69 protein-coding genes and 2 tRNA genes (1 of these 71 running past the window's edge) are annotated in these 55,226 nt (G+C 45.2%); 24 read left to right on the top strand and 47 right to left on the bottom strand.

Going from position 1 to position 55,226, the window contains the following annotated elements; all coding sequences use genetic code 11:
• The 29 genes from rpsD to J3P40_RS06110 form a co-directional block, all read right to left on the bottom strand.
• Positions 1-549: the 5' portion of a 30S ribosomal protein S4 gene (gene rpsD, locus J3P40_RS06250; protein WP_256003870.1), read on the bottom strand. The gene continues 60 nt to the left of window position 1, outside the view; the window shows 549 of its 609 coding nt (coding positions 1-549); the start codon lies at positions 547-549; its stop codon lies off the left edge, out of view.
• A 64-nt stretch (positions 550-613) separates the two neighbouring features.
• On the bottom strand, positions 614-1,003 hold the full coding sequence (gene rpsK, locus J3P40_RS06245) for a 30S ribosomal protein S11 (protein WP_256003869.1): 390 nt from the start codon (positions 1,001-1,003) through the stop codon (positions 614-616).
• Positions 1,004-1,023: 20 nt separating this feature from the next.
• The gene (gene rpsM / locus J3P40_RS06240; protein ID WP_256003868.1) at positions 1,024-1,401 is read right to left on the bottom strand and encodes a 30S ribosomal protein S13; all 378 of its coding nucleotides are present in this window, start codon (positions 1,399-1,401) and stop codon (positions 1,024-1,026) included.
• Between the two features lie 83 nt (positions 1,402-1,484).
• A complete protein-coding gene (gene rpmJ, locus J3P40_RS06235; protein WP_107214554.1) occupies positions 1,485-1,601 on the bottom strand; it encodes a 50S ribosomal protein L36 in 117 nt (38 codons plus the stop codon).
• 2 nt (positions 1,602-1,603) lie between these two features.
• Positions 1,604-1,822, bottom strand: a complete 219-nt coding sequence (gene infA, locus J3P40_RS06230) for a translation initiation factor IF-1 (RefSeq protein WP_048907428.1) — start codon at positions 1,820-1,822, stop codon at positions 1,604-1,606.
• A 70-nt stretch (positions 1,823-1,892) separates the two neighbouring features.
• On the bottom strand, positions 1,893-2,678 hold the full coding sequence (gene map, locus J3P40_RS06225; RefSeq protein WP_256003865.1) for a type I methionyl aminopeptidase: 786 nt from the start codon (positions 2,676-2,678) through the stop codon (positions 1,893-1,895).
• A gap of 1 nt (position 2,679) precedes the next feature.
• The gene (secY, locus tag J3P40_RS06220) at positions 2,680-4,014 is read right to left on the bottom strand and encodes a preprotein translocase subunit SecY (RefSeq protein WP_256003863.1); all 1,335 of its coding nucleotides are present in this window, start codon (positions 4,012-4,014) and stop codon (positions 2,680-2,682) included.
• A 3-nt stretch (positions 4,015-4,017) separates the two neighbouring features.
• Positions 4,018-4,464 carry a 50S ribosomal protein L15 gene (rplO, locus tag J3P40_RS06215; protein WP_256003860.1) on the bottom strand — a complete coding sequence of 149 codons (447 nt, stop codon included), beginning with the start codon at positions 4,462-4,464 and terminating at the stop codon, positions 4,018-4,020.
• A 108-nt stretch (positions 4,465-4,572) separates the two neighbouring features.
• Positions 4,573-4,752 (bottom strand): 50S ribosomal protein L30, encoded by a 180-nt coding sequence (rpmD, locus tag J3P40_RS06210; RefSeq protein ID WP_256003858.1) that lies wholly within the window; start codon positions 4,750-4,752, stop codon positions 4,573-4,575.
• 4 nt (positions 4,753-4,756) lie between these two features.
• Positions 4,757-5,275, bottom strand: coding sequence for a 30S ribosomal protein S5 (gene rpsE / locus J3P40_RS06205; RefSeq protein WP_256003856.1), 519 nt, complete (start codon positions 5,273-5,275; stop codon positions 4,757-4,759).
• A gap of 17 nt (positions 5,276-5,292) precedes the next feature.
• Positions 5,293-5,646: a 50S ribosomal protein L18 gene (gene rplR / locus J3P40_RS06200; RefSeq protein ID WP_256003854.1), complete on the bottom strand. Its 354-nt coding sequence runs from the start codon at positions 5,644-5,646 to the stop codon at positions 5,293-5,295.
• 5 nt (positions 5,647-5,651) lie between these two features.
• Positions 5,652-6,209, bottom strand: a complete 558-nt coding sequence (gene rplF, locus J3P40_RS06195) for a 50S ribosomal protein L6 (RefSeq protein WP_256003852.1) — start codon at positions 6,207-6,209, stop codon at positions 5,652-5,654.
• Positions 6,210-6,225: 16 nt separating this feature from the next.
• Positions 6,226-6,624, bottom strand: coding sequence for a 30S ribosomal protein S8 (gene rpsH, locus J3P40_RS06190; protein ID WP_256003849.1), 399 nt, complete (start codon positions 6,622-6,624; stop codon positions 6,226-6,228).
• Between the two features lie 90 nt (positions 6,625-6,714).
• Positions 6,715-6,984 (bottom strand): 30S ribosomal protein S14, encoded by a 270-nt coding sequence (gene rpsN, locus J3P40_RS06185; protein ID WP_256003846.1) that lies wholly within the window; start codon positions 6,982-6,984, stop codon positions 6,715-6,717.
• A complete protein-coding gene (rplE, locus tag J3P40_RS06180; RefSeq protein ID WP_256003844.1) occupies positions 6,984-7,550 on the bottom strand; it encodes a 50S ribosomal protein L5 in 567 nt (188 codons plus the stop codon). Before rplE ends, rpsN begins: the two co-directional genes overlap by 1 nt.
• Entirely contained in the window at positions 7,550-7,888 is a 339-nt protein-coding gene (gene rplX / locus J3P40_RS06175) for a 50S ribosomal protein L24 (RefSeq protein WP_256003842.1), read from the bottom strand. Before rplX ends, rplE begins: the two co-directional genes overlap by 1 nt.
• Position 7,889: 1 nt before the next feature.
• Entirely contained in the window at positions 7,890-8,258 is a 369-nt protein-coding gene (gene rplN / locus J3P40_RS06170) for a 50S ribosomal protein L14 (RefSeq protein ID WP_008244575.1), read from the bottom strand.
• A 1-nt stretch (position 8,259) separates the two neighbouring features.
• On the bottom strand, positions 8,260-8,514 hold the full coding sequence (gene rpsQ, locus J3P40_RS06165; protein WP_133556531.1) for a 30S ribosomal protein S17: 255 nt from the start codon (positions 8,512-8,514) through the stop codon (positions 8,260-8,262).
• A 13-nt stretch (positions 8,515-8,527) separates the two neighbouring features.
• A complete protein-coding gene (gene rpmC / locus J3P40_RS06160; protein ID WP_256003840.1) occupies positions 8,528-8,737 on the bottom strand; it encodes a 50S ribosomal protein L29 in 210 nt (69 codons plus the stop codon).
• Between the two features lie 72 nt (positions 8,738-8,809).
• Positions 8,810-9,232 carry a 50S ribosomal protein L16 gene (gene rplP, locus J3P40_RS06155; protein ID WP_041878515.1) on the bottom strand — a complete coding sequence of 141 codons (423 nt, stop codon included), beginning with the start codon at positions 9,230-9,232 and terminating at the stop codon, positions 8,810-8,812.
• Positions 9,233-9,268: 36 nt separating this feature from the next.
• Complete coding sequence (gene rpsC / locus J3P40_RS06150) at positions 9,269-10,105, bottom strand: 30S ribosomal protein S3 (protein WP_256003839.1); 837 nt, start codon at positions 10,103-10,105, stop codon at positions 9,269-9,271.
• A gap of 5 nt (positions 10,106-10,110) precedes the next feature.
• Positions 10,111-10,473: a 50S ribosomal protein L22 gene (gene rplV / locus J3P40_RS06145; protein WP_256003836.1), complete on the bottom strand. Its 363-nt coding sequence runs from the start codon at positions 10,471-10,473 to the stop codon at positions 10,111-10,113.
• Positions 10,474-10,480: 7 nt separating this feature from the next.
• A complete protein-coding gene (rpsS, locus tag J3P40_RS06140; RefSeq protein ID WP_008244581.1) occupies positions 10,481-10,747 on the bottom strand; it encodes a 30S ribosomal protein S19 in 267 nt (88 codons plus the stop codon).
• The gene (rplB, locus tag J3P40_RS06135; RefSeq protein WP_256003833.1) at positions 10,747-11,571 is read right to left on the bottom strand and encodes a 50S ribosomal protein L2; all 825 of its coding nucleotides are present in this window, start codon (positions 11,569-11,571) and stop codon (positions 10,747-10,749) included. Before rplB ends, rpsS begins: the two co-directional genes overlap by 1 nt.
• A gap of 23 nt (positions 11,572-11,594) precedes the next feature.
• A complete protein-coding gene (gene rplW / locus J3P40_RS06130; protein WP_256003831.1) occupies positions 11,595-11,885 on the bottom strand; it encodes a 50S ribosomal protein L23 in 291 nt (96 codons plus the stop codon).
• 1 nt (position 11,886) lies between these two features.
• The gene (rplD, locus tag J3P40_RS06125; RefSeq protein ID WP_256003829.1) at positions 11,887-12,516 is read right to left on the bottom strand and encodes a 50S ribosomal protein L4; all 630 of its coding nucleotides are present in this window, start codon (positions 12,514-12,516) and stop codon (positions 11,887-11,889) included.
• Between the two features lie 4 nt (positions 12,517-12,520).
• Positions 12,521-13,138 carry a 50S ribosomal protein L3 gene (rplC, locus tag J3P40_RS06120; RefSeq protein WP_256003828.1) on the bottom strand — a complete coding sequence of 206 codons (618 nt, stop codon included), beginning with the start codon at positions 13,136-13,138 and terminating at the stop codon, positions 12,521-12,523.
• Positions 13,139-13,316: 178 nt separating this feature from the next.
• The gene (locus J3P40_RS06115; RefSeq protein ID WP_256003827.1) at positions 13,317-13,715 is read right to left on the bottom strand and encodes a DUF1634 domain-containing protein; all 399 of its coding nucleotides are present in this window, start codon (positions 13,713-13,715) and stop codon (positions 13,317-13,319) included.
• The gene (locus tag J3P40_RS06110; protein WP_256003826.1) at positions 13,712-14,548 is read right to left on the bottom strand and encodes a sulfite exporter TauE/SafE family protein; all 837 of its coding nucleotides are present in this window, start codon (positions 14,546-14,548) and stop codon (positions 13,712-13,714) included. Before J3P40_RS06110 ends, J3P40_RS06115 begins: the two co-directional genes overlap by 4 nt.
• A gap of 76 nt (positions 14,549-14,624) precedes the next feature.
• On the opposite strand from J3P40_RS06110, the gene J3P40_RS06105 reads away from it, so the two are divergent.
• Positions 14,625-15,227, top strand: a complete 603-nt coding sequence (locus J3P40_RS06105) for a hypothetical protein (RefSeq protein ID WP_256003825.1) — start codon at positions 14,625-14,627, stop codon at positions 15,225-15,227.
• Positions 15,228-15,293: 66 nt separating this feature from the next.
• Here J3P40_RS06105 and rpsJ read toward each other — a convergent pair whose 3' ends face one another.
• The 7 genes from rpsJ to J3P40_RS06070 all read right to left on the bottom strand — a co-directional run bounded on the left by rpsJ (position 15,294) and on the right by J3P40_RS06070 (position 21,453).
• On the bottom strand, positions 15,294-15,599 hold the full coding sequence (gene rpsJ / locus J3P40_RS06100; protein WP_084237698.1) for a 30S ribosomal protein S10: 306 nt from the start codon (positions 15,597-15,599) through the stop codon (positions 15,294-15,296).
• 55 nt (positions 15,600-15,654) lie between these two features.
• Positions 15,655-17,769, bottom strand: coding sequence for an elongation factor G (gene fusA, locus J3P40_RS06095; RefSeq protein ID WP_256003824.1), 2,115 nt, complete (start codon positions 17,767-17,769; stop codon positions 15,655-15,657).
• A 21-nt stretch (positions 17,770-17,790) separates the two neighbouring features.
• Positions 17,791-18,258 (bottom strand): 30S ribosomal protein S7, encoded by a 468-nt coding sequence (rpsG, locus tag J3P40_RS06090; RefSeq protein WP_256003821.1) that lies wholly within the window; start codon positions 18,256-18,258, stop codon positions 17,791-17,793.
• A gap of 16 nt (positions 18,259-18,274) precedes the next feature.
• Positions 18,275-18,688 (bottom strand): 30S ribosomal protein S12, encoded by a 414-nt coding sequence (rpsL, locus tag J3P40_RS06085; RefSeq protein WP_010599925.1) that lies wholly within the window; start codon positions 18,686-18,688, stop codon positions 18,275-18,277.
• A 114-nt stretch (positions 18,689-18,802) separates the two neighbouring features.
• Complete coding sequence (locus tag J3P40_RS06080; protein ID WP_256003817.1) at positions 18,803-19,024, bottom strand: VF530 family protein; 222 nt, start codon at positions 19,022-19,024, stop codon at positions 18,803-18,805.
• Positions 19,025-19,028: 4 nt separating this feature from the next.
• Positions 19,029-20,987: a M1 family metallopeptidase gene (locus J3P40_RS06075; protein WP_256003816.1), complete on the bottom strand. Its 1,959-nt coding sequence runs from the start codon at positions 20,985-20,987 to the stop codon at positions 19,029-19,031.
• A gap of 52 nt (positions 20,988-21,039) precedes the next feature.
• Positions 21,040-21,453, bottom strand: coding sequence for an arsenate reductase (locus tag J3P40_RS06070; RefSeq protein WP_370687710.1), 414 nt, complete (start codon positions 21,451-21,453; stop codon positions 21,040-21,042).
• Positions 21,454-21,496: 43 nt separating this feature from the next.
• Between J3P40_RS06070 and J3P40_RS06065 the strand changes: the two genes are divergently transcribed.
• From J3P40_RS06065 to J3P40_RS06045, 5 genes are all read left to right on the top strand, one after another.
• Positions 21,497-22,897, top strand: a complete 1,401-nt coding sequence (locus J3P40_RS06065) for a sensor histidine kinase (RefSeq protein ID WP_256003815.1) — start codon at positions 21,497-21,499, stop codon at positions 22,895-22,897.
• Between the two features lie 8 nt (positions 22,898-22,905).
• Positions 22,906-23,595: a LytR/AlgR family response regulator transcription factor gene (locus J3P40_RS06060; RefSeq protein WP_256003814.1), complete on the top strand. Its 690-nt coding sequence runs from the start codon at positions 22,906-22,908 to the stop codon at positions 23,593-23,595.
• A gap of 78 nt (positions 23,596-23,673) precedes the next feature.
• Entirely contained in the window at positions 23,674-27,129 is a 3,456-nt protein-coding gene (locus J3P40_RS06055; protein WP_256003813.1) for a response regulator, read from the top strand.
• A gap of 6 nt (positions 27,130-27,135) precedes the next feature.
• Positions 27,136-27,960, top strand: a complete 825-nt coding sequence (locus tag J3P40_RS06050; RefSeq protein WP_256003812.1) for a CheR family methyltransferase — start codon at positions 27,136-27,138, stop codon at positions 27,958-27,960.
• Between the two features lie 9 nt (positions 27,961-27,969).
• Positions 27,970-29,553: a hybrid sensor histidine kinase/response regulator gene (locus J3P40_RS06045; RefSeq protein WP_256003811.1), complete on the top strand. Its 1,584-nt coding sequence runs from the start codon at positions 27,970-27,972 to the stop codon at positions 29,551-29,553.
• On the opposite strand, the gene pth is transcribed toward J3P40_RS06045, so the two are convergent.
• The 4 genes from pth to J3P40_RS06025 form a co-directional block, all read right to left on the bottom strand.
• Positions 29,543-30,103: an aminoacyl-tRNA hydrolase gene (gene pth, locus J3P40_RS06040; protein WP_256003808.1), complete on the bottom strand. Its 561-nt coding sequence runs from the start codon at positions 30,101-30,103 to the stop codon at positions 29,543-29,545. The genes J3P40_RS06045 and pth overlap by 11 nt on opposite strands.
• 91 nt (positions 30,104-30,194) lie before the next feature.
• Complete coding sequence (locus tag J3P40_RS06035) at positions 30,195-30,773, bottom strand: 50S ribosomal protein L25/general stress protein Ctc (RefSeq protein ID WP_256003806.1); 579 nt, start codon at positions 30,771-30,773, stop codon at positions 30,195-30,197.
• A 25-nt stretch (positions 30,774-30,798) separates the two neighbouring features.
• Positions 30,799-31,740: a ribose-phosphate pyrophosphokinase gene (locus J3P40_RS06030; protein WP_256003804.1), complete on the bottom strand. Its 942-nt coding sequence runs from the start codon at positions 31,738-31,740 to the stop codon at positions 30,799-30,801.
• 70 nt (positions 31,741-31,810) lie between these two features.
• Positions 31,811-31,881: transfer RNA gene (locus tag J3P40_RS06025), tRNA-Gln, on the bottom strand.
• A gap of 233 nt (positions 31,882-32,114) precedes the next feature.
• On the opposite strand from J3P40_RS06025, the gene ahcY reads away from it, so the two are divergent.
• From ahcY to J3P40_RS06000, 5 genes are all read left to right on the top strand, one after another.
• Positions 32,115-33,431, top strand: a complete 1,317-nt coding sequence (gene ahcY, locus J3P40_RS06020) for an adenosylhomocysteinase (protein ID WP_256003803.1) — start codon at positions 32,115-32,117, stop codon at positions 33,429-33,431.
• A 67-nt stretch (positions 33,432-33,498) separates the two neighbouring features.
• Positions 33,499-34,218: a pyridoxine 5'-phosphate synthase gene (locus J3P40_RS06015; protein WP_256003802.1), complete on the top strand. Its 720-nt coding sequence runs from the start codon at positions 33,499-33,501 to the stop codon at positions 34,216-34,218.
• Between the two features lie 51 nt (positions 34,219-34,269).
• The gene (gcvP, locus tag J3P40_RS06010) at positions 34,270-37,146 is read left to right on the top strand and encodes an aminomethyl-transferring glycine dehydrogenase (protein WP_256003801.1); all 2,877 of its coding nucleotides are present in this window, start codon (positions 34,270-34,272) and stop codon (positions 37,144-37,146) included.
• Positions 37,147-37,178: 32 nt separating this feature from the next.
• Positions 37,179-37,769 carry a YceI family protein gene (locus tag J3P40_RS06005; RefSeq protein ID WP_256003800.1) on the top strand — a complete coding sequence of 197 codons (591 nt, stop codon included), beginning with the start codon at positions 37,179-37,181 and terminating at the stop codon, positions 37,767-37,769.
• Positions 37,770-37,849: 80 nt separating this feature from the next.
• Positions 37,850-38,251 (top strand): response regulator, encoded by a 402-nt coding sequence (locus tag J3P40_RS06000; protein WP_256003799.1) that lies wholly within the window; start codon positions 37,850-37,852, stop codon positions 38,249-38,251.
• A gap of 7 nt (positions 38,252-38,258) precedes the next feature.
• Here the strand turns inward: J3P40_RS06000 and J3P40_RS05995 are convergent, their stop codons facing one another.
• Complete coding sequence (locus J3P40_RS05995; protein ID WP_256003798.1) at positions 38,259-39,023, bottom strand: MBL fold metallo-hydrolase; 765 nt, start codon at positions 39,021-39,023, stop codon at positions 38,259-38,261.
• A gap of 73 nt (positions 39,024-39,096) precedes the next feature.
• On the opposite strand from J3P40_RS05995, the gene recJ reads away from it, so the two are divergent.
• Genes recJ through J3P40_RS05980 form a run of 3 tightly spaced genes read left to right on the top strand, consistent with a single transcriptional unit; the run spans position 39,097 to position 43,067 of the window.
• On the top strand, positions 39,097-40,824 hold the full coding sequence (recJ, locus tag J3P40_RS05990) for a single-stranded-DNA-specific exonuclease RecJ (RefSeq protein WP_256003797.1): 1,728 nt from the start codon (positions 39,097-39,099) through the stop codon (positions 40,822-40,824).
• Positions 40,808-41,542 carry an LPS export ABC transporter ATP-binding protein gene (gene lptB, locus J3P40_RS05985; RefSeq protein ID WP_256003796.1) on the top strand — a complete coding sequence of 245 codons (735 nt, stop codon included), beginning with the start codon at positions 40,808-40,810 and terminating at the stop codon, positions 41,540-41,542. Before recJ ends, lptB begins: the two co-directional genes overlap by 17 nt.
• A gap of 10 nt (positions 41,543-41,552) precedes the next feature.
• A complete protein-coding gene (locus tag J3P40_RS05980) occupies positions 41,553-43,067 on the top strand; it encodes a GH3 auxin-responsive promoter family protein (RefSeq protein ID WP_256003795.1) in 1,515 nt (504 codons plus the stop codon).
• A gap of 1 nt (position 43,068) precedes the next feature.
• On the opposite strand, the gene J3P40_RS05975 is transcribed toward J3P40_RS05980, so the two are convergent.
• Positions 43,069-43,926 (bottom strand): alpha/beta hydrolase, encoded by an 858-nt coding sequence (locus J3P40_RS05975; RefSeq protein WP_256003794.1) that lies wholly within the window; start codon positions 43,924-43,926, stop codon positions 43,069-43,071.
• 88 nt (positions 43,927-44,014) lie between these two features.
• Between J3P40_RS05975 and J3P40_RS05970 the strand changes: the two genes are divergently transcribed.
• Positions 44,015-45,571 carry a PAS domain-containing sensor histidine kinase gene (locus J3P40_RS05970; RefSeq protein ID WP_256003792.1) on the top strand — a complete coding sequence of 519 codons (1,557 nt, stop codon included), beginning with the start codon at positions 44,015-44,017 and terminating at the stop codon, positions 45,569-45,571.
• Between the two features lie 22 nt (positions 45,572-45,593).
• On the opposite strand, the gene J3P40_RS05965 is transcribed toward J3P40_RS05970, so the two are convergent.
• Positions 45,594-46,514: a PfkB family carbohydrate kinase gene (locus J3P40_RS05965; protein WP_256003790.1), complete on the bottom strand. Its 921-nt coding sequence runs from the start codon at positions 46,512-46,514 to the stop codon at positions 45,594-45,596.
• Between the two features lie 130 nt (positions 46,515-46,644).
• Between J3P40_RS05965 and J3P40_RS05960 the strand changes: the two genes are divergently transcribed.
• Positions 46,645-46,718 (top strand) — tRNA-Asn (locus J3P40_RS05960).
• A gap of 40 nt (positions 46,719-46,758) precedes the next feature.
• Here the strand turns inward: J3P40_RS05960 and dinB are convergent.
• Positions 46,759-47,859, bottom strand: coding sequence for a DNA polymerase IV (gene dinB / locus J3P40_RS05955; RefSeq protein WP_256003788.1), 1,101 nt, complete (start codon positions 47,857-47,859; stop codon positions 46,759-46,761).
• 19 nt (positions 47,860-47,878) lie between these two features.
• A complete protein-coding gene (locus tag J3P40_RS05950) occupies positions 47,879-48,115 on the bottom strand; it encodes a cytochrome b5 domain-containing protein (protein ID WP_256003786.1) in 237 nt (78 codons plus the stop codon).
• Between the two features lie 308 nt (positions 48,116-48,423).
• Here J3P40_RS05950 and J3P40_RS05945 point away from each other — a divergent pair, with 308 nt between their 5' ends.
• The 7 genes from J3P40_RS05945 to arsB all read left to right on the top strand — a co-directional run bounded on the left by J3P40_RS05945 (position 48,424) and on the right by arsB (position 52,978).
• Positions 48,424-49,434 carry a fasciclin domain-containing protein gene (locus J3P40_RS05945; RefSeq protein ID WP_256003784.1) on the top strand — a complete coding sequence of 337 codons (1,011 nt, stop codon included), beginning with the start codon at positions 48,424-48,426 and terminating at the stop codon, positions 49,432-49,434.
• 56 nt (positions 49,435-49,490) lie between these two features.
• Positions 49,491-50,060 (top strand): RNA polymerase sigma factor, encoded by a 570-nt coding sequence (locus J3P40_RS05940; RefSeq protein WP_256003783.1) that lies wholly within the window; start codon positions 49,491-49,493, stop codon positions 50,058-50,060.
• 77 nt (positions 50,061-50,137) lie between these two features.
• On the top strand, positions 50,138-50,455 hold the full coding sequence (locus J3P40_RS05935; RefSeq protein WP_256003782.1) for an ArsR/SmtB family transcription factor: 318 nt from the start codon (positions 50,138-50,140) through the stop codon (positions 50,453-50,455).
• 5 nt (positions 50,456-50,460) lie between these two features.
• Positions 50,461-50,955 carry an SRPBCC family protein gene (locus J3P40_RS05930; RefSeq protein ID WP_256003781.1) on the top strand — a complete coding sequence of 165 codons (495 nt, stop codon included), beginning with the start codon at positions 50,461-50,463 and terminating at the stop codon, positions 50,953-50,955.
• A gap of 86 nt (positions 50,956-51,041) precedes the next feature.
• Positions 51,042-51,374: an ArsR/SmtB family transcription factor gene (locus J3P40_RS05925; RefSeq protein WP_256003780.1), complete on the top strand. Its 333-nt coding sequence runs from the start codon at positions 51,042-51,044 to the stop codon at positions 51,372-51,374.
• A gap of 130 nt (positions 51,375-51,504) precedes the next feature.
• On the top strand, positions 51,505-51,936 hold the full coding sequence (locus tag J3P40_RS05920; protein ID WP_256003777.1) for an arsenate reductase ArsC: 432 nt from the start codon (positions 51,505-51,507) through the stop codon (positions 51,934-51,936).
• Entirely contained in the window at positions 51,923-52,978 is a 1,056-nt protein-coding gene (gene arsB, locus J3P40_RS05915; RefSeq protein WP_256003774.1) for an ACR3 family arsenite efflux transporter, read from the top strand. The genes J3P40_RS05920 and arsB overlap by 14 nt, the downstream gene beginning before the upstream one ends.
• 77 nt (positions 52,979-53,055) lie before the next feature.
• On the opposite strand, the gene J3P40_RS05910 is transcribed toward arsB, so the two are convergent.
• Positions 53,056-53,427: a type II toxin-antitoxin system VapC family toxin gene (locus J3P40_RS05910; protein ID WP_256003772.1), complete on the bottom strand. Its 372-nt coding sequence runs from the start codon at positions 53,425-53,427 to the stop codon at positions 53,056-53,058.
• The gene (locus J3P40_RS05905) at positions 53,421-53,633 is read right to left on the bottom strand and encodes a hypothetical protein (RefSeq protein WP_256003770.1); all 213 of its coding nucleotides are present in this window, start codon (positions 53,631-53,633) and stop codon (positions 53,421-53,423) included. The genes J3P40_RS05910 and J3P40_RS05905 overlap by 7 nt, the downstream gene beginning before the upstream one ends.
• A 186-nt stretch (positions 53,634-53,819) precedes the next feature.
• On the opposite strand from J3P40_RS05905, the gene J3P40_RS05900 reads away from it, so the two are divergent.
• Complete coding sequence (locus J3P40_RS05900) at positions 53,820-55,130, top strand: FecR family protein (protein WP_256003768.1); 1,311 nt, start codon at positions 53,820-53,822, stop codon at positions 55,128-55,130.
• Positions 55,131-55,226: the final 96 nt, after the last annotated feature.

Raw genomic sequence — 55,226 nt, 5'->3', positions numbered from 1 at the left:
ATTTGGATATGCTAAAAATTTACCTGACAAATCAGCCGCATCCCAGTCCAACCAATTGAACTTGTTAATCACCCGGCCTGCAACTGAATTAGTAATCGACTCCAGGCTCTTAGATTTTTCGCGAACTGCAACGACATCTCCTGCTCTCAACTGATAAGACGGGATGTTCACAACTTCGCCGTTGACAGTGATATGCTTATGACTCACCAGCTGACGTGCACCGGCACGAGTTGGAGCAATTCCCAGTCTGTATACAGTATTATCTAAACGCGCTTCAAGAAGCTGTAATAAATTATCTCCTGTGATACCAGACTTAGATGAAGCTTTAGTAAATAGGTTACGGAATTGACGTTCTAACACTCCGTAGGTGTACTTAACCTTTTGCTTCTCCATTAACTGGACAGCATATTCTGATTGCTTACCTCTACGCTTAGAGACGCCATGCTGACCTGGAGGATAATTCTTTCTATCCAGAACTTTATCAGGGCCAAAAATCGGCTCTCTGAACTTACGGGCTATTTTGGACTTAGGTCCGGTATATCTTGCCATAGTTGTTGTTTTAAAGTATCATGCAGTCTATAACCGCAGACTCTTAGCTTTAAAAAAATATAAATTAAACTCTTCTCTTTTTTGGAGGCCTGCAACCATTATGTGGAAGCGGTGTGATATCCTTAATTGAGGTCACTTCCAAACCGGCAACCTGCAATGTTCTGATAGCAGACTCGCGTCCGGAACCAGGACCCTTTACGAAAACATCTACTTTACGAAGTCCTAAATCAAAAGCAACTTTACCGCAATCTGAAGCGGCCTGACCGGCTGCATACGGTGTATTCTTCTTAGAACCCTTGAATCCCATCTTACCTGCAGATGACCACGAAATCGTCTGACCGTTTACGTTGGTTAAGGTAACGATGATGTTGTTAAAAGTAGCATTGATATGCGCCTGTCCTACAGGCTCAATCACAACAATCCGCTTTTTGGTAACTTTTTTACTTTTAGCCATAATCTTATTAGGTACTACTCTTATTTAGTAGCCTTTTTCTTGTTTGCAACTGTTTTCCTCTTTCCTTTACGGGTACGAGAATTATTTTTAGTACGCTGACCCCGAACAGGCAAGCCCTTTCTGTGACGTAAACCGCGGTAACAGCCTATATCCATCAGACGCTTAATATTCAACTGCACTTCCGAACGCAGAGCCCCCTCTACTTTTACGCCGTCGTTGATAATTGTACGAATAGCAGAAAGCTCATCATCTGACCAATCCTGCACCTTTTTATTGAAATCAATTCCTGCCTCAGACAATATACGCTGAGCAGTTGATCTTCCTATACCGAAAATATAAGTTAACCCAATTTCACCTCTTTTGTTTCTTGGTAAATCAATACCTGATATCCTTGCCATATTTATACTAGTGTTTGATTATTTGACTAAACGACAGATTGAGTAACCTGTACATTTAACCCAATCATACTTTAAATAAGTTCTTAACCCTGACGCTGCTTGTATTTAGGGTTTTTCTTGTTGATCACGTAAAGCTTACCTTTACGACGAATAACCTTACAATCTGCGCTACGCTTTTTAATTGATGACCTAACTTTCATTTTTATTTATATCTATAAGTAATCCTGCCTTTTGATAAATCGTAAGGCGACATCTCCAACTTAACTTTATCCCCGGGTAAAATTTTTATATAATGCATCCGCATCTTACCCGAAATATGTGCAATAATCTCATGCCCGTTTTCCAGCTCTACCCGGAACATAGCATTCGATAACGCTTCCTTTATTACTCCGTCTTGTTCAATCGAGGCCTGTTTAGCCATATAATATTGATTTTTACTTAATTAGCTACCGTTAAATAGGGATGCAAAATTAATAAAAATTTTTAAATAATCACTTTTTTTCTTTTAAAACTTCCTCGATCAAACTGAACGTCGATAAGACGTCCGCACTACCGCGCTTAACAGCAACGGTATGTTCAAAGTGGGCCGAAGGCCTATTGTCCTTAGTCGTTACCGTCCAACCATCCGACCAGAACTTAACAGCTGGGGTACCTGCATTTATCATAGGCTCTATTGCGATCACCATCCCTTCTTCCAACTTAATACCAGAGCCTCTCTTGCCATAATTTGGAACCTCCGGCTTCTCATGCAACTTGATGCCTACACCGTGGCCTACCAGCTCTCTTACTACACCATAGCCATTAGCTTCGGCCAGTTCCTGGATCGCGAAACCGATATCGCCAACTCGCGAACCAACAACTGCCTTTTGAATACCGTTATCAAGGCACTGTCTGGTTATCTCAAGAAGCTTTCGCTTTTCATCACTAATCTCGCCTATAGAGAAGGTGTAAGCAGAATCACCATAATATCCATCCTTTACAACCCCGCAATCTACAGATATAATATCGCCCTCCTGGATGATATAATCACTTGGAAAACCATGAACTACCTGATTATTAGGGGAAATGCACAACGAATAAGGAAAGCCGTTATAGTTTAAAAACGCTGGAATTGCGCCATGATCCCTTATAAATGCTTCAGCGATCCGATTCAATTCCAACGTAGTAACTCCTGGTGAAATAAGCTTGGCTACCTCCGCCAAGGTCCTAGATACTAACAGGGAACTAGCCCTGATCAGTTCAATTTCCTCAGAAGTTTTATAATATACTCTAGCCATCTTAAACAATGGCCCCGGTACCACCTGCAACTGGCGCGGCGGTTCTGCCTGTAACACGGCCCGTCTTCATCAACCCATCATAGTGACGCATCAAAAGGTAACTTTCAATCTGTTGTAAGGTATCCAATACAACGCCTACTAAAATGAGCAGCGAGGTGCCGCCGTAGAATTGAGCAAATTCCGCTTTTATACCAAACTTCACTGCGATTGAAGGAAGTATAGCAATAATCGCTAGAAATATAGCTCCTGGAAAAGTAATTTTTGATATCACATCATCAATGAAAGAAGACGTGGAGACACCAGGTTTAATTCCTGGAATAAAGCCACCATTCTTCTTCATGTCATCAGACATCTGCGTAGGGTTAACTGTGATGGCTGTATAAAAGAAAGTAAATGCAATAATCAAGAACGCAAAAGTAAGACTGTAGGCCAAAGAAGTGTAGTCACTAAATTGAATAAGCCAAGTCTCCTGTAATGATGGGAAAAACTGGGTTAGCGTTGCGGGAATAAACATCAACGCCTGCGCAAAAATAATTGGCATTACACCCGCGGCATTAACTTTCAGCGGGATATATTGACGGATACCACCAAATTGCCTGTTTCCAACGATTCTTTTAGCATATTGAACTGGAACCTTTCTCACACCCTGTACGATCATTATTGTAAACATCACAACCGCGAACAGCGCCACAATCTCAATCACCAATGCTATAGGACCACCCTCCCCAATAAACCTCGAATTCACTTCTTGTACTAAGGCAACAGGCAAACGCGCGATAATCCCTACCATGATAATGAGTGATATACCATTACCAATGCCTTTATCTGTGATTTTCTCACCAAGCCACATGACAAACAATGTTCCAGCAGCCAGCACAAATGTAGCCAGTATTAAAAACCAGGTGTGGTCAATAACAATGGCTTCCTGAGGCACCTGGGTCTTCACATATCCTACTGCCTGCACAGCAGTGATAGCAACAGTAAGATAGCGTGTAATCTGATTAAGCTTCTTCCGGCCACTCTCTCCCTCTTTCTGCATCTTTTGAAAAGAAGGAACAGCAATACCTAACAGCTGAACTACGATTGAAGCGGAAATATATGGCATAACACCTAATGCCAAAATAGATACCCGCGAGAAAGATCCCCCGGCGAACATATCTAACAGCCCTAAAAGACCGGACTTTTGATTATCTCCTAATAAATTAGCATCGACACCCGGCAAAACCACATGCGACACGAATCTGTAGATCAACAAAATGATAAACGTAAACACAATACGTTCCCTCAATTCGTCGATTTTCCAGATATTACTTAAAGTAGTAAACAGCTTTTTCATTAATTACAATTTTTCGATTGAGCCTCCGGCAGCCTCAATTGCCTTCTGAGCACTTGCTGAAAAAGCATGTGCTTTCACATCCAATTTAGCTTTAACTTCACCACGACCTAAGATCTTAACTAGATCGTTCTTGGAAGCCAAACCATGCTGTTGTAAGGTATTAAAATCAAGAACCGTCAAATTAAATTTTTCAGCAAGCTGCTGAAGAACATCCAAATTGACACCCACATACTCAACACGATTTATTGGCTTGAAACCAACTTTAGGAACGCGACGCTGTAAAGGCATTTGTCCTCCTTCAAAACCAATCTTGGTTGAGTGGCCGGAGCGGGAGCCCGCACCCTTATGTCCGCGAGTAGAAGTGCCACCTCTACCCGAACCGGTACCGCGACCAATCCTTTTACTGTTTTTAATAGATCCTGATGCAGGTTTTAAATTACTTAAGTTCATTTTGAAACTCATTAGGCTACCCTTCGCTTTCACTAATCAGGGTAGCGGTTAAACATAAAGGTTGCAAATCTAGTTATATAACTCATATTTGCAACCCTATTATAAAAATTATATACTTTCTACAGCGACCAAATGGTTAACCTTCTTTACCATTCCAATGATAGCAGCATTGGCTTCAACTTCTACGCTTTGATTCAATTTAGTTAAACCAAGCGCTTGCATTGTACGCTTTTGTCTTTCGCTTCTGTCTATAACGCTTTTTATCTGGGTTATTTTTATCTTAGCCATAGTATTATCCGTTAAAAACTTTATTTAAATCAACACCACGGTGCTGAGCAACCGTATATGCATCACGCATCTTTGTTAACGCATCAACGGTAGCCTTAACCACGTTGTGTGGATTTGATGAACCCTTAGACTTTGCTAATACGTTGTGAACGCCTGCACTTTCCAAAACTGCGCGCATCGCACCACCGGCAATAACCCCGGTACCCACTGCAGCAGGCTTAATCAGCACAAAACCACCTGAGAACTTACCAATTTGCTCATGAGGAACTGTTCCATTTAAAAGGGGCACTTTTACCAGGTTCTTTTTAGCGTCGTCTACACCCTTCGCAATCGCCTCAGTTACCTCCTTTGCCTTGCCTAGACCATAGCCAACAATGCCGTTCTCGTCACCGACAACCACAATCGCAGAAAAACTGAATGTACGTCCGCCTTTTGTAACCTTAGCTACCCTCTGTATGCTAACCAAACGATCTTTCAATTCGATTTCGCTAGTCTTAACTCTTTTTATATTAATAGTTGACATTCTTATACTATTTAAAATTAAAATATTAAACCAGCTTCTCGGGCACCTTCAGCAAGGGACTTTACGCGACCATGGTATAGATAACCATTTCTGTCGAAAACAACCTCTTTAACTCCAGCTGCGATAGCTTTCTCAGCAACCAACTTACCTACAGCCACAGACTGTTCAGATTTACTTCCAGATCCGGAAAAATCTTTAGATAAAGACGAAGCTGACACGATTGTGCTACCAGTTACATCGTTAATAACCTGAGCATAGATACCTTTATTGCTTCTATATACTGATAAGCGTGGACGACTTTCAGAACCAACTAATTTTTTCCTGATTCCTTTTTTTATACGATCTCTACGAGATATTTTCTTTCCTGCCATGATTACTATTTTTTAGAAGCTGATTTACCTGCTTTTCTTCTTAACACCTCACCTACGAACTTGATACCTTTACCTTTATATGGCTCTGGCGCACGCAATGACCGTATCTTTGCAGCTACTTGTCCGATAAGTTGCTTATCTATACTTTCCAGAATGATCTTAGGTGTCTGACCTTTCTCAGAAGTCGTAGTAACCTTCACTTCCTGCGGCAACTGAAACACATAATGGTGAGAGAAACCTAAAACAAGGTCCAAAGTATTTCCCTGATTTGTTGCACGATAACCCACGCCTACCAATTCCTGTTCTAACTTGAAGCCGTCTGTAACGCCAACTACCATGTTATTCAACAAGGAGCGATATAACCCGTGCAAAGCTTTGTGTCTTTTTTGCTCTGAAGGACGCTGTACTGTGAGTACACCATCTTCTTGCTTTACAGTGATATCTCTATCTACTGCTTGCGATAATTCTCCTTTAGGTCCCTTTACGGTCACTACGTTATCATTAGCTACCGTAACGGTGACACCTGCGGGGATATTTATTGGGGCTTTTCCTATTCTTGACATTTCGTATTCCTCCTAATTAGTAAACGTGACACAAAACCTCACCACCAACATTTAATTTAGCTGCCTCTTTATCGGTCATAACCCCTTTTGAAGTGGATAAGATAGCGATGCCCAGGCCGTTCAATACCCTAGGCATGTTCTCAACGCCAGCATACTGCCTTAATCCCGGCTTACTAACACGTACCAAGGTACGGATCGCAGACACTTTGGTAATCGCATTATACTTCAACGCAATCTTAATAATTCCTTGAGCTGTCGTATCTTCGAACTTATAGTTAGCGATATAACCCTTATCAAAAAGCACTTTTGTAATTTCCTTTTTGATGTTCGATGCAGGAATCTCTACGATTCTGTGATTTGCCTTAATGGCATTTCTTACTCTTGTAAGATAATCCGCTATTGGATCTGTATTCATGTTTTATTAAATTGTGATAGTGGTTTCCTTCCCGACCATTCAGGACGACCTGCTATCTGTTAATCACTTTATACGCTTTGTGCTATGGTCTTACCAGCTAGCCTTTCTGACCCCTGGTATTTTTCCTGCCAAAGCCATCTCACGAAACGTTACCCTCGATATACCGAAAGTACGCATATATCCGCGAGGACGGCCTGTCAACTTACAACGATTATGTAAACGCACCGGAGAAGAATTCTTCGGCAGCTTATCTAAGCCTTCATAATCGCCGGCAGCTTTAAGTTCAGCACGTTTTTCCGCATATTTAGCTACCAGTCTCTGACGCTTAATTTCGCGGGCTTTTACTCCTTCTCTTGCCATTATTGATTTGTATTTTGATTTTTAAAAGGTAATCCAAACTGCTTTAATAACTCAAGTGCTTCAACGTCTGAAGTTGCTGTCGTTACAAAGGTAATATCCATGCCTAGAATCTTATTAATCTTGTCTATATTGATCTCAGGGAAAATGATCTGCTCAGTAATACCTAATGTATAATTTCCCTTACCATCGAAACCTTTATCGTTGATTCCTTTGAAATCACGGATACGTGGCAAAGCTACGGAAATTAAACGATCTAAAAACTCATACATGTTATTATCACGCAAAGTAACACGCACACCTACAGGCATACCTTTACGAAGCTTGAAGTTAGAAACGTCCTTTTTCGACTTAGCAGCAACGGCCTGCTGACCAGAAATGGTTGTCATCTCCAAAATAGAGCTATCAACAATCTTCTTGTCTGTTACAGAAAAACGGCCAACCCCCTGGTTGATCGAGATTTTCTCCAACTTTGGAACCTGCATTACACTTTTATAGTTAAACTTGTCTTTCAGTGCAACAACAATTTCCTCTTTATATTTACTTTTTAATCTTGGTACGTAAGCCATTATTTGATCTCCTCTCCTGATTTTTTACTAACCCTAACTAACTTTCCATCAGCATTAAGCTTTCTACCTACACGGGTAATATCACCTGTTTTAGGATCTATCAGCGCTACATTGGAAATATGAAGAGTAGCTTCCTTTTTAATTATGCCACCGTTAGGTGTAGCAGCATTAGGTTTCGTATGTTTTGACACAAGGTTCACGCCTTCAACAAGCACTCTGCTCTTAATTGCATCTACTGAAAGGACTTTACCTTGCTGACCCTTAGAGTCACCTGCTATAACCTTTACTAAGTCGCCCTTACGGATCCTAACTTTGGGTTTAGTTACTTTATTTTTCATGTTATAATACCTCCGGTGCTAATGATACAATCTTCATAAACTGCTTTTCACGCAATTCTCTCGCAACCGGACCAAAAATACGTGTTCCACGCGGCTCGTCCTGTGCGTTTAGCAATACTGCGGCATTGTCATCAAAGCGGATATACGAACCGTCCTTACGTCTGATTTCTTTCTTTGTTCTAACAACAACTGCTTTAGAAACTGTCCCCTTCTTAATGTTTCCTGAAGGCAACGCGCTTTTTACGGTAACAACAATTTTATCACCAATCGAAGCATAGCGTTTTCCGGTACCACCCAGTACACGGATTACCAACACTTCCTTTGCACCGCTATTATCGGCTACATTTAATCTTGATTCCTGTTGTACCATCTTATTTAGCCCTCTCTAAAATTTGTACCAATCTCCAGTTCTTGTTTTTACTCAGCGGACGGGTTTCCATGATCAATACGGTATCTCCGATTCCGCAATCATTCTTCTCGTCATGAGCCATAAATTTGGTAGTTTTCTTAACAAACTTACCATAGATCGGGTGCTTAACTTTACGTTCAACAGCTACAACAACAGACTTATCCATCTTATTGCTCACTACCAACCCGGTTCTTGTTTTTCTTAATTGTCTTTCCATTTCGACTCTAAAGTTATTTAGTTTCAGTAGCAGACTCGGCCTTCCGCCTGGTCACTTCAGTGTTTAATCGGGCTATGTTTTTCCTTACCAACTTAATTCTGGAAGGATTCTCAATAGCCGAAATTGTGTGAGCAAATTTCAACTTAACCAAGTTTTCCTTTTCTTCTGCAATCCTTGCTACTAGTTCTTCCTTTGAAAGCCCTGTGATTTCTGAGTTTTTCATCTTATTAGTTTTTATGTTTGAGCCTAGCGGTTATAATAACAAGTTACTTACAACATTCAACTCAAAATCATTCTATGCTTCTACGTAATCTCTACGTACTACAAATTTTGTTTGGATAGGTAGTTTTTGAGCCGCAAGTCTCATTGCCTCTTTAGCAACTTCCAACGGCACGCCCTCAGCTTCAAAAATGATGCGTCCCGGCCTAACAACTGCTACCCAATATTCAGGAGCACCTTTACCTTTACCCATACGTACTTCAGCTGGCTTCTTAGTAACCGGCTTATCCGGGAAAATCCTAATCCAAACCTGGCCTTCACGTTTCATGAAACGAGTTACCGCAATACGGGCTGCTTCTATCTGACGGCTTGTTATCCAAGTCGCTTCTAAAGATTTAATCCCGAAAGATCCGAATGACAATTCAGCACCACGAGTTGCTAAACCTTTCATTCTGCCCTTTTGCATCTTTCTGAACTTCGTTCTCTTTGGCTGTAACATTTTATCTTATATTATCGTTAAACGATCTGTTTACTACTACTTGCGCGGACCTCTGTTTTGACCTCCGCCTCTGTTATCTCTTCCAGCGCCAGGGCCAGACTGACCAGGACCTCTTCCACCGCGACCTTTGTCGTTTCTTCTGTCTCCGCCACGATGATCCCTGTCTCTTCCACCAGCGAACCCACCTTCAGGTCTGCCCTTACCAGGAGCATTATTTGCTGCACCGATGTTTGGAGAAAGATCGCGTTTTCCATAGACTTCGCCTTTGCAGATCCAAACTTTAACCCCGATCTTACCGTAGGTAGTTAAAGCCTCAGCCAAAGCATAGTCAATATCCGCTCGGAAGGTATGCAGAGGAATTCTTCCCTCTTTATACTGTTCGCTACGCGCCATCTCCGCACCACCTAAACGACCAGAGGTCATAATTTTGATGCCTTCGGCGCCCATACGCATTGTGGAAGCAATAGTAGACTTCATCGCTCTACGGAAAGAAATCCTGGCCTCCAACTGCTTTGCTACGCCTTCTGCAACCAATTGGGCATCCAGCTCCGGACGCTTAATTTCAAAGATGTTGATTTGAATTTCCTTCTTGGTAAGCTTCTTCAACTCTTCTTTGATTTTATCTACTTCCTGACCAGCTTTACCGATAACGATACCTGGACGCGCCGTGTGAATTGTAACAGTGATGCGCTTAAGCGTACGTTCGATAACTACTTTAGCTACCCCGCCTTTTGCGATACGCGCCGAAAGATATTTTCTTATTTTTTCGTCCTCAACTAATTTATCAGCATAGTTGTTGCCTCCGAACCAGTTAGAATCCCAACCTTTGATGATTCCTAACCTGTTACCTATTGGATGTGCTTTTTGTCCCATTTCTGTTAATTAGTTTGAGTTTCAACGTTTTTACTATCTACGATCAAAGTTACGTGATTAGAACGCTTACGTATTCTATAACCACGTCCTTGAGGGGCCGGCCTTAACCTTTTCAACTGACGACCGCCGCCAACCATTATAGTTTTCACGTATAATTGGCTTTCTTCAGGGCGAGAACCTTCATTCTTGGATTCCCAGTTCTTGATTGCAGACAATAGTAATTTTTCAACCTTCAATGCTGCTTCCTTATTGGTAAACTTTAATATATGTAAAGCTTTCTCAACGCCCTCTCCTCTGATAAGATCTACAACCAAACGCATTTTACGTGGTGAGGTTGGACAATTGTTTAATTTCGCTACTGCTTCCATCTCTTAATTATTTTTTCTTTTCAGAGTGACCTCTAAATGTTCTGGTTGGAGCAAACTCTCCCAGCTTGTGACCAACCATGTTTTCTGTTACGTATACCGGTATAAACTTATTACCGTTATGTACTGCAAATGTATGACCTACAAAATCTGGAGAGATCATTGATCTGCGTGACCATGTTTTAATGACGGACTTCTTTCCTGAATCATTCATAGAGACAACTTTTTTCTCTACGTTATGGTCAATATAAGGTCCTTTTTTAATTGAACGAGCCATTATTTCTTCCTTTTCTCTATGATGAAACGATTTGAATATTTTTTCAGTGTCCTGGTTTTGAACCCTTTAGCATACATGCCATTTCTTGACCGCGGCTGACCTCCAGATGAGCGTCCTTCACCACCACCCATCGGGTGATCCACTGGGTTCATCGCTACCGGACGTGTTCTAGGTCTGCGACCCAACCACCGCTTACGACCTGCTTTACCCAATACTTCATTAGCGTGATCCGAATTGGATACTGTTCCAATTGTTGCCAGGCAGGTTACCAATATCAACCTTGTTTCACCAGACGGCATTTTCAAAGTAGCATATTTGCCATCACGTGCAGCCAGCTGTGCATAAGCACCGGCGCTCCGTGCCAATTGCGCACCACGCCCCGGATGAATTTCCACGTTGTGGATAATTGAACCCAGAGGGATATTGGCAAGTCTCAATGTATTGCCAAGTTCCGGCGCAGCAGTATCGCCTGAAACAACCTTTTGTCCAACCTGAAGCCCTTCAGGTGCAATAATATAACGCTTCTCACCATCAGCATAATTTAATAATGCGATACGTGCTGTACGGTTAGGATCGTATTCAATAGTAGCAACAGTAGCAGGAATATCAAACTTATCACGTTTAAAATCAATTAAACGATAAGATCTCTTGTGACCACCGCCCATATAGCGCATCGTCATCTTACCTGTATTGTTCCGTCCTCCCGATTTCTTAGAAGATACAACCAATGATTTTTCGGGCTTGGTTGCGGTAATCTCCGTAAAACTGGCACCAACTCTAAAGCGGGTACCCGGAGTAACTGGTTTAAATTTTCTTAAGCCCATAGTTTATATTTATTCAATTCTTATTAAACGTTAGCGTAATAATCTATTGTCTCGCCATCTTTCAGCGTTACAATAGCCTTCTTATATTTCGGGCTGCGACCTGTCACCAAACCAGCTTTTGTATTTCTGGATTTAACTTTCCCATCTACAACCATTGTATTTACCGCAAGCACGCTTACGCCATACATTTTTTCAATAACCTGCTTGATCTGCAGTTTATTTGCCTTGTGATCCACTTTAAAAGTAAAGCGGTTAGACTTCTCTGTTAAACCGGAAGCCTTTTCTGTTAATATCGGTTTTCTTAAAAGTTCCATATTACTTAGCGAATGCTTCCTCCAAAGTTTTAAGAGAGTCAGTAGTAAGCAAAAGTTTACCACAGTTTAATACATCATAAGTATTCAACTGATCAGCGGTAACTACCTTAGCTTTCTGTATGTTTCTGCTTGATAAATAGATATTGTTATTCTGGGACGGCAAAACAAGCAGTGTCTTTTCTGTGCTTAAATTTAAAGCGCTTACCAGATTTACATAGTTCTTCGTTTTAACTGAATCAAAATTAAATGACTCCAAAACAACGATGTTCGCATCCTGAGCCTTGTATGACAAAGCCGATTTACGAGCAAGCGCTTTCAACTTCTTATTCAGTTTGAAACTATAATCGCGCGGCTGAGGACCGAATACACGACCACCTCCGTTGAACAATGGAGATTTAATACTGCCGGCGCGAGCACCACCAGTTCCTTTTTGCTTGTATAACTTACGGGTTGAACCTGCTATTTCGTTACGTTGCTTCGATTTGTGTGTACCCTGACGCTGATTGGCCAGATATTGTTTCACATCCAAATAGATTGCATGATCTACCGGCGTAATTCCGAAGACCGACTCAGGAAGTTGCACCTTGGCACCTGTCTCTTTTCCTGAGATGTTTAATACTTTTACTTCCATCTGCTTACTTATCTAAGATTACGTAAGAACCCTTCGCTCCAGGTACTGACCCGCTTACTACAACTAAATTCTGGTCAGCATACACTTTCAGAACCTGCAAGTTCTGAACTTTAACTCTGTCTCCACCAGTTCTTCCGGCCATACGCATACCTTTAAATACACGCGACGGATATGAAGACGCACCCAGTGAACCTGGCGCACGCATCCTGTTGTGCTGACCATGAGTTTGTCCACCTACACCGCCAAAGCCGTGACGCTTAACAACACCCTGAAAACCTTTACCTTTAGAAGTACCCACAACATCTACAAAATCACCTTCATTAAAGATGTTTACCGTTACGGTATCACCCAAATTCAATGATTCTTCGAACTCTGCAAACTCCACCAATTTGCGCTTTGGTGTAGTATTTGCTTTTGCAAAGTGCCCTTTTAAGGGTTGCGTGGTGTTCTTCTCTTTAGCTTCATCAAAGCCTAGTTGAACAGAAACATAACCGTCTTTCTCTGCGGTTTTTACTTGTGTCACTACACAAGGTCCAGCCTCGATCACCGTACACGGAATATTTCTTCCGTCGGCGTCGAAAATGCTGGTCATTCCTACTTTTTTTCCAATAATACCTGACATTTTCTATTTTAAATTTAACACCCATCGAAGCAGTAGGGCTTCGTTCAAGGTGGATATACATCCCGGTTAAGGGACGGCAAAAATAGAAAAGAAATCTTAATTTTCAAATAGTTAGCGCATTTATTTTTTAAATAAACGCAGAAAAAAAATAACAGCCGGAGAGGCTGTCAAAAACCCACTAACCCACTAAGTTATTGCTAAGACTAAACAAAATGACACACAACACAAACAAGCCGATAGCAACATACAGGTAGTCGCGCTCAATTAAAAAACTGAACACAGAAAATACCACACGCATAACCGGGGTAAAGATGAGCAGCAAAACACCAAACTGGATGACTGAACTACCGTCCAGTCGAAGCAAACCATACAATATAGCAGACACTGAAGACAAGCCCGATTTGTCGGGATTGAAGCTACCGTAATCTATTCGTTCTGCTGAATGGTCAAACAGATAAATACACGCTCCAATAAGTACAATGATCATAGACGACATTACTCCTACCCGAAGCAGCGTACCCAGAATCAGCTGAATATCTTTCTCACTCTTCAAGTCTCCTTTATCTTTATTCATCATATCAATCCCGTTATTCCCTTGTAGATCATCTGCAGTGCCAGGACAGTAACTACGACAGCAAACACGACCTTAAGCTTATCCGTTTTTGTGCGCACTAAAACCCTCGATCCCACTGTGGCGCCCAAAAGAACACCTACTGTAACCGGCATCGCAATTCCTGGATCTATTTGTCCCCTGTGCAGATAGACAATGGCGCTCGCCGCCGCAGTAACCCCCATCATAAAATTACTTGTAGTAGTTGATACCTTGAAAGGTATCCGCATGATGTTATCCATAGCGATCACTTTTAACGCGCCAGAACCTATGCCAAGTAAACCTGAAATAATGCCTGCCAAAAACATCATTACAAAACCGCCCGCCACGTTATGAACGGCATATGCCTTCTGTCCACTTTCTGTCGGATAAGAACCGTTCAACCTAAAGAAGGCCGCCGCCTTACCAGAGGCTACATTGTCTGAACGATCAATTTTTTTCTTAACCATCATGACAGAGGAAAATAAAAGAATTAAACCAAATACAATCGCAATATAGCCCGGATCAATAAATATTGTTATTACAGCCCCGAGAATGGCGCTGACCGTGGTAGCCACTTCCAGGAACATCCCGATGCGTATGTTCGTGATACCTTCCTTTACATAAGCTGCGGCCGAGCCCGAAGAGGTTGCGATCACAGAGATGATGGATGCACCGATAGCATATTTAATATCTACGTTCAGCGCCAAAGTCAGCAATGGAATTATAACCACACCGCCGCCCAGACCAGTAAGAGAACCAACCAGACCCGCCAAAAATGCTCCGGTTAACACAATAATTGTGAATAGTAATACCGACATTGTGGCAAATATACTATCTCCAATGCTTACACAGTAAAAATTAAAATGAATGTTGTATGAATAACCAGATTGTCTTATGAAAAAAATTACAACCATGATCATGATCCTGGCGATCAGCCTGACAACAACGGCACAACTCCCTCAAGATTCCTTAAAGACCGGTACATCACTTCAGGATCAGTATAAATTGATGCTATCCAGATCAAGAACATTAGATGGCTACAAAATAGTTAACCCCAACAGGCTTGCAGCATTTTGGGCCAGTGTGAGAGACAGCATATCCTTCGGCAAAAAAGATCTTGTCGCCACGAAAAAGAAAGTAAACAGCCTGCAGGCGCGCCTCGACACCATGGACAGACAACTTAGAGGCAACGAGAACGCTTTGGCCAATGCAAATGCCAAACTGGATGAACTGCAGATCCTCGGCCTTTCCTTTAAAAAAGGAACCTATAATGCTATCGTATGGAGCATCATCCTCATTCTAGCCCTAGCACTTACACTAACGGTTGTCAGATCATTGGCCGCCGTTCGCGAAGCCAGGTACCGGGCCGGTTTGTACAATGAGCTGAGCGAAGAACACCAACGATACAAAACCAAAGCAAATGAGAAAGAGAAAAAGCTTGCACGAGAACTCCAGGACGAAAGAAACAAACTGGAAGAGTTCAAAAATCAACGATGAAGTACCGAAAATAAAAAGAGCCTTGCTGATGTTCAGCAAGGCTCTTTTTTAACTAAAATCTTAGCGTTACACCTTGATTTCAACCTCAACGCCGCTAGGCAACTCTAGTTTCATCAACGCATCTACGGTTTTTGAGTTAGAGCTGTAGATATCCAGCAAACGCTTATAGGCACAAAGTTGAAACTGCTCACGGGCTTTTTTATTCACGTGTGGTGAACGCAGCACAGTAAACACTTTTTTCTCTGTAGGCAACGGAATCGGTCCGCTTACAACTGCGCCTGTAGGCTTCACAGTCTTCACGATTTTCTCAGCAGACTTATCTACCAGATTGTAATCGTAAGATTTTAATTTAATTCTAATTCTTTGGCTCATTATTATTATTTAATTGTGCTGTCGGTTAGAGCTATTAATAACCGACAGCGTATTATTAATCGATTGACTTGATCTTACCTTTAGACTTTGCAATAACCTCATCCTGTACGTTCTTCGGCGCTGGCTCATAATGATCAAACTCCATTGTAGAAGTTGCACGTCCTGAAGTTATAGTACGCAACTGTGTTACGTAACCAAACATTTCTGAAAGTGGAACCAATGCCTTAATTACCTGAGAACCGTTACGCGTATCCATACCTTGAAGCTGGCCACGACGACGGTTAAGGTCTCCCATAACGTCACCCATGTTTTCTTCAGGCGTCAATACTTCAATTTTCATGATAGGTTCCATCAATACCGGCTTACATTTCGGTAACGCCTCGCGGAAAGCTGAACGAGCAGCAATCTCAAAAGAAAGCGCATCTGAATCGACTGCGTGGAAAGATCCATCGATCAATCGAACTTTCATATCAGGAAGCGGATATCCTGCAAGAACGCCATTTACCATAGCTGCAGCAAAACCCTTTTCTACCGAAGGAATGAATTCGCGAGGGATCGCACCACCCACAATCTCGTTCACAAACTGCAGTCCACCTTTTTCAAAATCTTCATCAATCGGAGAAATAATAACCTGGATATCCGCAAATTTACCACGTCCACCAGTTTGCTTCTTATAGGTCTCACGATGTTGAGTTGAGCCAGTAATAGCTTCTTTATAAGCTACCTGAGGAGCACCTTGATTTACCTCTACCTTAAACTCACGCTTTAAACGGTCGATCAGGATGTCAAGGTGAAGCTCACCCATACCGGAAATAACCGTTTGACCGGTTTCCTGATCTGTTTCCACCCTAAATGTAGGATCCTCTTCAGCCAGTTTACCCAAAGCGATACCCAACTTATCTACGTCTGCCTGTGTTTTAGGCTCAATAGCTAAACCAATTACCGGCTCAGGGAATACCATCGACTCAAGAATGATTGGATTCTTCTCATCGCAAAGCGTGTCTCCGGTTTTGATGTCCTTGAAACCAACAACCGCTGCGATATCACCTGCACCAACGTTCGGAATAGGATTCTGCTTGTTGGCATGCATCTGGAAGATCCTCGAAATACGTTCCTTATTCTCAGAACGAGCGTTATAAACATATGAGCCGGCTTCCAGATTACCTGAATAAACCCGGATAAAGCACAAACGTCCAACAAACGGATCTGTTGCGATCTTAAACGCAAGCGCAGAAAATGGTTCTTCAACCTTAGGCTGACGTACAATTTCTTCGCCTGTGTTCGGGTTAGTACCAGTAATACCCTCAACATCCAGAGGCGACGGCAATAATTCCATCACCAGGTCAAGCATAGTCTGCACGCCTTTGTTTTTGAACGAAGATCCGCAAACCATCGGAACGATCTTCGCGTCCAAAGTAGCTTGTCTCAAAGCATCCAGAATCTCCCGCTCTGTAATCGAATTTGGATCGTCAAAGAACTTCTCCATCAACGACTCATCATATTCAGCTACAGCCTCAAGAAGCTTCTCGCGCCATTCCGAAACCTCATCCAACATATCTTCAGGAATAGGCACTTCCGTAAAGGTCATACCTTTATCATGCTCATTCCAAACAATACCGCGGTTATTGATCAGATCAACTACTCCTTTAAAAGCATCTTCAGCACCGATAGGCAATTGCAATGGAACAGCATGGCTACCCAGCATCTCTCTAACCTGCTTAACTACTTTAAGGAAGTCTGCACCTGAACGGTCCATTTTATTCACAAAACCGATACGAGGAACCGCATAGTTGTTAGCCAAACGCCAGTTCGTTTCAGACTGAGGCTCAACACCATCCACTGCTGAAAACAAAAACACCAATCCGTCCAGTACACGCAGCGAACGGTTTACCTCTACGGTAAAGTCCACGTGCCCGGGGGTATCAATTACGTTTACCTGATACTTATTTCCTCTGTAAGGCCAGAACACAGTCGTTGCAGCTGACGTGATGGTTATCCCGCGTTCAGCTTCCTGCACCATCCAGTCCATTGTAGAGGCACCTTCGTGTACCTCACCAATCTTGTGGTTTACACCGGCATAATAAAGGATACGCTCAGTTGTCGTCGTTTTACCGGCATCAATGTGAGCGGCGATCCCTATATTTCTTGTAAATTTTAAATCTCTTGCCATTTTATCTCTGGATCCTATATATTAAAAACGGAAATGCGAGAATGCCTTGTTGGCCTCTGCCATCTTATGGGTATCCTCTTTCTTCTTAACTGCAGCACCTTCACCTTTAGCTGCCGAAACGATTTCAGCTGCCAGTTTTTCCTTCATGGTCTTTTCTCCGCGCTTACGTGCAAAAGATATCAACCATTTCATACCTAAGGCCACCTTACGGTCGGGTCTTACTTCTGTTGGAACCTGGAAGTTAGCACCACCCACACGACGGGATTTAACTTCAACTGAAGGCATTACATTTGACAATGCACGCTTCCATACCTCCAAGCCATTTTCACCAGCTTTTTTCTCGGCAAGTTCAACTGCATCATAAAAAATATCATAAGCGATGGATTTTTTACCATCGTACATCATGTTATTTACAAACCTTGTAACCTGAACATCATTAAATTTCGGATCAGGAAGGATGATTCTCTTTTTTGGTTTTGACTTTCTCATTTCTTATTCCTCCTGATTATTTCTTTTTACCCTTTGCTGGTGCTGCAGCTGCCTGTCCTGGTTTAGGACGCTTAGTACCATATTTCGAACGACGCTGATTACGTCCTGCAACGCCTGAAGTATCAAGGGCGCCACGGATGATGTGATAACGTACACCTGGTAAATCCTTAACACGACCACCACGGATCAATACGATAGAGTGCTCCTGCAGGTTGTGACCTTCTCCAGGGATGTATGCGTTAACCTCTTTACCATTGGTTAAACGTACACGCGCTACTTTACGCATTGCTGAGTTTGGTTTTTTAGGGGTAGTGGTATATACACGCGTACATACACCTCTTCGCTGTGGACAGCTGTCCAACGCCGGAGACTTACTCTTGAACTCCAGTGCTACTCTACCTTTTCTAACTAATTGTTGAATGGTTGGCATTGTTTCCTTTTGCTTTTTCTTTTATGTTTTTAAAACTTTACCCCTCAATAAGGGACTGCAAAAGTACGACAATACATTTTATAAATCAATAGGTTAACCAAATAAAATACCACATTAGTGAAAAGTGTTCACATAAAGCTTCTCCACCTTCTTGCGGGCCCAGTCGGTTTTCCGAAGGAATTTCAGACTGGAATTCATGGTCGGATTATTTAAAAAACAATCGATCCTGACCATCGAACCCAGCTCCGCCCAGCCATAATGCCACACCAGCTGTTTCAGAATAAACTCAAGCGTTTTTCCGTGAAGCGGATTATTCTTTTGTTCAGACGAAGTCATCAGATTAATTCTTCTTCCAGCTGTTATTTGCAGTATTCATATCAGGCAAAACCTTTTCCGGGTCCAGAACCACCGACACCACTTCCTCAGCAGCAGGATATTTCACCGTCCATATTTTATTTCGCATCCAAACATCAACCGGCAACCTGACAATATCAGTTTTCCCACTTTTCATTTTTACCTGCAATATGACAGGCATCGGCAGCTGCTCAAGATTAGCGACCGTAATGTCATACCCACCTGCCTCACCGCCCTTGGCTGGCTTCACATCTACAACAGCCTGATCCATTTTCCAGTTCGACATAAACCAACCTCTCCAAAACCAGGAAAGATCCTCACCTGCACCGTTTTCTATAGCGCGAAAGAAATCCACCGGAGTAGGATGCTTATATGCCCATTGCTCAATATATTTCCTGAATGCATAGTCAAACCGGTCTGCCCCTAAAACCTCATTTCTAAGTATTTCAAGTCCCCAGCCTGGTTTACTGTACAGGTTGTTACCAATATTGCGTTCCACCATCGCATCTGGCGTAAGCATAATATATTCAAGCTCAGGCTGCGCGAGATATTCAGCAACCTTATGCATATCAAGTTTTTCAGGTTTATACTCTCCATTATTGAAAGCCGCAGAAGACAAGCCGTTGATGAAGGTATTAAAGCCCTCATCCATCCAGCCGTATTTACGCTCATTGCTCCCCACAATCATGGGAAACCAGGTGTGACCAAATTCATGATCAATCACACCCCAGGCATCCTCATTTTTTGCCTGCCATCCACAAAAAACGATACCCGGATATTCCATCCCACCAACGTTACTTGCCACATTTATAGCCATCGGGTAAGGATATTCGAACCATTTTTGCGAGTAATGTTCCACGGAAGCTTTCACATACTCCACGGCGCGTCCGTAGCCATCATTACCATTACTTTCCACCGGATGCGCTGCAACGGCGAGCGACTTCTTCCCGCTTGGAAGATTTATCCTTGCAGCCTCAAGAATAAACGCCTTCGAAGAACCCCAGGCCACATCACGTGTATTCTTCATGCGGAACTTCCATGTAAGCTTCTCCTTCGCCGGCCTCGAAGATTTCTCATTTACCTCCCCTGCGGTACGCACCGTCACTTTCTTATCACTGTCTTTTGCCGCATTCCATCGCTGCAGCTGAACCGGGGTAAATACATCCTGAGGATTCAGCAACTCCCCCGATCCCATCACAATATGACTGGCTGGCGCTGTAACACTGAAGTCCACATCTCCGTATTCACAGTAGAACTCCCCTGCACCCCAGTACGGCAAAGTGTTCCATCCCAGTACATCATCATAAACACTCATCCTTGGAAACCACTGGGCAATCGAATATATCTCCCCGTTCTTTGTCGACAAATGCCCCATCCTGTCCGATCCGTTTACCGGGACAATAAAAGAAAAATCCATTTTAATGGTAATCACGTCACCGGATGCCGAAAGCGGTTGATCCAAACGGATCTGCATCCTGGTGTCTTCTATAACAGAAGTGAATTTAACCGCCTTTTGTTTCTGTAAAACCGTCAACCCCTTGATCGTATATCCTCCATCCAGTTTCTCTCCTCTCGCACCGTAACGACTTCCGGCAGGAATCAGGGCATTTCCTCTCGACTCCTCGGAAAACAAATTCTGATCCAGTTGCAGCCATAGGTAAGGCAACGGATCAGGACTATTATTCTGGTAGGTGATCGTGACCGATCCGGTCACCATATGTTTCACATCATCCAACTCAGCAGAGATCGCATAGTCGGCCCGGTTCTGCCAGTACTTCGGACCGGGATACCCACTCGCAGAACGATACTCGTTCCCATTCTGCGTATAAAAGAGCGGACTAAATGCCGCATGAGGATCATAGTTACTTTTTAGTCCGGATTGCGCAGCAGCATTCAGGCCCATTACACATAGTGCAACTAATACGAAGGTTGTCTTATTCAACATAAACATATGGTCGGTTAAACGAAAAATAAAGATATTCTTTTTCGCGGGTTTTCTAGTTTTTTTTAAGTGCAACGTACGTGCCCTCATCAAAGCCGATAAGTGCGGGTTCTCCCGCTACCTCAAGTACCGGACGCTTAATCAAACTCGGATACCCAAGCATCAAAGCAATAGCACTCTCCTGGTCGCCGACCCCTGCTTGTTCCTCGGCCGACAGTTTTCTCCAGGTCGTCCCCTTCTTGTTGAGCACCTTCTCCCAGCCAAAGACATCGCACCACCGGTTTAATTTTTCCGCAGTCACGCCTTCCTTTTTAAAGTCATGAAAAGTGTATGCCAGCCCATGCTTATCAAGGCTCGTGATCGCCTTCTTCACCGAGTTGCAATTTGGTATTCCATAAATGATCATGGGGCAAAAATAGCCCATGTTCGTCACATTTATAAGGTCATTCGTCACATTTTTATCATTCACGTTGCAAAGCTTAGTAGTATTGCACCATATATTATGAGTAATCATGACCAGATTAAAAGAGATCACCAAAATGGAATTAATCGCATTCAATGCATGCGTTGTGCTCGCACTATTGTTTTCGAGCGCCCAGGCCATAAGCGACCACTACTCCATCAGAGACCACGTTTACTTTAACAACTTTTGGCTAACGCTTTTCTTTAGCCATATGGTGACCAGCGTTTGCTACCTTTTGCTGTGCCTGCATGTCCAGCCGCAAATGGAACAGGAAGAGCAAAAACCATCAAACGCCGTAATCCTGCTATGTATACTGATCCATCTACTCTTTCTCACAGAAATAATCAGCGTCTATTTTTCAGTCCTGCTTGCCATAAAAATGATGGCCATCTATTTCGGTTCAGCCAAACAGAACCCCGGCAATAGACTATATAAAGATGCTATTATACTTTTTGCAACCTTGATCTTCGCCCATGCGAGTATCGTATTTGTGAATGGCAACGCGGACACTAAAGCATATTTTTCCTCTTCACTACCAATCGCCATTCTCCATTTTTTATTCCTGCTATACTATATAATTCCCATTACAGCGCATAAACGGCGGCCCGCCCTGCGGTTCACCGGCCAGATCATAATCACCGCTGCGCTTACCTTCGCAGCAGTCGCGACAATTCTGGAGTTATTCTTTCCGGGCAACAACTATGTGCAAGAGAGTGTCCGGCAAACAGCACTCCTCCTTAACCTTCCCACACAACTTCTGGCTGTGCCCTTGTTTGCGTGGTATATATTCAAAACGCGAAACAGGAAAGACGCCGAAGAAATCAGATCCTTGAAAACTGAACTGGGGAGATCCGATGCCTCACTCACCTTTCTAAAATCTCAAATAAACCCACATTTCCTATTTAATGCCCTGAACACCATCTACGGAACAGCCCTGCAGGAAAATGCAGAGCGCACCAGTGAAGGCATACAGATACTGGGAGACATGATGAGATTTATGCTACATGAAAACCTGGAAAATAAAATTCCGTTGTCAAGGGACATAGAATACCTCAAAAACTACGTCACCATCCAAAAGCTGCGAACCGGCGCCTCAGCCAACATCAATATCGACATACAAATAGAAGACGATACTAAAGGACATTATATCACCCCAATGCTTTTAATACCCTTCATTGAAAATGCCTTTAAACACGGAATCAGTCTGCAACGCCCTTCCCATATTAGGGTGACCCTAAATTATATAGACAACAAGTTATACCTGGATGTGATCAACAGCATCCACAAAAAAACCGATAACGACCCCGAACATGCCAATAGCGGGATCGGCTTGCAAAACGTAAGCCGTCGTTTAGAGCTCATCTATCCCAAGCGGCATGAACTGATTATCAGAGAAAACGCCAGCGAATTCTTTGTTCACCTGACCGTCGATTTGCATGATAATGCTTAACTTTAAACATGATCGCAATTGCCATAGACGACGAACCCATCGCGCTGGACGTAGTAAAATCGCACGCCTCTAAAGTTCCCTTTATTAATCTCAGTGCTAGCTTCACGAACGCTTTTTCAGCAATCCAGTACCTCCAGGCCAACCAGGTCGACCTTATTTTCCTGGATATTAAAATGCCGGACATCAGTGGGATCGATTTTTTCAACAGCTTGTCACACAAGCCTATGGTTATATTCACAACCGCTTATTCGGAGCATGCCATAACCGGATTCGAACTAAACGCAGTAGACTATCTGCTAAAACCATTCTCCCTATCCAGATTTCTTAAAGCTTGTAACAAGGCTCTTGATCTGTACCAGTTCAGGAGCAGCACATCCCATGCGCACACTCCCACCAGCATCTTTATAAAAGACGGATACGAACAAGTCAAAGTAAACTTAAGCGATATCTTGTATATCGAAGCCTCCGGAAACTATACAAGGCTCGTCTTAACGAGCAACAAAACCCTTAGTACCCGCCTACCCTTTAACGACATGCTCAATTCCATGCCCCTTAACAGTTTTGTCCGCATTCACAGAACCTATGCCGTAGCAAGAGACCGAATCACTAAATTTGACAAATACCAGGTATGGTTAGGAACGCAGCCCCTTCCCGTCGGACAAACATATAGCCAGTCGCTACAAACACTCATCCTGTAAAACAGCCTGAGGTATTTCCGAACCAGATATATTGATTATTATTGCCAAAGGTTATGAATCATAATAAATGTCGGGCATATGGTAAACTTATCCTTTAAGCAGCAGGTCTTTACAGGTTTTGCTATCTCATTATTATTCGTTCTGCTTTCGGCAATTACGTCCTATGTCAGTATTGATGTGATGAAAAAGGATATAAAATGGCAAACACATACGTACGATGTGATCAATCTGGTAAAGGAAGTCGAGACACAAGTCTTAAATGCCGAAACGGGGATGAGAGGATACGTCATAGCCAAAGAAAAAAAATACCTTATCCCCTATAATAACAGCGCAGACAAAATCCTGCCAACGGTTAAAAAGTTGCGCCAGCTTATTCAGGAAAATCCAGAACAGGTCCGTCTGGCCGACTCCCTTTATATGCGTGCACTGGATAAGGTCAATGAGATGAAACTTGTGCTGAAACTTCATGAGGAGCAAGGCTCGGCGGCGAGTTCGGCACGCGTGATGTCGGGAACAGGCCAGCTCTATAAAAACCGGATATTCAACATCAGTCAAAGAATGATCTCGGAGGAATACAAGTTATTGGCTAAGCGAACGGCAGCAACTGAAAGCAGCAGTAAAAGAAGCGGCCTCATCGTGCTCGTAAGCGCTCTCATCATTTTCGGACTCATCCTCTTCCTTTTCTCGTATATCAAGCGCACGTTTGATCAGCAAAAACTTACGGAGGAACATATCCGTGAGTCTAACCTCAGACTTGAGAAGATCTCGGCCGACAATGAGCAGAAAAACTGGCTGCTCCGGGGTGCCGGCGCGGTCAACGTAGCAATGCGCGGAGAACAGGAGTTAAACGAGCTTGGTGACAGGATCACCACAGCCGTGTGCAAGCATATAGAAGCTCAGGTAGGATGTATCTTTGTATCGTCTGGCTCAGGTGAGGATTTTACATTTTCAGGTGGCTATGCCTGCAACATCGCCGACACCGAAAAGGTATACCACATGGGGGAAGGATATATCGGACAATGTGCACGTGACCAGCAGCTAAAAATTCTATCCAACCTGCCTTCGGGTTACCTGAACATAAGTTCCGGGCTAGGTCAAACCGATCCGAGAAATATTGTCATAGTGCCCGTTCTTTTCCAGAACAAAACGATCGCCATTATCGAACTTGGAATGATCGCTTCGCCCGATGAAGCCGTACTAGCCTTTCTGAACAATATCACAGAGAACATCGGTATTGCCCTCAATAGTGCCATGGCCCGAATCAGAATGAAGGCATTGTTCGACCAGACCCAGAGTCAGGCGGAGGAACTCGAGTGCCAGCAGGAGGAATTAAGAACAGCCAACGAAGAACTTACACACAAATCTGAGCAACTTCAAGCATCAGAAGAAGAACTGCGGGTTCAACAGGAAGAACTGCGGCAAACCAATGCTGAACTCGAAGAAAAAGCTCGTCAATTGGAAGAGCAGAACCTGGTCGTAAACCAGGCCAGAGAGGCAATGAGTTTAAAGGCCCGGGAACTCGAACTTTCCAGCCAGTATAAATCAGAATTTCTGGCCAACATGAGCCATGAACTCAGAACGCCTCTGAACAGCATTCTCATCCTAGCAAAAATCCTTAAAGAAAATCGCTCAGAAAATCTCAACAACGAACAAATCAAATATGCCGGGGTGATCCATAACGCAGGCAGTGAGCTTCTTACACTGATTAACGACATCCTCGACCTGTCAAAAATCGAATCAGGTAAAATCGAGCTTTCCATAGAGCAAGTTCCATTACAAAATGTCAAAAGCGATATTGAATCATTGTTTACAGAAGTGGCCAACAGCAAAAAGATCAAATTCAATACAAGTATATCACCCGACCTGCCCACAACTATACTTACCGACGATCTCCGCCTGCAGCAAATCATCAAAAACCTACTCTCAAATGCCTTCAAGTTTACCCCGGAGGAAGGCGAAATCTCGTTAAACATCGGGCGGCCCGAACAGACAGAGTTTTTCTCGTCGAACCTCAGCAATGCTGGAGAAAATGTGATCGCATTTTCAGTTAAAGACACTGGCATTGGCATATCTCACGACAAGCAGCAACTTATCTTTGAGGCCTTTAAGCAGGCCGACGGATCTACGAGCCGCAAATATGGCGGTACGGGGCTGGGGCTTTCCATCAGCAAAGAGCTTGCATTCGTGCTGGGAGGCGAGCTGCGGGTCATGAGTGAACCGGGCAAAGGAAGCATTTTCACACTGTATTTGCCTGAAACTGCACCGCATCAAGTTCAGTCAGACCACCCTTCTGACCAGGCTGCCGGTGAAATGCTGCTAAATACCAAAATCCATCTAGAGCATGCCACGCAGCAGACACCGCAGGTACGGCGGATACTGATTATTGAGGACGATCAGGTCTTTGCTGACATCCTGAAAAGCTACGCAGAAGAAAGGGGGTTTGAAGCTATACTTGCACATAGTGGCGATGAAGGCTTGAATCGCGCACAAAAGCTTCTTCCTGACGCCATTATTCTTGATATTATCCTTCCCGTAATGGATGGCTGGACGGTTCTTAAAAAGCTTAAGTCCGACCCAGCCACGAAACACATCCCGGTACATATCATGTCGGCCGGAGACGAGAAAGAAAATCTGGCACAACAAAAAGGTGCCGTTGGTTTCCTGAAAAAACCTGTGGAAAAAGAAGAGCTTGATGTTATATTCAGCAAACTAACAACATTTGCCACCAACCAGCCACGCAAAGTGCTTCTTATAGAAGATCAGGAACTGCAAAGCGAAATACTTGCCCGGCAGCTTCAGCAACGTGAAGCTGAAGTCTATCCGGCTTATAGCGGTAAAGAGGCCTTGGACCTGTTGAGCCAACATGCCTTCGACTGCATCATCCTCGATCTGAAGTTACCTGACATCTCTGGCTTCGATCTGCTTGATCATATCAAAGCCAAAGCACAACAGGTACCTGTTGTTATCAATACCTCTATGGAACTGACCGATGATCAAATGACCCGTATTCTGAAATATACGGATGCACTGGTCTTGAAATCATCAAAGTCGAACGATCGGATTATCGACGAGATCAGCTTGTTCATGAACAAACTGGATGCTACCGATAAGTTCCCATCCAGCACCAAGCATCAGCAACCGGTCTCCACGCTCGAGAAAGCATTAAAAAACAAAAAGATTCTGATCGCAGACGATGACATGCGAAATATTTTTGCACTATCGAGCGCACTACAGGGTTACGAACTTCAAATCGCCATTGCACATAACGGCATGGAAGCCATCCGAAAACTTAAGGATCATCCCGACACCGACCTGATCCTTATGGACATTATGATGCCAGAGATGGATGGCTATGAGGCCATGCGGACAATTAGGACCGATAAAACATATGAGCGACTACCGATCATTGCGCTGACGGCCAAAGCCATGAAAAGTGACCGCGACAAATGCCTTGAAGCCGGGGCTAATGATTATATCAGCAAGCCGGTAGATATCGACAAACTGGTCTCTATGCTCAGGGTATGGCTTAGTTAACAACTTATGAATAATCATCCCGAAACCATTACCTACCCCCAGCTTTCCGCGCTGGTTCAACTCGTCAAAAACTTACACGGGTTCGACTTCAGCGGCTACGCGGCAGCATCATTGAAGCGCCGGGTCAGCCGGATCATGGAGCTCCAGCGACTGAGCTATGCTGACCTGCAGACTGTACTCGTCAATAACGAAAACTATTTCGAGTCCTTCCTCATCCAGATTACAGTCAACGTCACTGAAATGTTCAGAGATCCCAGCTTTTACAATTCCTTGTCCACGAACGTCGTACCATACCTAAGCTCCTATCAAAGGATTAAAGTGTGGAATGCCGGTTGCTCATCGGGTGAAGAGCTTTATTCATTTGCAATCCTTTTTGATGAAGCAGGCCTCTATGATCGATCTTTCTTCTATGGTACCGATATTAATGCGCACGTGCTAAAACAAGCAAAGTCGGGCATATACGACCTTGCTAAAGTGAAACTTTATTCAGAAAACTACCTTAAAACCAATCCAAAAAAGTCATTGTCCGATTATTACACCGCCAGGTACGATGCCGCGACGATTAATCAGTATCTCAAAAAAAACCTCCTCTTCTCCGTACATAACCTCGTTACAGACGGCATTTTTAACGAATTTCAGTTAATCTCATGTCGAAATGTCCTCATATATTTCAACACCGAACTCCAAAAAAGAGTAATTAACCTACTTTACGACAGTTTAGCTAATTTTGGTTTTTTGTGTTTAGGTCCGAAAGAAAGCTTACGGGATACAGAGGCGCAAAAATTTAAGATAATCGACAAAAAGAATAACATCTATCAGAAAATAGTCTAGTCAGATACCATGGAAAAGATCAACATACTCATTATTGATGACCGACCGGAAAACCTTATTACGCTGGAAGCGCTTCTGGAAAGGAACGACATCAATTTGATAAGTACAACGAATCCTAATGAAGCTCTACGTCTTTCCTGGGAAATGGATATTGCGATCGCCCTGGTTGATGTTCAAATGCCTGAAATGGATGGATTTGAACTTGTAGAAATTCTGAAAAGCAATCCGCGCACAAAAGACATACTGGTCATTTTCGTAACAGCCATATCTAAGGAAACCAAATATGCAGTTAAAGGCCTAAACACCGGGGCGGTCGACTATCTTTATAAACCGCTTGACCCGTACATCACCTCCGCAAAAGTGGATTCATTCATACAAATGGTGCGTTACCAGCGCGATCTTAAGCGAACAAACAAAGACCTTGAGACCTATCAGAAAGAACTGATCCTGGCGAAAGAACAGGCTGAGCAGGGGAAGCGCATCAAGGAAAATTTCCTCGCAAACATGAGTCATGAAATCCGCACACCCATTAACGGAATCATTGGCATTGCACAATTGTTGAGTAAAACGGAACTCAGCCCGGAGCAGCGTGAAATGATGAACCTGCTGGAGGTTTCATCCAGTTCGCTCCTTGGCGTCATTAACGATATCCTGGACCTTTCTAAAATGGAAGCAGGCAAATTTAAAATCAACCGGACCGAAGTCAACCTGGTCGACATGTGCGACAACGTGGTCAACCTCCTTAGCATAAAAGCGAAAGAGAAAGATGTAGACCTTATTAAAAAGTACAGTCCGCAACTCCCCAAATATGTGTTGGCCGACTCCCTCAGGCTCACGCAGATTCTGATGAACCTGATTGGTAACGCCATAAAATTCACCACAGACGGCAGTGTAACGCTCGCGATAGACGTACTAGACCTTAAAGGCAATACCGCAAACATCAAATTTTCCGTTATCGATACCGGTATAGGTATTGCCAAAGAGAATATCGATAAGATATTTGAAATATTTGAACAGGCAGATGAACAGACTACAGCCAAGTTCGGAGGCACAGGCCTTGGCTTGTCCATCGTCAAGAACCTTGCGAAGCTAAAAGGCGGGACACTTGAAGTAAGCAGCGAGGAAAATAGGGGAAGCACCTTCTCCTTCACAAACCGCTATGAAATCCTTAAGGAGATCAAAGCAAGTCCGTCAGCAGAAGAAAAATTCAGCTCGTTTGCAGACCTCAAAGTGCTGGTAGCAGAAGACAATCCGATCAACAAATTCCTCATCGTTAAGATTCTGAAGGACTGGGGCATCAAACCGGACGTCGTTGAAAATGGCCAGGATGCTCTTGACCACATCAAAGCTCATGCGTACGATATCGTCCTTATGGATACTTATATGCCGGTCATGAACGGTCTGGAGGCAATCAGATTAGTCCGGGCAGGCTATGCTCCGGGAAAAGAGCAGGTGCCTATCGTGACCTTTTCTGCGGCAGCAATGGATGAGGACAGGAAAACCGCCATTGATGCCGGAGCGAATGCAGTCATCAGTAAGCCCTTCGAACTGAAAGCTCTGCATGACACCTTAAGCAGGCTTACTACTGGTTAAACGCCGTCATCGTTTGCGCCGGCCCTATGGTTACAAAACTCTTGATCAGCTCTGTGCTTTTGGCTATTAAAGCTGGTAGCTCGGGTTGCTCATCCTTATCGAATGGTGCCAGCACGTAGTCAACCTGCCTGCCCTTTGCAAAGTTATCGCCAATCCCAAACCGCAGTCTTGGATATCCCTGTCCGCCACATAAACCTTCAATGCTTTTAAGACCGTTATGGCCGGCACTGCTGCCCTGAAGTTTCAACCGCAGTTTACCCAGCGGCAAAGCCAGATCATCCACTACAACCAGCACATTTTCCAGAGTGATCCGCAGTTCGTTCATCCAGTAATTCACCGCCTTGCCACTCAAATTCATATAGGTTGTAGGTTTAATCACATACAGCTTCCTACCCTTGAAAGACACTTCCGAGTAATATGCAAGTCTCAGATTTGAAAAAGTGCCGCCCAACTGTTTCACCAATTCGTCAGCGATATCAAAGCCGATATTATGTCGCGTATGGGCGTATTCCGGCCCAATATTTCCAAGTCCAACTATCAAATATTTCATTGGCACCAAAGATAACAGTTTTCCGAAAGCAGACTTTCAAAAAAAAGGCAGTTCCACAAGGAACTGCCCTTCTATTGCATTGCGGAAAAACTTATTTCTTCTTAGCTTCCTGCTCTGCTTGTTTCAATGCTCTAGACATACCTACAGAAACGATGGTATCTTCAGGTGTGTTAGTCACGGTGTAGTTACCTTTTTCCAGATCACGTACACGGAACAGGTTACCAACTTCCAATTTAGCAATGCTTACTTCAACAGCCTGTGGCATGTCTTTAGGCAAAGCTTTTACACGAAGCTTACGTAATTTCTGTACCAGTTTACCACCCATTTTTACACCTGGGGAAGTTCCGGTCAATTTCACAGGAATTTCCATTGTGATTGCCTTCTCGTCAAACAGTTGCAGGAAATCCACGTGCAGAAGCACGTCAGTAAGCGGGTGGAACTGCAATTCCTTAATTACCGCTTTAATTTTTTCACCACCCAGATCAATTTCTACAAAGTTTGCCTCGGGGGTATAGATAGCTTCTTTAAGTTCAGTGATCACTACAGCAAAGTGCTTTTGCTCTTTACCACCATACAATACTGCAGGAACCTTGCCTTCATAGCGAAGCTCTTTAGCATCGCGTTTCCCTACGTTCTCTCTTGGAGAACCGCTAATTGCGATTGTTTTCATTTTTATGTTGTTTATTAATAATTTGCTAAACTCTAAACAGATTACTGATCGACTCATGCTCGTTCACATTGGCGATCGCCCTTGCAAACAAGGAAGCCGTACTCAGCACCCTGATTTTTGAACTCTCTTGTTTCAAAGGAATGGTGTCCGTCACGATCAATTCCGTAAGGGCCGAATTCTCAACAGTCTCATAAGCCTTACCCGACAATACCGGATGCGTACACACCGCACGTACACTTTTCGCTCCCTTTTCCATGATCAGCCCGGCTGCCTTCGCCAGCGTACCCGCCGTATCACAAATGTCATCAATAAGCACCACGTCCATTCCGGTCACATCCCCGATGATCGACATTGATTCAATTTCGTTGGCACGCTTGCGGCGCTTGTCGCAGATCACCACCTCGGCGTTAAAAAACTTGGCAAAAGTACGTGCCCGGTAAGACCCACCCATGTCGGGCGACGCAATAACCAGATTCTCCAGACCTAAGCTTTTTATATACGGAACAAAAATCACCGACCCGTCAAGGTGATCTACGGGAATATCAAAAAAGCCCTGTATCTGCGCCGCATGCAAGTCCATCGTCATAATCCTGTGGATCCCGGCCGACTTCAGCAGGTTGGCCACCAGTTTGGCGCCTATAGCTACCCTCGGCTTATCTTTCCTGTCCTGCCTGGCCAAACCATAATACGGAACAACAGCCGTAATATAATGTGCAGAAGCCCTCTTTGCCGCGTCAACCAGCAGCAAAAGCTCCATTAAATTATCTGAAGGCTGATAAGTTGATTGGATCAGGAATACATCACACCCACGTACACTTTCATCGTATGATGGTTGGAATTCGCCATCACTGAATTTACTTAATGTTACGCTACCAAGAGGTTTACCGTAACTTTCGGCAATTTTGTGCGCTAAATCTTTTGTACCACTTCCGGCAAAAAGCTTAACTGGGTTAAACTGCAAAGGCATTGTTAAACAATAACAGTACTTGTTAAAAAAAATCGGATTGCGTATCTCTCACAATCCGAATATTATTTAGTTGCCCGACCAGGATTCGAACCTAGACAAACGGTACCAAAAACCGTCGTACTACCATTATACTATCAGGCAATCTCCTTTACCAAAGCTTCCTTTGAAATGGAATGCAAATCTACGCAGATTTTTCATAACTGCAAACAGAAGCGATTTTTTTTTGAAAGAGAATTTTCAACTCGCAGATTTTCAAATAAAAAAAATTTAGAACCACTATAAGAGAGGCCACCCGCCGCCATTTCGGGCTGTTTGAATTAGCTAAACTATTGCCTAACTTTGCAGCGTACATAAAATACTAAATAAACAGCAATATGTCATCAGTAGAGACAACTTACGTTCCTTACAAAGTTAAGGACATTTCACTGGCAGAATGGGGCCGAAAAGAGATCGAACTGGCAGAGGCAGAAATGCCCGGCCTGATGTCGTTACGCGAAGAGTTCGGACCATCAAAACCTTTAAAAGGCGCACGCATCGCCGGATGCTTACACATGACCATCCAGACCGCGGTACTGATTGAAACACTAGTTGAACTGGGTGCTGAAGTAACCTGGTCATCATGCAATATATTCTCTACCCAAGATCATGCGGCCGCTGCTATTGCTGCAGCAGGAATCCAGGTCTATGCCTGGAAGGGCCTCGACGAAGCAAGTTTCGACTGGTGTATTGAACAAACATTACACTTTGGCCCTGAACGCCAACCCCTGAACATGATACTCGACGACGGCGGCGATTTAACAAACATGGTATTCGACAGATACCCTGAACTGATCGCTGGGATCAAAGGACTGTCGGAAGAAACCACCACCGGCGTACACCGTTTATACGAGCGCATGAAGAATGGCACGCTGCACCTTCCTGCTATCAACGTAAACGACTCTGTAACCAAATCAAAGTTTGACAACAAATATGGTTGCCGGGAATCACTGGTCGACGCAATCCGTCGTGCAACTGACGTCATGATGGCAGGCAAAGTTGCTGTTGTTGCGGGGTATGGCGACGTAGGTAAAGGTTCTGCTGAATCATTGAGCTCACAGGGCGTACGCGTTATCGTATCTGAGATCGACCCGATCTGCGCGCTACAGGCAGCTATGGAAGGCTATCAGGTTCAAAAGTTCGCCAATGCGGTTAAAGAGGCCGACATCATCGTGACCACTACCGGCAACTGCGATATCGTTCGCGGCGAACATTTCAAAACCATGAAAGACAAAGCCATCGTTTGTAACATAGGTCACTTCGATAACGAGATTGACGTAGCCTGGCTTAATAAAAACTATGGCGACACCAAGGTGGAAATTAAGCCGCAGGTCGACAAATATACCATCGATGGGAAAGACATCATTTTGCTGGCAGAAGGTCGCCTCGTGAACCTGGGTTGCGCCACCGGCCACCCAAGCTTTGTTATGTCAAATTCGTTCACCAATCAGACACTTGCACAGCTGGAATTGTGGACCAACTCCGACAAATACGAAAACAAGGTATATGTGCTACCTAAACTTCTCGATGAGAAAGTAGCACGTCTGCACCTGGCTAAAATCGGCGCTGAATTAGATACGCTTGATCCACATCAGGCAGAATATATCGGCGTAGCAGTCGAAGGCCCTTTCAAGCCTGAAGCTTACAGATACTAACCGGCGGCCAACCGTCATAAAATGGGGATGTTGTTTTTAACGGTATCCCCATTTCTTATATTTGTACATGACAAAACTATCCGTAAACATCAACAAGATCGCCACGCTGCGCAACAGTCGCGGAGGCAACAATCCGGATCTGCTCAAGGTGGCGCTCGACTGTGAACGCTTCGGTGCCGAGGGCATCACGGTACATCCCCGCCCCGACGAGCGGCACATTCGCTACCAGGATGTGTACGACTTAAAAGCTGCCATTGTGACGGAGTTCAATATTGAAGGCAACTGCAGCGAGCAGAAGTTTGTCGACCTAGTACTGGCCAACAAACCAGCACAGGTAACGCTTGTTCCCGATGCAGAGGGCCAGATTACCTCCAATCATGGATGGGACACGGTAAAGCACAGGGATTATCTGAAAGAAATGGTTGCAGTCTTTCAAGCTGCCGGTATCAGGGTTTCCATTTTTGTTGATCCGGTAGTGGAAATGATAGAAGGCGCGGCAGTAACCGGGACCGACCGTATTGAATTATACACCGAAGCCTACGCGCACAATTACTACAACAACAGGGAGAAAGCCATACTACCTTACATCGCTGCTGCACATAAGGCCAGCGAACTCGGACTTGGCATTAATGCCGGGCATGATCTCGACCTGCACAACCTAAAGTATTTTGCTGCCAGTATCCCCGGACTCCTCGAAGTAAGTATCGGCCACGCGCTCATCAGCGACGCCCTTTACCTTGGCCTGGAAAATACCATTCAGCAGTATTTAAGACAGCTTAAGCCCTAGTGAGTTGCGGTATTTTTATTACCTTTGCGCAACTTTTATTCATAGATTTTCATGAACTTAAACATTCATTACCAAGAAGACTTTAAAGACCGTCACATCGCGCCAAATCAGAAGGACACAGAAGATATGCTCGCGACAATCGGCGTTGGCTCTGTAGACGAATTGATTGACCAGACCATCCCCGCCAAGATCAGGTTGAAACAACCATTAAACCTGCCCGCGGCAAAGTCTGAAACTGCCTATTTAAACAGCCTGAAGCAAACGGCCTCGTTAAACAAGGTGTTCAAATCTTATATCGGACAGGGCTATTACGATACGCTTACACCGGGCGTGATCTTGCGTAATGTTATGGAAAACCCGGGATGGTATACACAATATACCCCTTACCAGGCTGAAATCGCGCAAGGGCGTCTGCAGGCCTTGTTAAACTTCCAGACCATGGTTATCGACCTTACAGGAATGGAAATCGCGAACGCCTCCCTGCTTGATGAAGGCACCGCAGCGGCCGAAGCCATGTTTATGCAATACAGTCTGCGTAAAAATCAGCAGGCAACGAAGTTCTTTGTATCAGAACTCCTGTTTCCCCAGACCATCGATATTTTAAAAACAAGAGCCAACCCTTACGGCATCGAGCTGGTTATTGGCGACCACCTTACTTTTGAGCCAACCGACGCATTCTTTGGTGCTGCTATTCAGTACCCTGCCGGCAACGGGGAAGTATATGATTATACAGACTTTGCTCAGAAAGCTCACGCTCAAAACGTTAAAGTTACGGTAATCGCCGATCTGCTTAGCCTCACCCTGCTTACCCCTCCCGGAGAATGGGGAGCTGACGTTGTTGTAGGCACTACACAGCGCTTCGGTGTACCAATGGGTTTTGGCGGACCGCACGCTGCTTATTTTGCCACTAAAGAAGAATACAAACGCTCTATCCCAGGCCGGATCATCGGTGTTACCATAGACAGCAACAATAATTATGCATTACGCATGGCACTGCAGACCCGTGAGCAGCACATCCGTCGCGATAAGGCTACCTCTAATATCTGTACTGCACAAGCCCTGCTTGCCATCATGGCTGGCTTTTATGCTGTGTATCACGGACCAAAAGGCTTGCGCGCTATTGCTGAACGCACACACGGATTGGCCATTACGCTATCCCGTTCACTCGAAAAGATTGGGTATAAGCAACTCAACAAAGCTTATTTCGACACCGTACAGCTCGATTTGGGCGAGCTCGTCGACTCTATTCATCGTGAGTGCCTCGACAACGAGATCAATTTACACTACAATGGTAGTACCGTCACCATCGCGCTCGACGAGACCACCACTCCTGAAGATGTAAAACTGCTCGTTAAGCTCTTTGCCAAAGTGAAAGCCATTGCAGGGGATGCAGTGGAGCTGGCCGACCAGCAGCTTGCAACAGTAATACCTTCCTCGTTGCTGCGTACTTCCGAATATCTTACCCATCCCGTATTCAACTCGCACCATTCGGAGCACGAGATGCTGCGTTACATAAAATCACTGGAAAGCAAAGATCTTTCGCTTTGCCATTCAATGATCGCACTGGGTTCATGTACCATGAAGCTGAATGCTACAACCGAAATGATCCCTGTTACCTGGCCGGAATTCGGCAGGATACATCCTTTTGCCCCGGCAGACCAGGTTGCGGGCTACTATACGGTATTTAATGAGCTCGACAGATGGCTGAGTGAGATCACCGGTTTTGCGGCCATGAGCTTACAACCAAATGCAGGAGCACAAGGAGAGTATGCCGGACTGATGGTGATCAGGGCATATCATCAAGATCGCGGGGATGGGCACCGCAACATTGCCCTGATCCCTTCTTCTGCTCACGGAACCAACCCGGCTTCTGCGGCAATGGCCGGCATGAAGATCGTGGTGGTGAAGTCGCTCGAGAACGGCAACATCGACGTAGAAGACCTCAAGGCAAAAGCAGAGCAGCATAAAGAAAACCTGTCCTGTCTGATGGTTACCTACCCTTCTACACACGGTGTGTTTGAAGAAAGCATAATCGACATCTGTAACATCGTTCATGAGAACGGTGGGCAGGTGTATATGGATGGTGCAAACATGAACGCACAGGTCGGGCTTACAAGTCCGGCCAATATCGGCGCCGATGTTTGTCACCTTAACCTGCACAAAACCTTCTGTATACCACACGGCGGCGGAGGTCCGGGCATGGGCCCCATTGGTGTCGCTAAACACCTGGTACCATACCTGCCAGGACACGCCGTAGTGAATATCTACCAGGGCAAGTCCATCCATGCCGTATCATCTGCGCCATGGGGCTCAGCGTCTATCCTGATTATTTCACATGCTTACATCGCTATGATGGGCGCTGAAGGACTAACCAATGCTACCCGCTATGCGATTCTGAACGCGAACTATATGAAAGCCCGTTTGGAGCAGCATTATCCTGTTCTTTACAGCGGTGCCAACGGAAGATGCGCACACGAAATGATCCTCGACTGCCGCAGCTTTAAAAACCTGGGCATCGAAGTGGTAGATATCGCCAAACGCCTAATGGACTATGGTTTCCATGCACCTACCGTTTCCTTCCCTGTAGCCGGCACACTAATGGTTGAGCCAACAGAAAGTGAACCTAAGCATGAGCTCGACCGTTTCTGCGACGCACTGATCGCTATAAAAGGGGAAATCGACCTGATCGCGTCAGGCGAATCTGACAAGGCGGACAACCCGTTAAAGAACGCACCGCACACTGCTACCGTAGTTACGGGCAACGCATGGGAGCATGCTTACAGCAGACAAACAGCAGCATTTCCGCTGCCTTACGTCGCTGCCTACAAGTTCTGGCCATCAGTTGGTCGTGTAAACGATTCGTATGGCGACAGGTCATTGGTTTGCGCTTGTCTGCCAATTGAAAGTTATGAAGAAACTTATGCTTAACTTAGGGGTAGAATAAACCATTAAAAGACAATATGAAACTAAAAACCACATCCTTGGCGCTTCTACTCGTTGCGTTCATTTCCACCGCTTTTGTAAAACCGGTTGCTAAGCCAGTATCGTATACAGTAGATACAGAAAAATCTTCTATCACATGGGTAGGAAAGAAGCTGACCGGCGGTCATAATGGCACTATTGCCCTTCAATCAGGCAGCCTGCTGTTCGACGGGAAGAAGCTTTCAGGCGGAAACTTTGTGATCGATATGACAACCATCAAAGATGCGGATAAGAGTGAGCGGCTCGAAGGCCACTTAAAGGCTGATGACTTTTTCGGCGTCGACAAATTCGCCACCTCTACCTTTGCTATCAAGAAGCTGGCCCAGTCGGGCAACAAGGTGAATATCACCGGCAACCTGACCATCAAGGGTGTTACCCAGTCCATCACCTTCCCGGCAACAATCGCCTGGAATAGCGATGGAACCGTTACTGCCGTAGCAGAGAAGATTGTGGTCGACCGCACCAAGTTTGGCATCAAATATCGTTCTAAAGGTATGTTCCCTGATGTGGGCGATAAAATGATCTATGACGAGTTTGAGCTTGCCGTCAAACTGGTAGCCAAAAAGTAATACACAAGATAAATTAAATCCCCTGTCTATAAAAAGGCAGGGGATTTTCTTATCTTAGTACACACACAGGATGACACCATATGACAGAAAACAAGATTCATCTTCTCGCCATTGATGATGACGATATTAACATATTCATTATAAAAAAGATACTCGAGAAAACCGGCTTTGAAGTAAGCTTTTCCTCGAGCAGCAACGGGCAGGAGGCATTTGATTATCTTTCAGGCCTGATATCGTCGGGCAGTACCTTCCCGCAACTTATCCTGGTCGATATTAACATGCCTGTACTCAACGGCTGGGATTTTTTGTCGGCCTACGAAAAGCTGGATGCCCCTAAAAATGTCCACATCTATATGCTATCCTCCTCTGTATACGAGAATGACATTGAAAAGGCGAAGTCATTCAGAACAGTAAAGGGCTTTATCTCCAAACCGCTTTCTATAGACCGACTCTCCGAACTGCTGCGTCTTATAGATTTTTAGCCCTTACTTACCGAATGCTGAACTGTCCGTCCTGCAGTGAGACAAAACCAGTAGTGCGCGACTTACCATGATAGAACAGACAGTTCCAGTGCTCGCTGGCAGCACGGGTACCAAACGCTTCACGTAGTTCCATCGCTTTCCTTCCGTCAAAATCATACTTGGCAATAAACTTTCTGAGCAGCTCCTCCGGCTCGGGAAGAACATCTCCCCCGAAAAATACTTTGTCTCCAGCTTCCTCCAACAGGAACACCTGATGATATGGCGTGTGGGCTCCCGTCAACTCATAACTGATCTTGTCAGTCAGCCTTCCCGATCCTTCCACAAACTTCAGCTGGGCATTTCGCTGCAGAAATTCGAATATCTCCGTCTTATACGATGAAGACGGACTTGTAAAAGCGCTCTCCCACTCACCCTGCTGTATTACATAGGTCGCATGCGGAAAGCTCAGTTCCATCTCCTCGCCTCGCCAATGAACCATGCCACCCGAGTGGTCGAAATGCAGGTGCGACATAAGTACAAGATCCACGTCGTCGGGACTAAAGCCAGCCTTTCTGATGTTTTCATGCAACAACATTACCCCGCTGTCATCACTATATCCCAGGCCCGTATCAATCAGCACCAGGCGCTCATCAAGTTTAACTAGAAAAGGCTGGACATGTATAAATAACGAGGCAGGACGGTCTTTTGGATTATCCTTTTTTGGATCAAACGGTATAAATTTCTTATCAGCAGCTACAGAGTAGGAACCCTCAAACAAAGTAAAAACTTCCAATGGCTTAATATTAGTTGGAACAAAAGATTAATGATATCTTTACGATATCGAACGCAAAGATAAGGAAACCTGAATGGAAAAAAGATGGGTACGGGCAGCGAACGCAGATACAACGCTTTCAAAATCTCTGGCACAGGAGCTTAATATCGACGACAGTCTGGCCCAGGTTCTTGTCCAGCGCGGAGTCACCACATTTGAAGAAGCCCGCAGCTATTTTAAGCCGGAATTATCCAGACTGCACGATCCTTTCCTAATGAGAGAGATGGACCAGGCTGTCAACAGAATAGACCTTGCACTTGCGAGTTCAGAGAAAATCCTGGTGTATGGCGACTACGACGTAGACGGGACCACGGCCGTAGCGCTGGTCTACAGTTTCCTCAGCGGGCTAACACAGCGTGTCGATTACTATATACCCGACCGCCACAAGGAAGGGTACGGCATATCCACAGCGGGCATCGACTATGCATCAGCCCAGGGCTTCAGCCTTATCATAGCGCTGGATTGCGGAATAAAGTCCGTAGATAAGATTGACTACGCAAACAAGCTTGGCATTGACTTCATCGTTTGTGATCACCACACCCCCGGCGAGGAACTGCCAGACGCAATAGCCGTCCTGGATCCCAAGCGGGCCGACTGCAATTACCCGTTCAAGGAGCTTTCGGGATGCGGGATCGGTTTTAAACTGGCTCAGGCTTACAGTTTAAGACATGGCTTGCCAGAAAGCCGTTACCTGTGCTACCTCGATCTGGTGATGGTTAGCATAGCGGCCGATATTGTACCCATCGTTGGCGAAAACAGGGTACTGGCACATCACGGATTGCTTCGGCTGAACGATGATCCCTGCACCGGGCTCAAAGCATTGATGGAAGTATCGGGGCGACCAAAACCCTTTACGATCACGGATGTAGTCTTTTCTCTCGCACCACGAATTAACGCTGCCGGACGCATGGATCATGGTCGCCATGCCGTAGACATGCTGATCTGCACCGAGGAGACAACGGCAAGAGAACGGAGTCAGTTTATAGATAGCCACAATGCCGACCGCAAAAACTCAGACAAAAGCATCACCGCCGAAGCACTAGAACTTATTGCCGATTGTCAGATCCTGACCAGCAAAAAAACCACTGTTGTTTACAACCAGGCCTGGAACAAGGGCGTCATCGGCATTGTAGCATCGCGGCTGATTGAAAACTACTACCGCCCCACCATTGTGCTAACTGCCTCGAACGGCATGCTGACCGGTTCGGCACGCTCGGTGGAAGGTTTCGATCTGTATGAAGCACTACTGCGCTGCGAAGATCTGCTGGAACAGTTTGGCGGCCATAAGTTTGCCGCGGGACTTACACTGAGGCCCGAAAAAATGCAAGCCTTTTCTGAGCGCTTTGAGGAAGTTGTGAGCCAGACTATCACAGAAAGCATGCTTTGTCCGGAACTGAAAATAGATGCTCAGATCTCCTTCTCTCAAATCACGCCAAAGTTCCAGCGCATCATTGGCAGAATGGAACCCTTTGGTCCGCACAACCCTGCACCCCTGTTCATGACCAATCAGGTATATATCGTGTACCCTCCTAAGGTCGTCGGCACAAAACATTTGAAATTGACGCTAAAACAACAAAATTCCATTATTTTTGAAGGGATAGCATTCGGCCTTGCCGGGTACGAGCATATTTTACAACCAAATCAGCCGTTTTCTGTTTGTTATACAATTGAAGAAAATGTCTGGCGGGGCGAAAGGCGCCTGCAACTAAATATTAAGGCTATTAAAATGGATAACCATAACCTCGATGATATTACGAGCTGAGAACCTGATCAAGAAATATAAACAGCGGACTGTAGTTAACGACGTGTCCTTTAACGTTAGTCAGGGCGAAATCGTAGGCTTGCTGGGCCCTAACGGCGCCGGAAAAACCACCTCATTTTATATGATCGTTGGCCTTATTAAACCCAATGAAGGCCATATCTATCTGGAAGACCAAGACATTACGAGCGACCCGATGTACCGTCGCGCCCAGAAAGGCATCGGCTACCTTGCACAAGAGGCATCCGTTTTCAGGAAGCTTTCGGTGGAAGACAACATCATGGCCATTCTCGAAATGACCAGCATGGGTAAAGAAGAGAGACACGAAAAACTGGAAGAACTGATCAGCGAGTTCAGTCTGCACAAGGTCCGCAAGAACCGCGGCGACCTCCTGTCGGGAGGTGAGCGGCGCAGAACCGAGATCGCAAGGGCACTTGCCGCAAGTCCTAACTTCATACTGCTCGACGAGCCTTTTGCCGGGGTAGACCCCATCGCGGTAGAGGAAATACAGACCATCGTCGCCAAACTGAAAGAAAAAAATATCGGGATACTGATCACCGACCACAATGTTCAGGAAACGCTATCTATAACCGACCGCGCCTATCTGCTTTTCGAAGGAAAAATCCTCGAATCGGGCACACCTGAAGTACTGGCCGCAAACGAGATGGTGAGACGGGTATACCTCGGCTCAAATTTTGTTTTACGCAGTAAAACCTTATAATCCCTAAACAATGGCTATTGTTAACTCAATCTTTACCTGGTATATGAAAAAGCGCGTTCATCAGATCGAGCTTTTCATTAAATATCCTCATGATGTGCAACAGGAGTGGTTCCAAAAACTGATTTCGCAGGCAGAGGATACAGAATGGGGAGAAAAGTACGGGTACCGTTCCATCGAAACCCCTAAGCAGTTTAAAGAACGCGTGCCGCTGCAAAACTACGACACTCTGAAGCCATACATTGAACGCATGCTCAAGGGAGAGCAAAACATTTTATGGCCCTCAGAGATTAAATGGTTTGCCAAGTCGTCGGGCACCACGAGCGACCGCAGCAAATTTATCCCTGTTTCGGAAGAATCTCTGAACGACTGCCACTTCAAAGGTGGAAAAGACATGCTTTCGATTTTCTGCAATAACCGGCCCAACAATCAGATATTTACAGGTAAGGGACTGGTTCTCGGCGGAAGTCACCAGATCAACCAGTTGAATAGCGACTCCTACTACGGTGACCTGTCTGCAGTACTGATCAAAAACCTGCCCGTGTGGGCCGAATACTATCGTACGCCAAACATCTCTATTGCCCTGATGGACAACTACGAGGAGAAAATCGAGAAAATGGCGGAAGCTACCATCAAAGAGAATGTCACCAATATCGCCGGCGTACCTACTTGGACCATCGTTCTTGCCAAAAAGGTTCTGGAGATTACAGGCAAAAGCAACCTCCTCGAGATATGGCCAAACCTGGAGCTTTACATCCACGGTGCAGTGAACTTTAAACCCTATAAAGAACAGTTTAAAGAACTCATCCCATCAGCAGGCATGTACTATCTCGAAACATACAACGCCTCCGAGGGTTTCTTTGGCATACAGGACGAAGTCAATTCCGATGAAATGCTTCTCATGCTCGATTACGGTATTTATTATGAGTTCCTGCCTATCGAAAACCTGGAAGATGAACAACCGGCTACCCTTTCGCTGGACGAGGTCGAGATCGGTAAAAATTACGCAATCATTATATCTACCAACGGCGGACTCTGGCGGTATATGATCGGCGACACCGTACAATTCACTAATCTTTCCCCATACCGTATCCGGATTACCGGTCGTACAAAACATTTCATAAACGCATTCGGCGAAGAAGTGATCATCGATAATGCAGAACAAGCCATATGTCGGGCCTGCGACGCTACAAATGCCGTGTTTAAGGATTACACCGCCTGCCCTATTTATTTTTCCGGCAATGAAGCAGGCGGACATGAATGGATCATTGAATTCGATCAGCAGCCCAACGACTTCGAGAAGTTTATCGATGTGCTCGACGAAACTTTAAGGGCTGTAAACTCAGACTATGATGCCAAGCGCTTCAAAGACATGGCGCTGAAGCGGCCCAAGGTGCACAATGCCCCATGCAATACCTTTTACAACTGGTTGAAATCGAAAGGAAAATTAGGCGGGCAACACAAAGTTCCACGACTTTCCAACGACAGGAAACACGTAGAAGAAATCCTGCCGCTGCTCGGCATATAGCTTAGCGCGGTAAGGCGCGCGACTTAGCCTTCAGGTCCGTGATCCGCTTCACCTCATTCAGCAAAAGCGGAAAAGCGGGGTATGCCATATTATGCCCATAACCGTCCAGCTCAAATAGTACCGTCTCTTTGTGGCCGGTAAGCTTCATCATTCTGGCCATGTAAGCGTTCTCCTCATAGCGACCAAGCATCTCCATCTCACGATTACCCGTAATAAGCAGCATCGGCGGCGCATCGCCGCGCACATGGTATAGCGGAGCAAAACGGTCTACAATAGGCTGTGTTTCCGCAATTTTACTTTCGTTGCGTATGGTGAAATGCGTTATACACTGTCCGCTGAACGGGATAAGGCCCGCAATCCTATTTGCATCGATGCCATAAGGTTTAAGGTAATCCTTGTTTAGCCCAACCATCATGGCCAGGTAAGCACCCGCCGAGTGGCCCGACACAAAGATCAGGCTATCCGAGCCGCCATACCTGCCAATATTTTTAAAAGTCCAGGCTATGGCCGCAGCCGCGTCTTCAATAATGGAAGCACCCTTAGCCTGTGGCGACAAGCGGTAGGTGACACCCACCACCGCCAGTCCCTTCTCTTTCAAAGCATCAGGAATCTCAATATTGCCCCCGGTCAGTCCCCCGCCATGAAACCATATTACAGTTCCATAATTCTTGCGGTTGGCCGGGTAATACACAGAAAGCTTACATCTGGAAGCGAGATAGCTATCGGCTTTAATCCGCGCATCATCGTAATAACCAATTTCCTTATCCGCTTTGTACAACGTTTTATCCTGGGCATGCAAATAAACGACACCAGATCCGTAAAAGAATGTGATCAAAAAAGCGCAAACAAAAAGTCTCATATAGGCTATCAGGGAAATAGGGTTAGACATATTAGCTAAACGAATATATCAATAATTAATTCAATTGCCGTAAATTTACCCATCTGCTATGGAACAATTTCTCACCAATCCGCTTTTCCAAGCCCTTTTCAATTCACCCGTGCCACGCATCATCGTGATGGCAAACGCACCGGAATTCACCATACTCATCAGCAACGACGCCCATAAGTCAGTGACTAATCTGGTTGGCCGCAACATTACCGGCAAGTCGGTTTGGGAAATATTCGATCCCAACGAAGCCGGCGGCGACGGTGGCATTTTGCTCAAAGACGCGCTGACAGAAGCGCAGCAGACGAATAAAACGATACTGATGCCGCCATTCAGGTATGACATGAACGCACCCGACGGAAAAGGTATGGTTGAGAAATGGTGGCAATTGGAAATCATGCCTATCGGTGGCGACGATACCACACCAGAGTACCTGCTCACCACAACAAACAGCATCACAGATCAGGTATTTAAAGAGCGGGAACGGGAAGAGTTCAGGCTCGAACTGGAAAAACTCGTAGAGGAACGCACACACAATCTGGAACGCGCCTATGAACAGGTACACCTCTCAAAACTGGCAGCACAGCTAGGTACGTTTGATATGGACCTCGTGCGTGGACACATGGAGTGGGATGCCCGATGCCGTGAACTGTTCGGTATTGCGCACAACGCTGAGGTTACTTATGAGAAAGACTTCCTGTCCGGGTTGCACCCCGACGATCGCGTACGGATTACGACAATCATCGACAAACTCTTCCGCATGGAGATCAGTGACGGCATCTACGACGTAGAATATCGGACGATCGGCGCCGAAGATAACCGGCTGAGGTGGGTGCGTGCCAAAGGCAAAGTGTATTTCGACGGCGTCGGACAGCCCATGCGCTTCATCGGTTCCGTGCTCGACATCACAGATCAAAAACATGAAGAACAACTGAGAAACGATTTCATCGCCATAGCCAGCCACGAACTAAAAACGCCCCTCACCTCCTTACAGGGCTACATACAATACTTGTACAGAAAGGCACGAAAATCGGAAGACCATTCCAACCTGCCTGTGCTAAGTCAGGCCGAGAAGCAGGTCATCAAGATGTCTAAAATGATCAACGGCTTCCTCAACTTATCGCGACTAGAGTCGGGAAAGCTCCACCTGAACCTGTCGGAAGTGCCTGTAATGAACCTGATCGAAGAAGTTGTTGCCGACGTAACGCTCGCGGAACCTGATATTAACATCCTGATTGCCCGAGAGACCAGGGCGACCGCAGTGGCCGACCCAGACAAAATAGCCCACGTGATACTTAACCTGCTTACCAACGCAGTAAAGTATGCGGAGAAAGAAAAACCGGTGACGATAAGCTGCGACGCCGATGACGAGCAGGTAACTGTTAGCGTAAGAGATGAAGGGATCGGCATTAATCCTTCAGACCAGGAGCGGATATTCGACCGCTTTCATCGTGCCGGAAATCCGGAAACTAACTTCGTCTCCGGATTCGGCATCGGATTATATCTAAGCCGGGAGATTGTCATGCTCCACGGAGGTAACATTTGGGTCGACAGTCAGCCAGGAGCAGGCTCTACCTTTTCGTTCAGCATCCCCCTCGCGGGCCCGCCCCAGCGTTAGAGTAATACCCGATAGTATCCCCTTAGCCCTCTATAGTAAACGAACTTAGACTCACGAACTGCTGCACCCTCGCAGCAACTTCTTCCTGAGTTAGATTCAGAATCCGCTCCGTGCCGAATTTCTCCACGCAGAAAGAAGCGAGTGCAGAGCCGAAAATGATCGCGTTCTTCATATTCGTGAAGTTGATCGTACCCACCTTAGCCAGATAACCTATAAAGCCGCCCGCAAAAGTGTCACCCGCGCCGGTCGGATCAAAAACCTCAGCCAAAGGAAGCGCAGGTGCCGAGAAAATCTTATCCTCGTGGAACAGCAAAGCACCATGTTCACCTTTCTTGATGATCAGGTACTTAGGGCCCATCTCCAGGATTTTCGAAGCTGCCTTCACCAGCGAGTACTCGCCAGACAACTGCCGGGCCTCGGCATCATTAATGGTAAGCACATCGACCATACGGATGGTCTCCTTCAGATCATCCATCATAATATCCATCCAGAAGTTCATCGTATCCAGCACAATAAGTCTAGGACGATGGTTAAGCCTGTTAATGACAGTTTGCTGCACAAGCGGGGTTAAATTTCCCAGCATCAGGTATTCACAGTCCTGATAACTGTCGGGAATAACCGGATCAAAATTTTCAAGCACGTTAAGTTCCGTGGCAAGCGTATCGCGGCTATTCATGTCATTATGATAGCGGCCAGACCAGAAGAAAGACTTCTCCCCCTCTTTAATCTGCAATCCCTCTATGTCAATTCCATGCTCGGTAAATTTATTAATGTTATCCTGACCGAAATCCTCTCCCACCACACCAACAATTTTAACCTTGTCGTAGAAATAAGAAGCGGCTAAACTGGCATAGGTAGCAGCGCCCCCAACAATTTTATCCGTTTTACCAAATGGTGTCTCCAACGCGTCGAAAGCAACAGTTCCTATGATTATCAGGCTCATATATTTTTTTATAAAATTTTTCGTTGCAAATATTGCATAAATAATTTAAAACCCCTAATATTGCAGTCCCAAAACAACGGAGCGAATATCTCTCCAACGCTTAAACAAAGCGGTTTTGGTAACCGGACACTCCCGAATAGCTCAGCCGGTTAGAGCATCTGACTGTTAATCAGAGGGTCGCTGGTTCGAGCCCAGCTTCGGGAGCAAAAAGGCAAGCACGTTTTACGGTCGCTTGCCTTTTTTATTAAAACTCCAGCTCTAATTGGTCTGGATCTACAAATCCCTTTCCTGAAAGCCTTGGCTGGTTTGGAACAAACTCACCGAAATTAGAAAGCGAAATCCCCAAAAGCCGTACCGCCTTACCGTCAATCTGCGCCTCATCCAGCAACTCCATGGCCGTTTGCAGGATCGTGGAAAAATCGCGAACCGCCACAGGTAACGACTTGCTCCGGGTAATGAGCTTGAAATCACTAAACTTGATCTTCAGCGTAATTGTACGTCCTTTTAAGCTTTGCCGTTCCAGACGCTGCGACACCGAATAAGCAATCTTATCAAGCTGAGTGTACATCTCCTGGGTGGTCGTGAGGTCGTACGAAAAAGTATCTTCGGTGCCGGACGACTTAGGCTCCCGGTGTGTGCGGACCGGCCTATCGTCCAGTCCGCGTACAATATTGTAATAAAACGCGCCCGACTTCCCGAAATACCGGGTCATGTCTTCCTGCGACAACGCCTTCAGATCTGCCCCCGTGTGCAAACCCATGCTCTGCATCTTCTTGGCCGTTACCTTTCCCACCCCATAAAACTTCTCCACGGGCAACTGCTCCATAAAAGCCTCAATCTTAGACGGCCCGATAAATGTAAGTCCGTCGGGTTTATTAATATCAGAAGCCACCTTGGCAACAAACTTAGAGGTAGACACCCCAGCTGAAGCGGTCAGATTAAGCTCTGTCTTTATCGCCTGTTTAATCTGTTTAGCAATTTCCAGCGCAGAACCGATGTTTAGCTTGTCGGTCGTAACATCCAGATAGGCCTCATCGAGCGAAAGCGGTTCAATCAGATCAGTATACCGTCTGAATATTTCGCGAATGTGGGCAGAGACGGATTTGTACACCTCAAAACGCGGCTTTACAAAGACCACTTCCGCACAAAGCTGAAGCGCCTGCCTGGCCGGCATAGCCGATTTAATACCATACTTTCTGGCTTCATAGCTCGCCGCCGCCACCACGCCCCTCCCGCTCGGCGAACCGCCGACCACCACAGGCTTGCCCTTCAGCTCAGGGAAATCACGCTGTTCCACCGACGCATAAAAGGCATCCATATCCACATGAATAATCTTCCTGGACATGCCAATAAAATTAGCAAAATTATTCCTTCAGCACACCAATTACTGTAAAACGTTCAAAAACCGACTCAGTATGTGGCGCATCAGGCAGTTCGTCGGTCAAGTCCTGCCCAGCCCAGTGCTCATAATGCTTCCCATTGCGCCAAAGGCGACTTTCAGACACATCGTAGATCAAACCCCGGTATGCTACCCAAATCTGAGGTTTATCCTGACCATTTCGTAATGCAAGCTGATTTTTTGTATATTTGGGCAATTCCATTGGGGTAAAAGTAAAGTTTTACCATCATATATTCCCAAATACTACGGGAATCAAGGATCGAACAGGCACTGGTAAAGCCCTGCCTTAGATCATGCCACCTATCAAGATAACAACAAAGACGTAACACGGACGGCGTTCGGTCGCCCTGTAGCGCGTCAACCCCCAGGGTAACCCTATAATCATATTGAAGCGAACAGGTGTTGCTACAAAGGCAGGACTAAAGCAGTGGCACAGATCGCCGGGCAGCAAGGCTGACTTTTGGACTTATAAAAGAAATTTGTTAGTATTGATCGCATAAACGATTCCTCATGAAACGCTCTATACTATTCCTCGGCCTGGCAATATTATTTGGTACGGGCTGCAATAAACCAGCGCCGACTCTCCCCTACAACATGAGAGATCCGAAGGTAATGATACAGACTGTGGTAAAGGGTTTGGCAGGAGCCGACAGCGTACGGATTTTCAGAGAGGCCTTGAGTAACCTCAGCCTATCCGCCGAGGAAACTGCAGACGGAATAACGGTATTGCCTCCGCTAAACGGAGAAATGGCTCAAGGCAATATGGTAGGCAGGGAAGCTGGAAACCTTACAGAGCTCACTGCCAACGCCCTTAAGGACCATATCATAAAAGGCGTATACAACCAGTACGAATTGCATAATGGCAGGACTTTCACCACTTTAAGCGGCAAAACCCTTAAGATAAGCAGACGTGCCGATACCGTATGGATAAACGGTATACAAGTGGGTCGCAAACAAGCGGTGTTGACCGACGACCAGGCCATACATATCATCAAACGGGCCATAACCCCATCCAATACCAACGACCCGCTGGAAACGACAACTTTCGACATTACCGTGTGGGACAGCAGCGAATGGAGCCCGCAGCACCCGAAAGGAAAAACCGTAGAGGGCGCCCTGGTGGAACTTTATAAAACCCAGCTGGATTTCACGGCCGGCAAAGTGGCCTACAAGACACTGACCGGGAACAATGGCCTAGCCCACTTTCCGAAATTAAAACCCGGACGCTATTACGTCCATGCTGAAATAGCCGGAAAAAGTAACGTATGGGTGAAAAGAACATACGAAGGCCCGATCCTGGCAGGACCTGCCATTAAGGGAATTTTTCAGTCGGACGCCGAGGCCGCAGGGGCACCCACGCAGGAAGGGCCAGTTGCCGGAAACCTGAGGTGGATAGACTTAAATGGCGATAATAAGATCGACGTTAGCGATTACTTTTCGATGCCATACGAAAGCTTTGAGACGATAGACGGCTTAACGCGGAAGGCCGACATTACGATAGGGAAATATCTTAATCGCTAGCATTGGCCTACCGGCATATGTATGCTTTTCATTAACTTAGACGCAACTTGTCAGTTTTGAAAACCTACAGCGGATATACCGAGCAGGAACTTGTTGCCTTGCTTACGCAGGGCGATGAGGCTGCGTATACTGAGATTTACAATCGGTACGAGGCCCTGGTGTATACGTTTACTTACAAGCGTACCGATGATAAGGAAGAAGCCAGGGATATCGTCCATGAGGTTTTCCTGTACCTCTGGGAACAGCGGCAAAGCCTGCATTTTACCAACGGGATACTTCCATTCATTTATACTTCTGTCAAAAACAAAATCCTGAACCGAATAAAGCATAAAACAGTGTCGGCCAGGTATCTGGATGCCTTTCAAAGCTACCTGGAGTTTAATGACAACAGTGCCGATCACCTGCTGAGGCATAAGGAACTGGCCGCATTGATTGAGAAAGAGATCGCTGCCCTGCCCACTAAAATGCGGCAGGTGTTTGAGCTGAGCCGCAATACCAATTACACCCGAAAGGAAATTGCCGCTGCATTGGAAATTTCAGAAGAAACGGTAAAGAGCCATATGCACCATGCGCTTAAGATCTTGAAAGCGAAGTTGGGTTCGCTGATGTTGCTCGTGTTTATGTGAGCTAGAAAAGTTATTTCTGAAAAACGTTTGCACAACCAAATGGCTGTATTTATATTTGGCAACCATTTGGTTGTATTATGATAGAAAGAAGAGATGTTTTTCAGGCTATTGCCGATCCGACGAGGCGGATGATCATTACCAAGTTATCGCACGGAGCGCTAAACATTGGGCAGATTGGTGAAGATTTTGGTATGAGCAGGCAGGCAATTGCTAAGCACATCAAGATTCTGAATGAATGCGGGATCGTATCGATGAAGCAGCGGGGACGCGAGCAGGTGTGCGAAGCCAAACTGGAAAAGCTGGATGAAGTGACCGACTGGGTGAGCGAATCGCGGAAGGTGTGGAAGCAGCGGTTTGACAAGCTCGACAAATTCCTTGAAACAATTAAAAAATAACGGATATGAACAAAGTAACCGATATGAACGCTGAGAAGAAAGAACTCTTTATTACGCACTTGTTTAACGCGCCTGTCGAGCTGGTGTTTCGGGCATGGACCGATGCCGAACAATTAAAACAGTGGTATGCGCCCGATGGCTGCACGGTTGAATTTAAAAACCTGGATGTGCGCGAGGGCGGGCATTTCCTGTCCTGCATCCATGACCCGGTGTATGGAGAATGCTGGGTTAAGGGTGTTTACCTGGAAGTGGTGCCTAACGAAAAACTCGTGCAAACGATGGTGATGTCGGACGAGAACGGCAATTCTGTAAGTTCAGTTGATGCCGGGAAAGTAGAAGACTGGCCGGAAGAGCAGGTTACGACAATTACGTTTGAGGCGGTTGGTATGCAGACAAAAGTTTCAATTCATCAAACAGTTTCGGAAGAGAAAGCGAAAGAGACAGGTGCTTATCAAAGCTGGATCAAGATGCTGAAGAAGCTTGAGGGATTGGTTGGGTAAGCTCCTCATCAACCATTCTCGATAATCTAAATTTTATTTGGAACGTTAATTTGTTAATCGTAATATTGCGATGGATATATTTGAATATGGGAGCGACAAAAACCGACTTATTTACCAAAGAGCAGAATGAGATGGCTGCGATGGCGAAAGCCTTGGCGCATCCTGCGCGTATAGCCATATTGCAATACTTGGTCAAAAAGAATGTCTGCTTTACCGGTACGCTGGTTGAAGAACTGGGACTTGCTCAGGCTACGACATCGCAACACTTGAAAGAACTGAAGAACGCAGGAATTATTCAGGGAAACATTGAGGGAACAAGCGTTTGTTACTGTATCGACGCTAAAATCTGGAAGCAGTATAAAGCGCTTTTTAATAGCTTTTTTGGGGATATCGAAATCAAGGAACAGAATTGTTGTTAAAAAAATTTGAATTTATTAATCGTAATATTACAATAAAGAAATCTAGCTATGGAAGCACTGACATGGGAAATATTTAAAGCACAGCTGCGGTCAAATAGAGAACTGGATTCAAAACTTATCAATAAACAATATGAAGAAAATTTTAGTACTGTGTACGGGCAATAGTTGCCGTAGCCAGTTGGCGGAAGGCTATCTGCGCCACTTTGCGGGAGACAAAGCGGAGATTTACAGTGCGGGTGTAGAAACACATGGGGTGAACCCGCGCGCCGTTGCAACGATGAAGGAAGATGGGATTGATATATCGGGCCATACTTCCAACAATATGGATGAATATCGCGACATTGATTTTGATTTTGTGATTACCGTGTGTGACAATGCAAAGGAACGTTGTCCCTTCTTTCCATCTAAAGCACAGAAATTTCACCATAATTTCCCTGATCCGGCAAAGGCCACAGGTACAGAGGCGGAGATTATGGAGCAGTTTAGGTCGGTACGGGAGCAGATAAAGGCGTACAGCCGGGAATTTGTGAAGCAAAACATCGCCTCATATGAGCGCCAATAATTGCAGTCCCGCAGCAGAGCGAAAGCGTCTGAGTTTTTTAGACAGGTATCTGACGCTGTGGATTTTCCTGGCTATGGTTGTCGGTGTGGCCCTGGGCTATTTCATGCCTTCATCTGCGGTGTGGATAAACAGCTATAGCAGCGGCACAACGAATATACCGCTGGCGATAGGGCTGATCCTGATGATGTACCCCCCACTGGCTAAGGTGAAGTATGAGCATATTGGCAAGGTGTTCCGCAACTTTAAAGTACTGGGCACTTCCCTGGTGCTGAACTGGGTAGTTGGACCGGTGCTGATGTTTGTGCTGGCGCTGCTTTTCCTGAATGGTTACCCTGAGTATATGACCGGACTGATCCTGATCGGACTGGCCCGCTGCATTGCTATGGTGGTAGTCTGGAATGAACTGGCCGAAGGGAACCGGGAATATGCCGCCGGTCTGATTGCTTTGAATAGCATTTTCCAGGTATTGTTGTACAGCATATATGCTTATGTGTTCATCACCTTACTGCCGCCCTTGTTTGGCGTGACTGGTCTGGATGTGCATATTACCATTGCGGAGATCGCCACAAGTGTGGGTATCTATCTGGGGATTCCTTTTGCAGCAGGTGTGATTAGCCGGTATGCATTAATCGCATTAAAAGGTGAAGAATGGTATCAGGATCGTTTCATCCCGTTAATTTCACCCATAACGCTGATCGCCTTGCTGTTTACCATTATCGTGATGTTCAGTTTAAAGGGTGAGCTTATTGTACAGTTGCCCATGGATGTATTTCGCATTGCTGTACCGCTGGTGATCTACTTTGCGCTGATGTTTGTGGTGAGCTTTTTTGCTGGCAAAAAAGTGGGCGCTGACTATTCCCAGAGCGCATCTATTGCCTTTACCGCTGCCGGCAATAACTTTGAACTGGCCATTGCGGTGGCTATCGGGGTTTTCGGGATCAATAGCGGGCAGGCTTTTGTCGGGATTATAGGGCCATTGGTAGAAGTACCCGCGCTCATTGCTTTGGTGAACCTGGCTTTCTGGTTCAGGAAGCGGTATTAAGCGCAAGCTGAACCAGGGGTGATTAACTTCTTTTGATAGCAGGGTTTTATGTCGATGATGACTTAACAGATAATCTGTTAAAAAATTTTCAGCTCTTCAATTCTCTTGAAGTGCTTCTTATTTAAAGTAACAAGCGGAAGATCATTCACTAAACAAGTTGCAGCTATGAAAATGTCTCTGAATTCAATCATTTTGTTGCTTAATCTCAATCGATGATAAATTTTTGCCGCTTCTAACGATGCGAGGTCATTAAAAGGAAGCACAGACAAGTCCTCTGTGATCGTATTCACTATATTTTCTTTTTCTGGTGAGGTTGCTCCCATGTGCAACTCATACAAAGAAACAGAAGTTATAAATAATTCGGCATCAACCGGTAAATTATATAAGGTTGTTTTAAGTTTATTCTTTGATCTAATGTGCTCGATTATAATCCCGGTGTCAATTACCATTGCTCCAACTTCAGATTATTAAACGATTTCTTTGCATCTTCAAATGACTTTAAATCTTCATCAGACAGAACTGGAATCTTCAATAACTTTTCCTTATAGGTAGGGGTAGTCGACTGCTTTACTTGAATAGTAACGCCTAATCCTTTCAGAATTTGCTTGACAAGTGTGCTTTTATTATCCGGGATATTTATCGTCAATGTTTCCATAAGATATTTTCAGATATGCTAATTTACGAATAAACTCACAAATAACAACATAACCCCAAGTTTGAAGAAGAAGAGCTATTGAAAGATGTTATTGATAACAGCTGCAAATTTTTTTCATTTTCTTTTCACCCTTAGGGCGGGCTTAGTTGTCATGTATATGAATTGCCGGAAAAAGGCGATGGTTATATGGATAATAAGCGTGCAAAAGAACTGATTGAAAGCTATAAAGCGGGGACGGCGACGCCGGAGGAGCTTGGTGTGATTGAGAAATGGATCATGCTGGGTACGGTGCGGGAGATGGACCTGAGCGAGGCGGAGCTGCAGGCTGAATTGAAAATTATCCGTAGTCGTTTGCCTTTGAGCACTGTTATAGCAGTTGGTAATGAAACTGATAATGCGATTAGAAGTGTTAATAGTAATGCGTTTAGTAGTGCAACTGGTGATGCAGGTAATGCGCCAGCACAGGAAGCTGGGGAGGCCGGTGCGAATATAAAACTATGGCCTAAGTTTAGGATTGCAGCAAGCATAGCAGCAGCGGTGGCGACGATTGTGTTCGGCATTTGGTTCTTTAACTATCGCGGGGATCGTGATGCCGGGGCTACGAAAGATCTCCTGACTTATGCAAATGATATAGCGCCTGGGCAATATGGTGCAACCATAACACTGGCAAATGGAAAGACTATCGTGCTCGACAGTGCGAAGGCTGGTGTGGTGGTTGGGAAGGCACTTACTTATAATGATGGTACTGAGGTGTCGTCATCTGGAATTGGGGAACCGCCATCCCGAACCGAAGGGAGGGATTTCTTGAATGGCAAGGGCAAGAGGTCTCCCGACGGGTCGGGACAAGTTCTCGGTTCCCTCGAGATGACGGCAAGTACTGCCCGGGGGCAAACATACCAAATTACACTGCCAGACGGAACGAGGGTCTGGTTGAACGCTGCTTCGAAGATCGAATTTCCCGCCTCGTTCGCAGGGTTAGTCAAGCGGGAAGTTCGATTAAGTGGCGAAGCCTACTTTGAAGTTTTCAGAAATAAAAAGCAACCTTTTGTAGTAACCTCCAAAAATTTGAGCACTGGCAGCGAACAGCAGGTCGAAGTACTTGGTACGCATTTCAATATTAACACCTATGCCGAGGTGATTGCCACTACCCTACTGGAAGGCAGTGTGCGGGTAAACGACATGGTTATGCTGAAGCCTAACGAACAGTTGTTGCAGAAAACCGATGGCAGCATTGACATATTAGAGGCCGATGCCACGAAAGTACTGGCCTGGAAGGCCGGAGATTTCCGGTTTAGCGACGATAGCATCACCGAGGTGATGGATCAGTTGGCCCGCTGGTACAATATAGAGGTAGTGTACAAAGGGCCGAAACCAACAGAGCGTTTTACCGCAGCCATATCCAGAAACAAGAACATTAGCCAGATCCTGAACGTGCTGGCCAAAACCAAAGCAGTGCGATTTGCAATCAATGGAAAGACGGTTACCGTAACTAAATAAATAATCAACAAACCAAAACCAAACCACATGAAAAGACTCTACAAAAACGACCCTTAATCATCATCCATAAAGAACAAAGGCCGGGAGTGCTGTAAC

Source organism: Pedobacter deserti, from assembly GCF_024436415.1.
GTDB lineage: Bacteria > Bacteroidota > Bacteroidia > Sphingobacteriales > Sphingobacteriaceae > Pedobacter > Pedobacter faecalis.
This window is presented reverse-complemented; position numbering and strand designations above follow the sequence as displayed.

Excerpts from the sequence above, each read along its gene's own strand:
- rpsK (WP_256003869.1), bottom strand. The coding sequence starts at position 1,003 with ATGGCTAAAAGTAAAAAAGTTACCAAAAAGCGGATTGTTGTGATTGAG.
- rpsM (WP_256003868.1), bottom strand. The coding sequence starts at position 1,401 with ATGGCAAGGATATCAGGTATTGATTTACCAAGAAACAAAAGAGGTGAA.
- rpmJ (WP_107214554.1), bottom strand. The coding sequence starts at position 1,601 with ATGAAAGTTAGGTCATCAATTAAAAAGCGTAGCGCAGATTGTAAGGTT.
- infA (WP_048907428.1), bottom strand. The coding sequence starts at position 1,822 with ATGGCTAAACAGGCCTCGATTGAACAAGACGGAGTAATAAAGGAAGCG.
- map (WP_256003865.1), bottom strand. The coding sequence starts at position 2,678 with ATGGCTAGAGTATATTATAAAACTTCTGAGGAAATTGAACTGATCAGG.
- secY (WP_256003863.1), bottom strand. The coding sequence starts at position 4,014 with ATGAAAAAGCTGTTTACTACTTTAAGTAATATCTGGAAAATCGACGAA.
- rplO (WP_256003860.1), bottom strand. The coding sequence starts at position 4,464 with ATGAACTTAAGTAATTTAAAACCTGCATCAGGATCTATTAAAAACAGT.
- rpmD (WP_256003858.1), bottom strand. The coding sequence starts at position 4,752 with ATGGCTAAGATAAAAATAACCCAGATAAAAAGCGTTATAGACAGAAGC.
- rpsE (WP_256003856.1), bottom strand. The coding sequence starts at position 5,275 with ATGTCAACTATTAATATAAAAAGAGTTAAGACTAGCGAAATCGAATTG.
- rplR (WP_256003854.1), bottom strand. The coding sequence starts at position 5,646 with ATGGCAGGAAAGAAAATATCTCGTAGAGATCGTATAAAAAAAGGAATC.
- rplF (WP_256003852.1), bottom strand. The coding sequence starts at position 6,209 with ATGTCAAGAATAGGAAAAGCCCCAATAAATATCCCCGCAGGTGTCACC.
- rpsH (WP_256003849.1), bottom strand. The coding sequence starts at position 6,624 with ATGAATACAGATCCAATAGCGGATTATCTTACAAGAGTAAGAAATGCC.
- rpsN (WP_256003846.1), bottom strand. The coding sequence starts at position 6,984 with ATGGCAAGAGAAGGAGTAAAAGCCCGCGAAATTAAGCGTCAGAGACTG.
- rplE (WP_256003844.1), bottom strand. The coding sequence starts at position 7,550 with ATGGCTTACGTACCAAGATTAAAAAGTAAATATAAAGAGGAAATTGTT.
- rplX (WP_256003842.1), bottom strand. The coding sequence starts at position 7,888 with ATGAAAAATAAAGTAACTAAACCCAAAGTTAGGATCCGTAAGGGCGAC.
- rplN (WP_008244575.1), bottom strand. The coding sequence starts at position 8,258 with ATGGTACAACAGGAATCAAGATTAAATGTAGCCGATAATAGCGGTGCA.
- rpsQ (WP_133556531.1), bottom strand. The coding sequence starts at position 8,514 with ATGGAAAGACAATTAAGAAAAACAAGAACCGGGTTGGTAGTGAGCAAT.
- rpmC (WP_256003840.1), bottom strand. The coding sequence starts at position 8,737 with ATGAAAAACTCAGAAATCACAGGGCTTTCAAAGGAAGAACTAGTAGCA.
- rplP (WP_041878515.1), bottom strand. The coding sequence starts at position 9,232 with ATGTTACAGCCAAAGAGAACGAAGTTCAGAAAGATGCAAAAGGGCAGA.
- rpsC (WP_256003839.1), bottom strand. The coding sequence starts at position 10,105 with ATGGGACAAAAAGCACATCCAATAGGTAACAGGTTAGGAATCATCAAA.
- rplV (WP_256003836.1), bottom strand. The coding sequence starts at position 10,473 with ATGGAAGCAGTAGCGAAATTAAACAATTGTCCAACCTCACCACGTAAA.
- rpsS (WP_008244581.1), bottom strand. The coding sequence starts at position 10,747 with ATGGCTCGTTCAATTAAAAAAGGACCTTATATTGACCATAACGTAGAG.
- rplB (WP_256003833.1), bottom strand. The coding sequence starts at position 11,571 with ATGGGCTTAAGAAAATTTAAACCAGTTACTCCGGGTACCCGCTTTAGA.
- rplW (WP_256003831.1), bottom strand. The coding sequence starts at position 11,885 with ATGGAACTTTTAAGAAAACCGATATTAACAGAAAAGGCTTCCGGTTTA.
- rplD (WP_256003829.1), bottom strand. The coding sequence starts at position 12,516 with ATGGAAGTAAAAGTATTAAACATCTCAGGAAAAGAGACAGGTGCCAAG.
- rplC (WP_256003828.1), bottom strand. The coding sequence starts at position 13,138 with ATGTCAGGTATTATTGGAAAAAAAGTAGGAATGACCAGCATTTTCGAC.
- J3P40_RS06115 (WP_256003827.1), bottom strand. The coding sequence starts at position 13,715 with ATGATGAATAAAGATAAAGGAGACTTGAAGAGTGAGAAAGATATTCAG.
- J3P40_RS06110 (WP_256003826.1), bottom strand. The coding sequence starts at position 14,548 with ATGTCGGTATTACTATTCACAATTATTGTGTTAACCGGAGCATTTTTG.
- J3P40_RS06105 (WP_256003825.1), top strand. The coding sequence starts at position 14,625 with ATGAAAAAAATTACAACCATGATCATGATCCTGGCGATCAGCCTGACA.
- rpsJ (WP_084237698.1), bottom strand. The coding sequence starts at position 15,599 with ATGAGCCAAAGAATTAGAATTAAATTAAAATCTTACGATTACAATCTG.
- fusA (WP_256003824.1), bottom strand. The coding sequence starts at position 17,769 with ATGGCAAGAGATTTAAAATTTACAAGAAATATAGGGATCGCCGCTCAC.
- rpsG (WP_256003821.1), bottom strand. The coding sequence starts at position 18,258 with ATGAGAAAGTCAAAACCAAAAAAGAGAATCATCCTTCCTGATCCGAAA.
- rpsL (WP_010599925.1), bottom strand. The coding sequence starts at position 18,688 with ATGCCAACCATTCAACAATTAGTTAGAAAAGGTAGAGTAGCACTGGAG.
- J3P40_RS06080 (WP_256003817.1), bottom strand. The coding sequence starts at position 19,024 with ATGACTTCGTCTGAACAAAAGAATAATCCGCTTCACGGAAAAACGCTT.
- J3P40_RS06075 (WP_256003816.1), bottom strand. The coding sequence starts at position 20,987 with ATGTTGAATAAGACAACCTTCGTATTAGTTGCACTATGTGTAATGGGC.
- J3P40_RS06065 (WP_256003815.1), top strand. The coding sequence starts at position 21,497 with ATGACCAGATTAAAAGAGATCACCAAAATGGAATTAATCGCATTCAAT.
- J3P40_RS06060 (WP_256003814.1), top strand. The coding sequence starts at position 22,906 with ATGATCGCAATTGCCATAGACGACGAACCCATCGCGCTGGACGTAGTA.
- J3P40_RS06055 (WP_256003813.1), top strand. The coding sequence starts at position 23,674 with ATGGTAAACTTATCCTTTAAGCAGCAGGTCTTTACAGGTTTTGCTATC.
- J3P40_RS06050 (WP_256003812.1), top strand. The coding sequence starts at position 27,136 with ATGAATAATCATCCCGAAACCATTACCTACCCCCAGCTTTCCGCGCTG.
- J3P40_RS06045 (WP_256003811.1), top strand. The coding sequence starts at position 27,970 with ATGGAAAAGATCAACATACTCATTATTGATGACCGACCGGAAAACCTT.
- pth (WP_256003808.1), bottom strand. The coding sequence starts at position 30,103 with ATGAAATATTTGATAGTTGGACTTGGAAATATTGGGCCGGAATACGCC.
- J3P40_RS06035 (WP_256003806.1), bottom strand. The coding sequence starts at position 30,773 with ATGAAAACAATCGCAATTAGCGGTTCTCCAAGAGAGAACGTAGGGAAA.
- J3P40_RS06030 (WP_256003804.1), bottom strand. The coding sequence starts at position 31,740 with ATGCCTTTGCAGTTTAACCCAGTTAAGCTTTTTGCCGGAAGTGGTACA.
- ahcY (WP_256003803.1), top strand. The coding sequence starts at position 32,115 with ATGTCATCAGTAGAGACAACTTACGTTCCTTACAAAGTTAAGGACATT.
- J3P40_RS06015 (WP_256003802.1), top strand. The coding sequence starts at position 33,499 with ATGACAAAACTATCCGTAAACATCAACAAGATCGCCACGCTGCGCAAC.
- gcvP (WP_256003801.1), top strand. The coding sequence starts at position 34,270 with ATGAACTTAAACATTCATTACCAAGAAGACTTTAAAGACCGTCACATC.
- J3P40_RS06005 (WP_256003800.1), top strand. The coding sequence starts at position 37,179 with ATGAAACTAAAAACCACATCCTTGGCGCTTCTACTCGTTGCGTTCATT.
- J3P40_RS06000 (WP_256003799.1), top strand. The coding sequence starts at position 37,850 with ATGACAGAAAACAAGATTCATCTTCTCGCCATTGATGATGACGATATT.
- recJ (WP_256003797.1), top strand. The coding sequence starts at position 39,097 with ATGGAAAAAAGATGGGTACGGGCAGCGAACGCAGATACAACGCTTTCA.
- lptB (WP_256003796.1), top strand. The coding sequence starts at position 40,808 with ATGATATTACGAGCTGAGAACCTGATCAAGAAATATAAACAGCGGACT.
- J3P40_RS05980 (WP_256003795.1), top strand. The coding sequence starts at position 41,553 with ATGGCTATTGTTAACTCAATCTTTACCTGGTATATGAAAAAGCGCGTT.
- J3P40_RS05975 (WP_256003794.1), bottom strand. The coding sequence starts at position 43,926 with ATGAGACTTTTTGTTTGCGCTTTTTTGATCACATTCTTTTACGGATCT.
- J3P40_RS05970 (WP_256003792.1), top strand. The coding sequence starts at position 44,015 with ATGGAACAATTTCTCACCAATCCGCTTTTCCAAGCCCTTTTCAATTCA.
- J3P40_RS05965 (WP_256003790.1), bottom strand. The coding sequence starts at position 46,514 with ATGAGCCTGATAATCATAGGAACTGTTGCTTTCGACGCGTTGGAGACA.
- dinB (WP_256003788.1), bottom strand. The coding sequence starts at position 47,859 with ATGTCCAGGAAGATTATTCATGTGGATATGGATGCCTTTTATGCGTCG.
- J3P40_RS05950 (WP_256003786.1), bottom strand. The coding sequence starts at position 48,115 with ATGGAATTGCCCAAATATACAAAAAATCAGCTTGCATTACGAAATGGT.
- J3P40_RS05945 (WP_256003784.1), top strand. The coding sequence starts at position 48,424 with ATGAAACGCTCTATACTATTCCTCGGCCTGGCAATATTATTTGGTACG.
- J3P40_RS05935 (WP_256003782.1), top strand. The coding sequence starts at position 50,138 with ATGATAGAAAGAAGAGATGTTTTTCAGGCTATTGCCGATCCGACGAGG.
- J3P40_RS05930 (WP_256003781.1), top strand. The coding sequence starts at position 50,461 with ATGAACAAAGTAACCGATATGAACGCTGAGAAGAAAGAACTCTTTATT.
- J3P40_RS05925 (WP_256003780.1), top strand. The coding sequence starts at position 51,042 with ATGGGAGCGACAAAAACCGACTTATTTACCAAAGAGCAGAATGAGATG.
- J3P40_RS05920 (WP_256003777.1), top strand. The coding sequence starts at position 51,505 with ATGAAGAAAATTTTAGTACTGTGTACGGGCAATAGTTGCCGTAGCCAG.
- arsB (WP_256003774.1), top strand. The coding sequence starts at position 51,923 with ATGAGCGCCAATAATTGCAGTCCCGCAGCAGAGCGAAAGCGTCTGAGT.
- J3P40_RS05910 (WP_256003772.1), bottom strand. The coding sequence starts at position 53,427 with ATGGTAATTGACACCGGGATTATAATCGAGCACATTAGATCAAAGAAT.
- J3P40_RS05905 (WP_256003770.1), bottom strand. The coding sequence starts at position 53,633 with ATGGAAACATTGACGATAAATATCCCGGATAATAAAAGCACACTTGTC.
- J3P40_RS05900 (WP_256003768.1), top strand. The coding sequence starts at position 53,820 with ATGGATAATAAGCGTGCAAAAGAACTGATTGAAAGCTATAAAGCGGGG.